The organism is Williamsia sp. z71, from assembly GCF_059553375.1.
This window is the reverse complement of sequence record NZ_JCANWX010000009.1, coordinates 1-57,671: the sequence shown is the minus strand read 5'-3', so window position 1 is coordinate 57,671 and position 57,671 is coordinate 1. Positions and strand designations below refer to the sequence as shown.

At 65.8% G+C, this 57,671-nt stretch carries 48 protein-coding genes (1 of these 48 running past the window's edge); 15 read left to right on the top strand and 33 right to left on the bottom strand.

Annotated elements, in window-relative coordinates; all coding sequences use genetic code 11:
- Nucleotides 1-942, bottom strand: the 5' portion of a protein-coding gene (locus AC51GR_RS20930; protein ID WP_496326585.1) for a sigma 54-interacting transcriptional regulator. 474 nt of this gene lie to the left of the window's left edge; 942 of the gene's 1,416 nt are visible here — the first part of the coding sequence; it begins with the start codon at nt 940-942; its stop codon lies beyond the left edge, outside the window.
- A gap of 156 nt (nt 943-1,098) precedes the next feature.
- On the opposite strand from AC51GR_RS20930, the gene AC51GR_RS20925 reads away from it, so the two are divergent.
- A complete protein-coding gene (locus AC51GR_RS20925; protein ID WP_496326584.1) occupies nt 1,099-2,352 on the top strand; it encodes a CaiB/BaiF CoA transferase family protein in 1,254 nt (417 codons plus the stop codon).
- 120 nt (nt 2,353-2,472) lie between these two features.
- Here the strand turns inward: AC51GR_RS20925 and AC51GR_RS20920 are convergent, their stop codons facing one another.
- The 11 genes from AC51GR_RS20920 to AC51GR_RS20870 all read right to left on the bottom strand — a co-directional run bounded on the left by AC51GR_RS20920 (nt 2,473) and on the right by AC51GR_RS20870 (nt 16,607).
- A complete protein-coding gene (locus AC51GR_RS20920) occupies nt 2,473-3,219 on the bottom strand; it encodes a sulfite exporter TauE/SafE family protein (RefSeq protein ID WP_496326583.1) in 747 nt (248 codons plus the stop codon).
- A 91-nt stretch (nt 3,220-3,310) separates the two neighbouring features.
- A complete protein-coding gene (gene purH / locus AC51GR_RS20915; RefSeq protein ID WP_496326582.1) occupies nt 3,311-4,876 on the bottom strand; it encodes a bifunctional phosphoribosylaminoimidazolecarboxamide formyltransferase/IMP cyclohydrolase in 1,566 nt (521 codons plus the stop codon).
- A complete protein-coding gene (gene purN / locus AC51GR_RS20910; RefSeq protein WP_496326581.1) occupies nt 4,873-5,481 on the bottom strand; it encodes a phosphoribosylglycinamide formyltransferase in 609 nt (202 codons plus the stop codon). Before purN ends, purH begins: the two co-directional genes overlap by 4 nt.
- A gap of 123 nt (nt 5,482-5,604) precedes the next feature.
- Nucleotides 5,605-7,104, bottom strand: coding sequence for a cell division protein PerM (locus AC51GR_RS20905; protein WP_496326580.1), 1,500 nt, complete (start codon nt 7,102-7,104; stop codon nt 5,605-5,607).
- A gap of 185 nt (nt 7,105-7,289) precedes the next feature.
- Nucleotides 7,290-8,477 carry a DUF5336 domain-containing protein gene (locus AC51GR_RS20900; RefSeq protein WP_496326579.1) on the bottom strand — a complete coding sequence of 396 codons (1,188 nt, stop codon included), beginning with the start codon at nt 8,475-8,477 and terminating at the stop codon, nt 7,290-7,292.
- Between the two features lie 311 nt (nt 8,478-8,788).
- Complete coding sequence (locus tag AC51GR_RS20895; protein ID WP_496326578.1) at nt 8,789-10,441, bottom strand: AMP-binding protein; 1,653 nt, start codon at nt 10,439-10,441, stop codon at nt 8,789-8,791.
- Between the two features lie 27 nt (nt 10,442-10,468).
- Nucleotides 10,469-11,305 (bottom strand): HpcH/HpaI aldolase/citrate lyase family protein, encoded by an 837-nt coding sequence (locus AC51GR_RS20890; RefSeq protein WP_496326577.1) that lies wholly within the window; start codon nt 11,303-11,305, stop codon nt 10,469-10,471.
- A 31-nt stretch (nt 11,306-11,336) separates the two neighbouring features.
- The gene (locus tag AC51GR_RS20885) at nt 11,337-11,831 is read right to left on the bottom strand and encodes a MaoC family dehydratase (protein WP_496326576.1); all 495 of its coding nucleotides are present in this window, start codon (nt 11,829-11,831) and stop codon (nt 11,337-11,339) included.
- A complete protein-coding gene (locus AC51GR_RS20880; RefSeq protein WP_496326575.1) occupies nt 11,828-13,000 on the bottom strand; it encodes an acyl-CoA dehydrogenase family protein in 1,173 nt (390 codons plus the stop codon). Before AC51GR_RS20880 ends, AC51GR_RS20885 begins: the two co-directional genes overlap by 4 nt.
- Nucleotides 12,997-15,012: an acetyl/propionyl/methylcrotonyl-CoA carboxylase subunit alpha gene (locus AC51GR_RS20875; protein ID WP_496326574.1), complete on the bottom strand. Its 2,016-nt coding sequence runs from the start codon at nt 15,010-15,012 to the stop codon at nt 12,997-12,999. The genes AC51GR_RS20880 and AC51GR_RS20875 overlap by 4 nt, the downstream gene beginning before the upstream one ends.
- An 11-nt stretch (nt 15,013-15,023) precedes the next feature.
- Nucleotides 15,024-16,607, bottom strand: coding sequence for a carboxyl transferase domain-containing protein (locus AC51GR_RS20870; RefSeq protein WP_496326573.1), 1,584 nt, complete (start codon nt 16,605-16,607; stop codon nt 15,024-15,026).
- A gap of 413 nt (nt 16,608-17,020) precedes the next feature.
- Here AC51GR_RS20870 and AC51GR_RS20865 point away from each other — a divergent pair, with 413 nt between their 5' ends.
- On the top strand, nt 17,021-20,545 hold the full coding sequence (locus tag AC51GR_RS20865) for an indolepyruvate ferredoxin oxidoreductase family protein (protein WP_496326572.1): 3,525 nt from the start codon (nt 17,021-17,023) through the stop codon (nt 20,543-20,545).
- Between the two features lie 107 nt (nt 20,546-20,652).
- On the opposite strand, the gene AC51GR_RS20860 is transcribed toward AC51GR_RS20865, so the two are convergent.
- The 6 genes from AC51GR_RS20860 to sucC all read right to left on the bottom strand — a co-directional run bounded on the left by AC51GR_RS20860 (nt 20,653) and on the right by sucC (nt 25,275).
- Complete coding sequence (locus AC51GR_RS20860) at nt 20,653-21,288, bottom strand: SACE_7040 family transcriptional regulator (RefSeq protein ID WP_496326571.1); 636 nt, start codon at nt 21,286-21,288, stop codon at nt 20,653-20,655.
- A gap of 107 nt (nt 21,289-21,395) precedes the next feature.
- Nucleotides 21,396-21,860 (bottom strand): RDD family protein, encoded by a 465-nt coding sequence (locus AC51GR_RS20855; protein WP_496326570.1) that lies wholly within the window; start codon nt 21,858-21,860, stop codon nt 21,396-21,398.
- Nucleotides 21,857-22,591, bottom strand: coding sequence for a hypothetical protein (locus AC51GR_RS20850; protein ID WP_496326569.1), 735 nt, complete (start codon nt 22,589-22,591; stop codon nt 21,857-21,859). The genes AC51GR_RS20855 and AC51GR_RS20850 overlap by 4 nt, the downstream gene beginning before the upstream one ends.
- A gap of 109 nt (nt 22,592-22,700) precedes the next feature.
- Nucleotides 22,701-23,057, bottom strand: coding sequence for a cupin domain-containing protein (locus tag AC51GR_RS20845; protein ID WP_496326568.1), 357 nt, complete (start codon nt 23,055-23,057; stop codon nt 22,701-22,703).
- Nucleotides 23,058-23,207: 150 nt separating this feature from the next.
- Complete coding sequence (sucD, locus tag AC51GR_RS20840) at nt 23,208-24,098, bottom strand: succinate--CoA ligase subunit alpha (RefSeq protein ID WP_496326567.1); 891 nt, start codon at nt 24,096-24,098, stop codon at nt 23,208-23,210.
- Nucleotides 24,099-24,111: 13 nt separating this feature from the next.
- Entirely contained in the window at nt 24,112-25,275 is a 1,164-nt protein-coding gene (sucC, locus tag AC51GR_RS20835; protein WP_496326566.1) for an ADP-forming succinate--CoA ligase subunit beta, read from the bottom strand.
- Between the two features lie 383 nt (nt 25,276-25,658).
- Here sucC and AC51GR_RS20830 point away from each other — a divergent pair, with 383 nt between their 5' ends.
- Complete coding sequence (locus tag AC51GR_RS20830; protein ID WP_496326565.1) at nt 25,659-26,789, top strand: M23 family metallopeptidase; 1,131 nt, start codon at nt 25,659-25,661, stop codon at nt 26,787-26,789.
- Nucleotides 26,790-26,914: 125 nt separating this feature from the next.
- On the opposite strand, the gene AC51GR_RS20825 is transcribed toward AC51GR_RS20830, so the two are convergent.
- Complete coding sequence (locus AC51GR_RS20825) at nt 26,915-29,431, bottom strand: UvrD-helicase domain-containing protein (protein WP_496326564.1); 2,517 nt, start codon at nt 29,429-29,431, stop codon at nt 26,915-26,917.
- 244 nt (nt 29,432-29,675) lie between these two features.
- Between AC51GR_RS20825 and AC51GR_RS20820 the strand changes: the two genes are divergently transcribed.
- Complete coding sequence (locus AC51GR_RS20820) at nt 29,676-31,289, top strand: hypothetical protein (protein WP_496326563.1); 1,614 nt, start codon at nt 29,676-29,678, stop codon at nt 31,287-31,289.
- On the opposite strand, the gene AC51GR_RS20815 is transcribed toward AC51GR_RS20820, so the two are convergent.
- A complete protein-coding gene (locus tag AC51GR_RS20815) occupies nt 31,244-33,040 on the bottom strand; it encodes a hypothetical protein (protein ID WP_496326562.1) in 1,797 nt (598 codons plus the stop codon). The genes AC51GR_RS20820 and AC51GR_RS20815 overlap by 46 nt on opposite strands.
- Nucleotides 33,041-33,185: 145 nt before the next feature.
- Between AC51GR_RS20815 and AC51GR_RS20810 the strand changes: the two genes are divergently transcribed.
- Both AC51GR_RS20810 and AC51GR_RS20805 read left to right on the top strand, forming a co-directional pair.
- Nucleotides 33,186-33,491, top strand: coding sequence for a chorismate mutase (locus AC51GR_RS20810; protein WP_496326561.1), 306 nt, complete (start codon nt 33,186-33,188; stop codon nt 33,489-33,491).
- A 140-nt stretch (nt 33,492-33,631) separates the two neighbouring features.
- Complete coding sequence (locus AC51GR_RS20805) at nt 33,632-35,032, top strand: sulfatase family protein (protein WP_496326560.1); 1,401 nt, start codon at nt 33,632-33,634, stop codon at nt 35,030-35,032.
- A gap of 33 nt (nt 35,033-35,065) precedes the next feature.
- Here the strand turns inward: AC51GR_RS20805 and AC51GR_RS20800 are convergent, their stop codons facing one another.
- Nucleotides 35,066-36,562, bottom strand: coding sequence for an MFS transporter (locus AC51GR_RS20800; protein ID WP_496326559.1), 1,497 nt, complete (start codon nt 36,560-36,562; stop codon nt 35,066-35,068).
- A gap of 97 nt (nt 36,563-36,659) precedes the next feature.
- On the opposite strand from AC51GR_RS20800, the gene AC51GR_RS20795 reads away from it, so the two are divergent.
- Nucleotides 36,660-37,355 carry a TetR/AcrR family transcriptional regulator gene (locus AC51GR_RS20795; protein WP_496326558.1) on the top strand — a complete coding sequence of 232 codons (696 nt, stop codon included), beginning with the start codon at nt 36,660-36,662 and terminating at the stop codon, nt 37,353-37,355.
- A gap of 122 nt (nt 37,356-37,477) precedes the next feature.
- Here AC51GR_RS20795 and AC51GR_RS20790 read toward each other — a convergent pair whose 3' ends face one another.
- Nucleotides 37,478-38,083, bottom strand: coding sequence for a hypothetical protein (locus AC51GR_RS20790; RefSeq protein WP_496326557.1), 606 nt, complete (start codon nt 38,081-38,083; stop codon nt 37,478-37,480).
- Nucleotides 38,084-38,164: 81 nt separating this feature from the next.
- A complete protein-coding gene (locus AC51GR_RS20785; RefSeq protein ID WP_496326556.1) occupies nt 38,165-38,590 on the bottom strand; it encodes a DUF1398 family protein in 426 nt (141 codons plus the stop codon).
- Between the two features lie 156 nt (nt 38,591-38,746).
- Between AC51GR_RS20785 and AC51GR_RS20780 the strand changes: the two genes are divergently transcribed.
- Both AC51GR_RS20780 and AC51GR_RS20775 read left to right on the top strand, forming a co-directional pair.
- Nucleotides 38,747-39,241 (top strand): MarR family winged helix-turn-helix transcriptional regulator, encoded by a 495-nt coding sequence (locus tag AC51GR_RS20780; protein WP_496326555.1) that lies wholly within the window; start codon nt 38,747-38,749, stop codon nt 39,239-39,241.
- A gap of 144 nt (nt 39,242-39,385) precedes the next feature.
- Entirely contained in the window at nt 39,386-40,114 is a 729-nt protein-coding gene (locus AC51GR_RS20775; RefSeq protein WP_496326554.1) for a hypothetical protein, read from the top strand.
- A gap of 13 nt (nt 40,115-40,127) precedes the next feature.
- Here AC51GR_RS20775 and AC51GR_RS20770 read toward each other — a convergent pair whose 3' ends face one another.
- On the bottom strand, nt 40,128-41,066 hold the full coding sequence (locus AC51GR_RS20770) for a formylglycine-generating enzyme family protein (protein ID WP_496326553.1): 939 nt from the start codon (nt 41,064-41,066) through the stop codon (nt 40,128-40,130).
- Nucleotides 41,067-41,199: 133 nt separating this feature from the next.
- On the opposite strand from AC51GR_RS20770, the gene pgi reads away from it, so the two are divergent.
- The 3 genes from pgi to AC51GR_RS20755 all read left to right on the top strand — a co-directional run bounded on the left by pgi (nt 41,200) and on the right by AC51GR_RS20755 (nt 45,292).
- Nucleotides 41,200-42,882 (top strand): glucose-6-phosphate isomerase, encoded by a 1,683-nt coding sequence (pgi, locus tag AC51GR_RS20765; protein ID WP_496326754.1) that lies wholly within the window; start codon nt 41,200-41,202, stop codon nt 42,880-42,882.
- 59 nt (nt 42,883-42,941) lie between these two features.
- Entirely contained in the window at nt 42,942-44,246 is a 1,305-nt protein-coding gene (locus tag AC51GR_RS20760) for a hypothetical protein (RefSeq protein ID WP_496326552.1), read from the top strand.
- A gap of 62 nt (nt 44,247-44,308) precedes the next feature.
- Nucleotides 44,309-45,292 (top strand): mechanosensitive ion channel family protein, encoded by a 984-nt coding sequence (locus AC51GR_RS20755; RefSeq protein WP_496326551.1) that lies wholly within the window; start codon nt 44,309-44,311, stop codon nt 45,290-45,292.
- Nucleotides 45,293-45,295: 3 nt separating this feature from the next.
- Here the strand turns inward: AC51GR_RS20755 and AC51GR_RS20750 are convergent, their stop codons facing one another.
- From AC51GR_RS20750 to AC51GR_RS20730, 5 genes are all read right to left on the bottom strand, one after another.
- Complete coding sequence (locus tag AC51GR_RS20750; protein ID WP_496326550.1) at nt 45,296-45,829, bottom strand: hypothetical protein; 534 nt, start codon at nt 45,827-45,829, stop codon at nt 45,296-45,298.
- Between the two features lie 183 nt (nt 45,830-46,012).
- The gene (locus AC51GR_RS20745) at nt 46,013-47,017 is read right to left on the bottom strand and encodes a pyridoxal phosphate-dependent aminotransferase (RefSeq protein ID WP_496326549.1); all 1,005 of its coding nucleotides are present in this window, start codon (nt 47,015-47,017) and stop codon (nt 46,013-46,015) included.
- A complete protein-coding gene (locus AC51GR_RS20740) occupies nt 47,014-48,030 on the bottom strand; it encodes a 3-oxoacyl-ACP synthase III family protein (RefSeq protein ID WP_496326548.1) in 1,017 nt (338 codons plus the stop codon). The genes AC51GR_RS20745 and AC51GR_RS20740 overlap by 4 nt, the downstream gene beginning before the upstream one ends.
- A complete protein-coding gene (locus tag AC51GR_RS20735) occupies nt 48,027-48,692 on the bottom strand; it encodes an SRPBCC family protein (RefSeq protein ID WP_496326547.1) in 666 nt (221 codons plus the stop codon). Before AC51GR_RS20735 ends, AC51GR_RS20740 begins: the two co-directional genes overlap by 4 nt.
- Entirely contained in the window at nt 48,689-50,368 is a 1,680-nt protein-coding gene (locus AC51GR_RS20730; RefSeq protein WP_496326546.1) for a thiamine pyrophosphate-binding protein, read from the bottom strand. The genes AC51GR_RS20735 and AC51GR_RS20730 overlap by 4 nt, the downstream gene beginning before the upstream one ends.
- A 168-nt stretch (nt 50,369-50,536) precedes the next feature.
- Here AC51GR_RS20730 and AC51GR_RS20725 point away from each other — a divergent pair, with 168 nt between their 5' ends.
- Nucleotides 50,537-51,970, top strand: a complete 1,434-nt coding sequence (locus AC51GR_RS20725; protein ID WP_496326545.1) for a sensor histidine kinase — start codon at nt 50,537-50,539, stop codon at nt 51,968-51,970.
- Here AC51GR_RS20725 and AC51GR_RS20720 read toward each other — a convergent pair.
- Nucleotides 51,923-52,594 (bottom strand): response regulator transcription factor, encoded by a 672-nt coding sequence (locus AC51GR_RS20720; RefSeq protein WP_496326753.1) that lies wholly within the window; start codon nt 52,592-52,594, stop codon nt 51,923-51,925. The two genes, AC51GR_RS20725 and AC51GR_RS20720, sit on opposite strands and share 48 nt — an antisense overlap.
- 128 nt (nt 52,595-52,722) lie before the next feature.
- Between AC51GR_RS20720 and AC51GR_RS20715 the strand changes: the two genes are divergently transcribed.
- Nucleotides 52,723-54,099: a cytochrome P450 gene (locus AC51GR_RS20715; RefSeq protein ID WP_496326544.1), complete on the top strand. Its 1,377-nt coding sequence runs from the start codon at nt 52,723-52,725 to the stop codon at nt 54,097-54,099.
- Here the strand turns inward: AC51GR_RS20715 and AC51GR_RS20710 are convergent.
- Genes AC51GR_RS20710 through AC51GR_RS20700 form a run of 3 tightly spaced genes read right to left on the bottom strand, consistent with a single transcriptional unit; the run spans nt 54,058 to nt 56,751 of the window.
- On the bottom strand, nt 54,058-54,798 hold the full coding sequence (locus tag AC51GR_RS20710) for an SDR family oxidoreductase (protein WP_496326543.1): 741 nt from the start codon (nt 54,796-54,798) through the stop codon (nt 54,058-54,060). The genes AC51GR_RS20715 and AC51GR_RS20710 overlap by 42 nt on opposite strands.
- Before the next feature lie 10 nt (nt 54,799-54,808).
- Nucleotides 54,809-55,864: a Ca2+-dependent phosphoinositide-specific phospholipase C gene (locus AC51GR_RS20705; RefSeq protein ID WP_496326542.1), complete on the bottom strand. Its 1,056-nt coding sequence runs from the start codon at nt 55,862-55,864 to the stop codon at nt 54,809-54,811.
- Entirely contained in the window at nt 55,861-56,751 is an 891-nt protein-coding gene (locus AC51GR_RS20700) for an Fpg/Nei family DNA glycosylase (protein WP_496326541.1), read from the bottom strand. Before AC51GR_RS20700 ends, AC51GR_RS20705 begins: the two co-directional genes overlap by 4 nt.
- A 25-nt stretch (nt 56,752-56,776) precedes the next feature.
- Here AC51GR_RS20700 and AC51GR_RS20695 point away from each other — a divergent pair, with 25 nt between their 5' ends.
- Nucleotides 56,777-57,523, top strand: a complete 747-nt coding sequence (locus AC51GR_RS20695) for a 3'(2'),5'-bisphosphate nucleotidase CysQ (protein WP_496326540.1) — start codon at nt 56,777-56,779, stop codon at nt 57,521-57,523.
- Nucleotides 57,524-57,671: the final 148 nt, after the last annotated feature.

Here is a 57,671-nt window from a genome sequence, read left to right as displayed (position 1 = left end):
GGCAAAACGGGCCGAGACACCGGACCGCTGATCGATCGCCGGGTTGTCCCGGACATACCGGGTGAACCGCGCGATGATCTCGATCAGGAACGTCGGCACGGTCGCCGTGAGGTCGGCCTCCTGCTCGATGACCGCGATCTCGTCTTCGAGTTCAATCGGGTAATGGGTGCGGATCTCGGCACCGAACCGGTCTTTCAAGGGCGAGATGATCCGGCCGCGATTGGTGTAGTCCTCCGGGTTGGCGCTGGCCATCAGGACCACGTCGAGCGGCAGCCGGAGGCTGTAACCGCGGACCTGGATGTCGCGCTCCTCCATCACGTTGAGCATGGCGACCTGGATGCGTTCGGCCAGGTCGGGCAACTCGTTGATCGCGATGATGCCGCGGTGCGCCCGCGGGATGAGCCCGAAGTGGATGGTCTCCGGATCGCCCAGGCTCCGTCCCTCGGCGACCTTCATCGGGTCTACGTCGCCGACCAGGTCGCCCACCGAGGTGTCGGGGGTGGCGAGCTTCTCGGAGTAACGCTCGCTGCGATGACGCCACCCGATCGGCAGATCGTCCAGCAGGTTCGCGGCCTTGCGGATCGAGGCCGGGGTGATCGGTTCGTACGGGTGCTCGTCGAGTTCCGAACCCTCGATGACCGGGGTCCACTCGTCGAGGAGACCGACGATGGTTCGCAGCAGACGGGTCTTGCCCTGCCCGCGTTCACCCAGCATCACCACGTCGTGTCCGGCGAGCAGTGCGCGCTCGAGATGCGGGATCACCGTGGTCTCGAAACCCAGGATTCCGGGCCAGGGGTCGACGCCGGACCGCAGTGCGTTCAGCAGATTGTTACGGATCTCGTCCTTCACGCTTCGCTGCACATGACCCGAGGCACGAAGTTCGCCGAGGGTCCGTGGAGAAGGGTGTGCCGAGCGGGTTGTCGTCGTGTGGGGTGTGCTCACCTCTTCTACGCTACGAGGCTGCGCCCGGAAGCGCACTTGTTACGCCCGCAGAGGAACTCGCGAGCGGCTGTTGCGCCCGTCCCGGGTTGCCTCCGCGACACGCCGACGACAGAGCCCGGCTGCCCCTGGTGGCTCGCGGTTCGACAAACTGAGGAGATGACAAGCACCACACCGTCTCCAGCAGCGGCATCGGGACCCGGCCCAACAGCCCCCACCGGAGCACTCGACGGGATCAGGGTCCTCGAGTTGGGTTCGCTGATCGCCGGACCTTTCGGTGCCCGTCTGCTGGGCGACCTCGGCGCCGACGTGATCAAGATCGAGGCCCCGACGTCGCCGGACCCATTGCGCGGTTGGGGCCAGGCCGAACGCGACGGACACCACTTCCTGTGGACCGTCTACGCCCGCAACAAGCGTGCGATCACGCTGAACCTTCGCAGTGAACGTGGCCGCGAGATCTTCCTGGAGCTCGTCGAGCAGGCCGACATGATCGTCGAGAACTTTCGTCCCGGCACCCTCGAAAAACTGGACATCGGCTACGACGTACTCCGTGAACGCAATCGGGGGATCATCCTCGTGCGCGTCTCGGGTTACGGACAGACCGGGCCTGATGCCGGTCGCGCGGGGTACGCCTCGGTCGCCGAGGCCGAGAGCGGACTGCGCCACCTCAACGGCTACCCCGACCAGCCGCCGCCCCGCATCGCACTGTCCCTCGGGGACACGCTTGCCGGGATGTTCGCCGTGCACGGCGCGCTGGCAGCGCTCTACCGCCGCACCGTCACCGGCGAAGGTCAGATCGTGGACGTGGCACTGAACGAGGCCTGTCTGGCGGTTCAGGAATCGACCATCCCCGATTACGACCAGGGCGGTGTGGTCCGCGGACCGTCCGGCACCCGGCTCGCGGGCATCGCACCGTCGAACATCTACCCCACCGGCGACGGCGGCATGGTGGTCATCGGGGCCAACCAGGACACCGTCTTCCGGCGCCTCTGCATCGCGATGGGCCAACCCGAACTGGCGACCGATCCCCGATTCGCCGATCACGGGGCCCGCGGCGAGAACCAGGACGCGATCGACGAGATCGTCGCCCAGTGGACCGCCGAACAGCCCAAGGACCACCTCATCGAAGTGCTCAAGGCGGCCGGAGTGGTCGTCGGGCCGATCAACACCGTCGCCGAGGTCGTCAACGATCCCCAACTGCTGGCCCGCGACATGATCACCCCGCACTTCGACGAACGCATCGGCGAAGACGTCCTCGGGCCGGGCATCGTCCCGAAACTGACCGGCACGCCGGGCCGGATCCGCAATGCAGGTCCGTCGGTCCCGGGCCGTCACAACACCGAGGTGCTCAGTGAACTCCTGCACCTCGACGACGACGCCATCGCGGCATTGAAGGCCGACGGCGTCCTCTGACCCCGCCCCACCGACTCCTCGCAAAACGAGCCGGTAATACGAAGACGAGCCACATATTTGTGGCTCGTCTTTGTATTAACGGCTCGTTTGGGGACTGCCGGCTCCTGTGGGGATGTCTGCTCAGCGGAAGGCCAGCCAGATCGCCAGCCCGAAACCGGCTGATGCGATGGCTATTCGCAGCGGTGTGGCCGGAATCCTGGACGCCACCGGTGGTCCGACCCAGCCGCCGGCCAGGCAACCGAGGCCCATCGCGGCGGCCGCACCCCAGTCGATGGATCCGAAGATCACGAACACCAGGGCGGCAACGGCATTCGAGGCGGCCAGCAGCACCGACTTGAACAGTGTTGCCTGCCAGATCGTCTGCGTCGTCGCGATCAATGAGACGGCCAGGAAGATGATCCCGGCACCGGCACCGAAATAGCCACCGTAGATCGCGATGACGAACACCGCGATGGGCAGGATCCCGGGGATGTCGCGATGTCCGGACATCCGGCGAATCATCGGCTGGCACAACACCGCAAGGGCCGCGACCGCCACCAGGTATGGGACCACGGCCTCGAACGTGCTCGCCGACGTCAGCAAGAGGACCACCGCACCGACCAGACCGCCGGCACCGGCGCAGCCGAGCAACGCCAGCAGGCGACGGTCGAACGTGATCGATGCCCGCGCGGACGTCGCACTGCCGATACCCACCGGGATCAGCGCGACCGTATTGGTGACGTTGGCGGTGATCGGCGGCAGGCCCGCCAGCAACAGGGCCGGATAACTGACGATCGAGGCGAGCCCGGTCACGTAACCCACCACACCGGCAAGAAAGCCGGCGGCAATCAAGAACGCCAGTTCTGCCACCGGCGCAACGTACCGCATCGCTCATGCACCCCCGCAAACGAGCCGGAAATACGAAGACGAGCCACAAATATGTGGCTCGTCTTCGTAAAGGTGGCTCGTTTGCGCGGGGTCAGTGGGCGAAGTGCCGGGCCCCGGTCAGATAGAGGGTGATGCCTGCCTCGTTGGCGGCCGCGATCACCTCGTTGTCACGAATCGAACCACCGGGCTGCACAACAGCTTTCACGCCACCGTCGATGAGCACCTGCAGTCCGTCCGGGAACGGGAAGAACGCATCGGACGCACCGACGCTGCCGCGAGCCCGATCACCGGCACGCGTCACCGCCAGATGTGCGGAGTCGACGCGGTTGACCTGACCCATACCGACACCGACCGACGCCCGATCCGACGCGAGCAGAATTGCGTTGGACTTCACCGAGCGGCAGGCCCGCCAGGCGAACTCGAGGTCGGCCAGGGTTGCCGCGTCGGCGGCTTCGCCGGCGGCCAACTGCCAGTTCTCCGGCGAGTCACCGTCGGCGTCGAGGATGTCGCGGTGCTGGACGAGCACCCCGCCGCTCACCGGCTTCAATTCGACGGCGTCGCGGCGCGGGGGCTGCGCGAGCAGCACCCGGACGTTCTTCTTGCGGGTCAGGACCGAGAGCGCGCCATCTTCGAATGCCGGGGCGACGACGACCTCGGTGAAGATCTCGGCGATCTGCTCGGCCATCTCCAGACTCACCGGACGGTTGGCCGCGATCACGCCACCGTAGGCACTGACCGGATCACACGCGTGCGCCTTGCGATGTGCCTCGGCGATGTTCTCCGACGTCGCGATGCCACAGGGGTTGGCGTGCTTGATGATCGCGACCGCGGGATCGGTGAAGTCGTAGGCGGCCCGCCAGGCGGCGTCGGCGTCGGTGTAGTTGTTGTAGCTCATCTCTTTGCCGTGCAGCTGCTCGGCCTGGGCCAGACCCGGGGCCTCGGTGCTGCTGACGTAGAGCGCGGCCGGCTGGTGCGGGTTCTCGCCGTAGCGCAGGACCGACGAGAGCTCCCAGCTCTTGCCCGCCCAGACGGGGAACTCGCTGTCGGGCTCGGGCGCGACGACGCGACCCATCCACTCGGCGACCGCGATGTCGTAGTCGGCGGTGTGACGGAACGCCTTGGCGGCCAGCGACTTACGCTCGGAGAGGGTGAAGCCTCCGGCTTCGACTGCGGCCAGGACATCCGAATAGTCGGTGGGGTCGACGACGACGCCGACGGATGGATGGTTCTTGGCGGCACCGCGCACCATCGACGGTCCACCGATGTCGATCTGCTCGACGCACTCATCGGGAGTCGCACCCGAGGCCACCGTCTCGGTGAACGGGTAGAGGTTCACGATGACCAACTCGAACGCGGCGATACCGAGTTCGGCGAGCTTCTCGTTGTGGGCGTCCTTGCGGGTGTCGGCCAGGATGCCGGCGTGCACCATCGGATGCAGGGTCTTGACCCGGCCTTCGAGGCACTCGGGAAAACCGGTCAGTTCGGAGACCTCGATGACCGGGACACCGGCCTCGGCGATCTTCTTGGCCGTCGAACCGGTCGATACGATCTCGACGCCGCCGGCGTGCAACCCCTTGGCGAGTTCGGTCAGCCCGGACTTGTCGTACACGCTGACCAATGCCCGACGGAAGGGCTTGCGCTGCAGGTCATTACTCACGGAATGTGGGCCTTTCGTCCTTCGATGACAACACCTTTGGTGGCGATCGAACGCACCACCGCGACAAGCAGCACCCGTTCGACCATCTTGATTCGTTCATGCAACGTGATCTCGTCGTCGCTGGTCTGCACGGCGACCGGGGCCTGCGCGAGGATCGGCCCGGTGTCCACACCGCTGTCGACCAGATGAATGGTCGAGCCGGTCACTTTCACACCGTGGGCCAGTGCATCGGCCACCGCGTGTGCGCCGGGGAACGACGGCAGCAACGCGGGGTGCGCATTGATGATGCGGCCACCGAAACGGGCGATGAACTCCGGACCCAGGATCTTCATGAATCCCGCCGCCACCACCAGGTCTGGTTTGAACGCGGCAACGGTGTCGGCGAGCTTGCGATCCCACTCGGAACGGTCACTCATCATCGGGACGATCGCGGTGTCCACGCCGCGTCGACGCGCCGCCTGCTCAGCTGCGCAGTCCCGGTCGGTCACCATCGCGACCACGGTGCCCGGATAGTCGTCGTCCTCGGCAGCGTCGAGCAATGCCGAGGCCAGCGAACCCGCGCCCGACGCGAGGATGACAACGGACACCGGGGTGACTGACGGCATGGCGTCCAGTGTGGAACTCCTCGAACTCTGGGTTTGAACGGAAAATCGACGGACGACGCGGGCCTCTCATCGAGTGACCCGCAGATGCCTCGTCTCGCGCTGTCGAGCCTAATCGCTGCCGTTTCAGCGAGGCCGTCGGGTACCGAACTCGTCGGTCGAGACCAGTTCCTCGCCGCCGACCGCGTCGATCATCTCGGAGTCGGCGTCGTCCCAATCGGTCTCGGTGACCCAATCGTCGACATCCCAGCCGTCGATCGCCGGAGCGACCTCGTCCAGGGCATCGGCGTCCCGATCGAGGATCGGGATCGCGGCCGGTTCGTGATACTCGATTTCGAGCTCCGCCGGGGCCGCCTCCGCGACCTCGTCGGAGTCGTCGTACTCGTCGAAGTCCTCGGGGGCGTAATCGTCGTAGATGAGGTTCATGGCCCGCGCGCGAGTTCGTCGGGTCGACGGCAGGGCGCTGTGGATCAGTGCCATCACCGAGCCGACGACGGCGATCCAGCCGAATGCGAACACGCCCACCACCGGCAGGTTCACGGCGACCTCGCCGAGCACACCGAGTCGTCCACCGGACACCGCGGCGGCGGCCACGATCGCCAGCGACGTCAGACCTGCGGCCACCACGACCGTGCGGATGTTGCGCAGCAGTGACATATCCACACACAGACGCGCGATCACCAGGGACACCGCGGCGACGCCGCCCAGCAGGATCAGACCCCACGGGCCGCCACCGCCGTCGGGAAGCACCGCCAGGATCGGCAGCGGCGGCACCTGTCCGCCGACCGAACCGAAGAGGTCCGCGGTCGCGCCGCCGACCTGTACGGGGGCACCGACCAATACGGCCGCCGCGCCGATCACCACGTTGGGCAGATAGAGCAGTGAGAGCAAGAACAGTCCGAGCGTGCCGGCCACACCGTTGCCCGACGACAGCAACTCACCGGCAACCGACCAGTTGATGATGAGCCGGAACGCGACGACCAGCGCGCCGAGCGTGAACAGCCCGGTCACCGCGATCAGGCCGCAGCGCAGTCCTTTGAGAACCCAATCGGCCACGCCGGTCCGCACCACGATCGTCGGCCACCACTTGTAGGCGACACCACCGGCGGCGCCCAGCGCCTGGACCGCGAACGTGCAGACGAAGGCCAACAGCGCATTCGGGCTCTGCAAGGTCATCACCGTCGACGCGTCCATCACCACGGCCAGCGACAGCACGGTGGCGAGCAGGGGCCCGCCCACGGCGGCCAGGACCACCGCGGCGACCTCCGAATGTGGACGGTCGATGTCGGTGGCCCGGGCCGTGGAGCGTCCCACCGCGAACATCATCAACAGGGTGGGAGCCAGGGGCATCACTCCGACGGTCACATCGCCCACGGTCATGGGCACCTGATGAATGGCGAACCACATCGAGGCCACCGTCGCGGGCAGGCTCCCGAGACCGTCCCCCACGGTCAGCAGGGTGACCATCGCAACCAGGATCAGTAGTCCGAGCGTGGCCGCTGTGGTCCCGAAGGCGAGCTGGACCAGCGCCCGGGTCGAATCCGCGGCACCGACCTCGGCGGCACGGCGTGAGCGGCGTATCTCGCGCAGACGCGCGGCGAGGTTTTCCGCTGTAGAACTGACCACTGGCCCAGGGTGTCATTTGTAGCGCACACCGATGGGCAGGCGCGCCGACGAATGCAATTTTACGAATTGATGAATTGCCACACCATTGTTCAAAAAACACCGGACAGTTGCGACGTCTGCCGCCGCAACTGTCCGGTGTGTAGTTCGGTACGGGAATTGTTCCCGTACCGGCATTCAGCTGATTTCTAGCGTTCCGGCGACTTGAACTGTGTCGTCTGATCGCCGGTCTGGCTCGGGCGGTCCTCGGCGCTCGAGGCGCCCGGCGCCTGGTACGAGGTCGCGCCCGGATGTGCACCCGGTGCCGGAGCACTCGGCTGCTGCGCCGACGGAGGTGTGCTCGGCTGCGGTGCGGTCGACGGGTTGGCGGACGGAACCGCCGTCGTTGCATCGGAACTGCCGGGCTTGCTCGTGCCCGCCGATTCCGAGCCGGTGGCGCTCTGGCCGTAACCGGCCTGCGCGTACGGGTTGCTCTGCGCGGCCTGGTGGCTACCGGAGCTCGACGCGCTCTGGCCCGATGACGCCTGACCGTAGCCCGTTCCGTAGCCGGACGACTGTCCGTACGCGCTGCTCTGTCCGTAGCTCGGTGTCGACTCGGTCGAGGCCTGCCGCGAGCCGGACGAGGTGGACGCGGTGGACGCTGCCGAGTCGGCGGACGCGGTCTTGATGATGCCGGCCTCGACGAGCATCCATGCCACCGCGACGGCAGCCTGAATGATGCCGAAGACGATCACCAGGATGAATCCGAGACCGGCGTCGCCTTCACCCTTGGTGAAGAACTGGAACAGGATCAGCAGGCCACCGATCACCGACATCGCGGCGACCACACCGCTGAACTTCGTTTCCTGCCGGAGCAGCAGCGTCGACAGTGCGATCAGGCCGGCCGCACCGAGGATCGTCAGCGCGGTGGCCTCCCACTGGAACATGTGGTTGTTCTCGAGGCCCTCCATGTCGATCACCGGAGCGAAGCCGAGGAAGAAGTTGATCAGGCCGAGCGCGCCGAGTGCGTAGACCAGGTAGTTCCTGATCGCGGCGGGCAGGCCCTGCCGGGCCGCGGGCTGTGAATAACCCTGCTGGCCGTAGCCGTAGCCCTGCTGGCCGTAACCCTGTTGCCCGGCGGGCTGCTGTCCGTAACCCTGCGGCGGCTGCTGGCCGTAACCCTGCTGACCGCCCGACTGCTGTCCATAACCCTGCGGCGGCTGCTGGCCGTAACCCTGCTGACCGCCCGACTGCTGTCCGTATCCCTGGGCCGGCTGCTGGCCGTAACCCTGACCGTATTGCTGCGCTCCGGCTTCGGGTTGTCCCGCGCCGGGGTACTGGGAGCCTTGGTACGGCTGCTGCGAGCCGTAGCCGGACCCCCCGGGTTGATAGCTCATTTTCCACTCCTGCGTTTGAGGACTTGGTGTCGCGACCCACGCTAGTACATGCGTCTGGGCCGACGGCGGCCGATTTGGTCGGGTTGTCCTGCTTACAACCTACGGTCAGCGCCTGAACAGGCCGAACTCGCTGATCGTGGCCACCGATGAACTTCCGAGGCCGACGTATTTGCCGCTTTCATCAGCATATTTGATACCGACAATCATTGGCGGGACTCGCCGATTCCCACCGATAGGCTCGGCGACGAGGGAATTACCGCAACGAATATTCCCGAACCACAAAGCCGATGCGAATACTTTCGGCGAACCCGTCAGATATCGAGAATCTCCCGCGCCTGCAGTCGCATCTGGACCTTGCGAACCTTGCCGGTCACGGTCATCGGGAACTCGTCGACCAGGTGCACGTATTTCGGGATCTTGTGTCGGGCGATCTTGCCGTCCGCAAACGCTTTGAGATCGTCCACCGTGAAAGCCTCTGCACCGTCGCGCAATTGGATCCACGCCATCAGTTCCTCGCCGTATTTCTCATCCGGTACGCCGATGACCTGGGCATCGAGGATGTCCGGGTGTGTGTAGAGGAACTCTTCGATCTCCCGCGGGTAGATGTTCTCTCCCCCGCGGATCACCATGTCCTTGATCCGGCCGGTGATCTGGACGTAACCGTGTTCGTCCATGACCGCCAGATCGCCGGTGTGCATCCAGCCGTCGGCGTCGAGTACCTCGGCGGTCTTGTCCGGCTGATTCCAGTACCCGATCATGACGCTGTAACCGCGGGTACAGAACTCACCGGTCTCACCGCGCGGGACGATGTCACCGGTCGCCGGGTCGACGATCTTGATCTCCAGATGTGGTCCGACGCGCCCCACCGTGCCGACCCGGCGCTCGAAGGTGTCGTCGGTGCGGGTCTGCGTCGAGACGGGCGCGGTCTCGGTCATGCCGTAACAGATCGACACCTCCGCCATGTGCATCCGGTCGATGACCTGCCGCATGACCTCCGCCGGACACGGAGACCCGGCCATGATGCCGGTTCGCAGTGAACTGAGGTCATAGCTCTCGAAATCGGCCAGCGCCAATTCGGCGATGAACATCGTCGGCACACCGTACAGACTCGTACATTTCTCCGCCGCAACGGCTTTCAGCGACAACGCGGGGTCGAAACCGGGAGCCGGGATGACGATGGTTGCACCATGGGTCGTGGCCGCGAGGTTGCCCATCACCATGCCGAAGCAGTGGTAGAACGGCACCGGGATGCAGATCCGGTCCGCATCGCTGTAACCGCACAACTCACCGACCAGATAGCCGTTGTTGAGGATGTTGCGGTGGGAAAGCGTGGCACCCTTCGGGTTTCCGGTGGTTCCCGAGGTGTACTGGATGTTGATCGCGTCGTCCTGACCCAGCGACCCGGCGATGTCGTCCAGGGCGGTGAGCTCGGATTCGGTTGGTGTGGAACACAATTCGTCCCATGCCGGACTGTCGAGCAACACCACCGATCGCAAGGCATCGCAGGTTTCCAGGGCGGTGTCCAGCATGCCCGCGTAGTCGGCGCCGCGGAATTCACGGGCGGCGATGACCGTGCGCGCACCGGATTGGGTCAGCGCGAACTCGATCTCGGTCTGCCGGTAGGCGGGATTGAGGTTCACCAGGATGACGCCGAGTTCGGCTGCGGCGTATTGGGTCAGCACCCACTCGGCGCAGTTCGGAGCCCACAAACCGAGACGATCACCGGGCCCCAGACCACTGCGCGACAGACCGGCGGCAAGGGCACGAACCTGCTGCCGCAACTGCGCATACGTCCACCGACGACCGGTCGGCACGTCGATCAGGGCGTCGCGGTCGGCGAATCGCTCCGCGGTATCACGAAGCGATTCGCCGATGGTCAGGTTCAGCAGCGGTGGTTCTTCTTCACCTTTGGCGTATGACAGCGGCGCACTTTCGGCGCCCCTTGCCGACGAGCGGTCAGACATCGTTGTCTCCTCACTGGTCACACCCGGTCAATCCGTGGCTGGATCAACCCTTCTCATGATGGCCTCGGCCTGTCCGAGAAGTGGCGAATCGATCATCTGGCCACCGACCCGGAAGACACCGCCGGGATTGTCGGCTGCGGCCGCGAGGACTTCGCGCGCCCACTTGACCTCGTCATCGGTGGGACGATAGGCCGCCCGCACGATCTCGACCTGGGACGGATGGATACAGGCGGTGGCCTCGTAACCCTGATTCACCGCGTCGAGGGCCTCGAGTCGCAAACCCTCGGTGTCGGCGATCTCGATATGGACCGCGTCGACGGCGAAACGCCCGTGACTGGCACAGGCCAGCCGAACCATGCCGCGAACCTGACGGGCCACATCGCGGTACCGGCCGGTGTTCGCTTCACCGGCGGTGAACCGGCTCGACCGCCCACCCATCGCGGCGATCAGATCTTCGGCACCCCACATCAATCCGATGCAGTTGGGTGCCGCGGCGATCTGATCGGCCTGGATCGCCCCCAGCGGGGTCTCCACCAGCGCCACCACCTGGTAACCGATCTGCAGCAACTGGTCCGCGCTCTCGGCCTTCGCCAGCATCACCACGCGGTAGTCGGTCTGCGCCAGCGCCTTGAGATCCTTGAGATGATCGCCCGTGCCCGCCGGATTGATCCGGACCATGGTGAGGTTCGGGTCGATCGGGTTGTTGATCAGCGCCTCGCGCGCATCGTCGCGGGCTTCGGGACGGACCGCGTCCTCGAGATCGATGATCACCGCGTCGGCACGTTCGGCAGCCTTGGCGTATCGCTCCGGCCGATCGGCCGGGACGAACAAAATCGCCGGCCCCGGTGGACTCCAGTTCGTCACCGATTTCCCTCCTGTGCGTCTATCTCAATGGTCACGGGTTCTTCCGAACCAATGTCGATCGCTGTGCCACAGCAACTATGTCACCATGCTGATTCTTTCCTATATGACGCAGTGACACCACGCCTTCACCGGGCCTGGATTTGCTTTCCCTTTTGCCGGTGCACACGGTCTCGGCGTACAGCGTGTCGCCGCCGAAGAGCGGCTTCGGGAAGGCGATCTCCGAAAAACCGAGGTTGGCCACCAGGGTTCCCTGGGTCAGCTGACTCACGGACAGACCGACGATGGTCGAGAGCGTGAACATCGAATTGATCAGGCGCTGACCACCGAATCCCGGCTGCTCGGCGGCGAACGCCGCATCGAGATGCAGGGCTTGGGTGTTCATCGTCAATGTCGTGAACAGCACGTTGTCGGCCTCGGTGACCGTACGGCCCGGACGGTGTTCGTACACGGTGTCGATCTCGAACTCTTCGAAGTACAGACCGCGCTGTGTGACGTGCTTCGGTTCGGTTTCCGGTGTGGTGCTCATGCGAACCCCAGCTCACGTGCGATCAGCATCAACTGGACCTCGGTGGTGCCCTCACCGATCTCGAGGATCTTCGAGTCGCGGTAGTGGCGGGCCACCGGGTACTCGTTCATGAAGCCGTAGCCACCGTGGATCTGCGTTGCCATCCGGGCGTTGTCCATCGCCGCCTCACTGGACACGAGTTTGGCGATCGCGGCTTCTTTCTTGAAAGGCTTGCCCGCCAGCATCTTCGACGCTGCGTGGTAGTAGGCGGTGCGGGCGGTGTGGGCCCGCGCCTCCATCCGCGCAATCGAGAACGACACCGACTGGTAGTCGCCGATGGGCCGGCCGAAGGACTGCCGTTCCTTGGCGTACTTCACGCTCTCGTCCACGCATCCCTGAGCGACACCGGTCGCCAGTGCGGCGATGGCGATCCGGCCCTCGTCGAGGATCGACAGGAAGTTGGCGTATCCGCGGCCGCGTTCGCCGAGCAGGTTCTCTTCCGGGACCCGGGCGTCGTCGAAACTCAGCGGATGGGTGTCGGAGGCATTCCAGCCGACCTTGTTGTAGGCCGGTTCGGCGGTGAATCCCGGTGTGCCACTGGGCACGATGATGGTCGAGATCTCCTTGCGGGGACGGCCGTCGGCGCCGGGTGAACGCGTACCGGTCACAGCGGTGACCGTGACCAGCGAGGTGATGTCGGTGCCGGAGTTGGTGATGAACTGCTTGGAGCCGTTGATCACCCACTGACCGCCGTCCTGCTTGGCGGTGGTGGCCGTGGCCCCGGCGTCCGAGCCGGCACCGGGTTCGGTCAGACCGAATCCGGCCAGCCTCTTGCCGGCGGTCAGGTCGGGCAGCCAGGTCTGCTTCTGCTCTTCGTTGCCGAACCGGTAGATCGGCATCGCACCCAGGCCGACGCCTGCCTCGAGGGTGATGGCAACGGACTGATCGACCTTGCCGAGTTCTTCCAGGGCCAACGCGAGGGCGAAGTAGTCGCCGCCCATGCCGCCGTATTCCTCGGGGAACGGCAGACCGAACAGGCCCATCTCCCCCATCTGCCGGACCACGTCGTACGGAAAGCTGTGCTCGGCATCATGTTTGGCCGATACCGGCGCAACCACCTGCTGCGCGAAGTCGGCAACGGTTTTGCGGAGCTCGTCGTATTCGGTCGTCAAGTCGTCGGTGACGGTCATGCGGGTGTTCCTTCCGGGTTGTCTGCCACTGCGCGTTCGGCCACTATCGCAAGCGATTGGCCGGCGGCGACCTTGTCGCCGACCTTCACCGAGACAGTGAGATCACCGCCGCGTGGTGCAGTCAGGGTGTGTTCCATCTTCATCGCTTCGACCACCAGCACCGGGGCACCGGCCTCGACCGCTTCGCCGCCGGGATTGAGCACCGCCACAACGGTTCCCGGCATCGGGCTGGTGATCTCACTGAGCGCTTCGTCGGTGTCCGACGACTTCAGGATGTGCGCGGTGGCAACCTCCCAGATGCCGCCGGGACCACTGATCCAGTAACTCTGGTGGTTCTCGTGACCCAGTTCGGCGTCCGGATCCGATTCGGCGATGAGCCAGCGCGCACCGTCTCCGTCCACGGTCAGGCGCTCGCCGAACAGTGCCGCCGACGCGCTCCAGTCACCGACCTCCACGCGGGCATCGGTCTCGGGGCCGGTCACCGACACGGTGAGTTTCTCGTCGCCGACCTGCAGTCGGGTGCGCGTGGGTGCGGCGCCGCCGATCCGCCAGCCGACCTCGGAGGTCCACGGCGTGCCCGCGTGCCGCGCGCGGCGGGTCCGGTGCAGACCGACCAGTGCCAGCGCCTCGGAGGGGACGGCGGGCGGCGTGTAGTCGACGATGAGGCGATCGAGCAGTTCGGTGTCGAGGTCACCGTCGCGGACCCGCGGCTCATCGAGCACAGACCGACAGAAGTCGATGTTGGTGCGCACCCCGAGCACATGGGTGTCGGCCAGTGCGGCCCGCAGCCGTTCAATGGCATCCGCCCGGTCATCGCCGTGGACAATGACTTTGGCGAGCATCGGATCGTAGTCGCTGCCGACCACTCCACCGGTGACGATGCCGGAGTCGACCCGGATCCCGGGGCCGCTCGGCTCGTCGACCAAGAGCAGTTCACCACCGGTCGGCAGGAATCCGGCCGCCGGATCCTCGGCATAGACGCGGGCCTCGATGGCGTGACCGGTCATGGTCACGTCGTCCTGACCGAAGTCCAGTTTCTCACCGGCGGCCACCCGCAGTTGCCACTCGACCAGATCGATGCCGGTGACCAGTTCGGTGACCGGATGTTCGACCTGCAGGCGGGTGTTCATCTCCATGAAGAAGAACTCGTCGGGACGATGTGCCGAGACGATGAACTCCACTGTTCCGGCACCGGTGTACCCGACCGATCGAGCCGCATCGCAGGCGGACGCGCCGATCCGGGCGCGGGTGGTGGGGTCGAGCAGTGCCGACGGGGCCTCTTCGATGACCTTCTGATGCCGCCGCTGCAACGAACATTCACGTTCACCGAGATGCACGACGTTGCCATGGGTATCGGCGAGGACCTGAACCTCGATGTGGCGTGGGGTGTCGACGAACCGCTCCAGGAACAGGGTGTCGTCGCCGAACGCGGCTCCGGCCTCACGGCGGGCGGTGTTCAACGCCGCCGGAAGTGCGGCCGGATCCTCGACCCGATGCATCCCCTTGCCACCGCCGCCTGCGCTCGGCTTGATCAGCACGGGGAATCCGATATCGACTGCCGCAGCGATCAATTCGTCGTCCGTGAGTCCTGGTCGAGAGATGCCCGGGACCACCGGGACGTCGCGCTCGGATACCGCCGCACGCGCCGCGATCTTGTCACCCATGACCTCGATGGCCCGGGTCGGCGGGCCGAGAAACAGGATCGAGGCCTCCTGCAGGGCGCGGGCGAAAGCCGCGTTCTCCGAGAGGAATCCGTAACCGGGGTGCACCGCGTCGGCTCCGACCCGCTTGGCCGCGCCGATCACCTTGTCGATGTCCAGGTAGCTCGCGGTCGCCGCCGCCGGGCCGATGTGGACCGCCTCGTCGGCGAGCCGAACATGCAGCGAATCGGCGTCGGCATCGGAATACACTGCAACGCTGCAGATTCCGTGGGCCTTGAGGGTACGGATGACCCGGCAGGCTATCTCGCCGCGGTTGGCGATGAGAACTTTTTTGATTGTCTTGGTTGCCATGGTGGTGCCTCTCACATCCGGAAGACGCCGTAGGACACCGGCGCCAACGGCGCGCGGTGTGCGGAAGCCAACGCCAGCCCGAGTACGGTGCGGGTGTCGGCCGGGTCGATGACGCCGTCGTCCCACAACCGCGCGGTCGAGTAGTAGGCGTCGGACTGCTTTTCGAACTGTTCCCGGATCGGGGCCTTGAACGCCTCTTCGTCGGCCGGATCCCATTGCTCGCCGCCGCGTTCGATCTGGTTGCGGCGCACAGTTCCGAGCGTGTCGGCAGCCTGAGGTCCACCCATCACCGAGATCCGGGCATTGGGCCACATCCACAGGAAGCGAGGCGAATACGCCCGGCCACACATCGAGTAATTGCCGGCACCGAACGAGCCGCCGATGATCACGGTGAACTTGGGAACCCGGGCACAGGCCACCGCGGTGACCATCTTGGCACCGTTCTTGGCGATACCGCCCTGCTCGTACTCACGTCCGACCATGAAGCCGGTGATGTTCTGCAGGAACACCAGCGGGATCTTGCGCTTGTCGCACAGTTCGATGAAATGCGCTCCCTTGAGTGCACTTTCGCTGAACAGCACGCCGTTGTTGGCGATGATGCCGACCGGATGGCCGTGAATGTGGGCGAACGCGGTCACCAGCGTGGTGCCGTACCCCGACTTGAACTCGTTGTATTCACCACCGTCGACGACGGTCTCGATCACGGCACGCACGTCGTAGGGCGTGCGGGCGTCGGTCGGAACGATGTCGTAGAGGTCGCTCTGTGCGGCTTTGGGTTCCCGCACCGGCTGCACATCCCACTGCGGCGCCTCCTGGGGACCGAGCGTTGCCACGATGCGACGCACCCGCTCGAGCGCGTCTTCGTCGTTGTCGGCGAGATGGTCGGTCACGCCCGAGACCGTCGAGTGCATGAGTCCGCCGCCGAGGTCTTCGGCGCTGACGTCCTCGCCGGTCGCGGCCTTCACCAGCGGCGGACCGGCCAGGAAGATGGTGCCCTGGTCACGCACGATGACCGTCTCGTCACTCATCGCCGGCACGTATGCGCCACCGGCGGTCGAGGATCCCAGGACCGCCGAGATCTGGGCGATACCGGCGGCACTCATGTTGGCCTGGTTGTAGAAGATGCGACCGAAGTGGTCGCGATCGGGGAACACCTCGTCCTGCTCCAGCAGCATCGCGCCGCCTGAGTCCACCAGGTAGATGCAGGGCAGCCGGTTCGCGGCGGCGATCTCCTGAGCGCGCAGGTGCTTCTTGACCGTCACCGGGTAGTACGTGCCGCCCGAGACGGTGGCGTCGTTGGCGATGATCAGGCATTCCCGCCCGGCCACCCGGCCGATCCCGGCGATGACCCCGGAGGCCGGAGCCTTGCCGCCGTACATGCCTTCGGCGGCCAACGGCGCGATCTCGAGGAAGGGACTGCCGGCGTCGAGCAGGGTGTCGATGCGGTCGCGGGGCAGCAACTTGCCCCGGGACAGGTGACGCTCGCGGGCCTTGTCACCGCCGCCACGCGCGACGCGATCGAGCCGTTCGCGCAGTTCGGTCACGTTCTTTTCGTGCGCCTGCCGCCACTGGCCTGCGACTGCGGTTGTGGACACCTGCGCCCACCTTTCAGTTAGGAGCGATTAACTGAATTGGACGTTACGCGCTTCCGGGTCCAATTGTCACGTGTTTCGCCGCGGCGATGTCGCGGTTGCCCGCGTCGATCCCGCCCTCGAGCGTGCCAATCCAACCGCCGAGCGTGCCGAACCAACCGTCGAGCGGGCCAAAACCGACGGTTGAACCTCTCCGGCCGACGACCCCACCCCCGAGATCGGTCCCGCACCTCCACCGGAGCCGGAAACTTTGGCACGGTCAACGGCGGTTTCGGCACGCTCGGCGGTCGGTTCGGCACGGTCGACGGATGTGGGCGCGGTCACAGGTTGCAGTACGATCGGCTTACCGCACTGCATGTCCTCGTCCCACCACCCCCGGGGCGATCACAACGAAATAGAGAGCCGGGTAAACAGCCATGACCCTCGTCCAGCACGACCGCAGCGACGCTGCAGGTATCGAATCGTTTTCACTTGATGACCGGTACACCCGGGAGTCCGGGACCGTCTATCTCACCGGTATCCAAGCCCTGGTCCGCATGGTCCGAGACCGCGCCCGGCTCGACCGCCGCCAGAACCTTCACACCTCCTCGTTCATCTCCGGATACGAGGGTTCGCCGCTGGCCGGATACGACCTCGAGATCGCCCGCCGCGCGCAGTACCTCGACCCGTACGACATCGTCCACCGCCCCGGCCTGAACGAAGAACTCGCCGCAACCTCGGTGATGGGTTCGCAGTTGGCAGCCCAGGTCGGCACACTGGCCACCGGCACAGACGGCATCACGCGGGACGGTGTCGTGGGCTACTGGTACGGCAAGGCACCGGGTCTGGACCGCGCGACCGACGCACTGCGTCACGCCAACATCATCGGCACCCACGCCACCGGCGGAGCCGTGGCCCTGGTCGGCGACGATCCCGGCGCCAAGAGCTCCACCGTCCCGTGCGCCTCCGAGATGGCGCTGGCCGACCTCTACATGCCGATCCTCTACCCCGCCGACTCCCAGGACATCCTCGATCTCGGTGTCCACGCCGCCATCATGTCGCGGGTCTCCGGACTGTGGACGTCGTTCAAGATCTCCGCACATGTGGCCGACGGTGCCTCCACGGCCGACGTCCATCCCGATCGCATCCTGCCCATCTACGGCGACCTCGGCACCAGCCTCCACCTACCGAGCGGAAAACTGTTGGGCGCCAACCTGATGGAGCTCGAGCAGAATCAGCTGACGGTCCGGCTGCCACGCGCCGTCGAGTACGCGCGCATCAACCGACTCAACCGAATCGTGCAACGCAGCCCCGACGACCGGATCGGCATCGTCGCCGCCGGCAAGACATACATGGACGTCCGGGAGGCGTTGCGGCTCATCGGTATCACCGACGCCGACCTCTCACGACTCGGCATCCGAATCCTGAAGATGGGCATGGTCTATCCGTTCGAGCGCGAGATCATGGACGAGTTCATCTCCGGACTCGATGAGGTGATCGTCGTCGAGGAGAAGCGTGACTTCATCGAGACGATGATGCGCGACATCCTGTTCCGCCGCCCCGACGTCCCCGCGATCGTCGGCAAGACGCACGAAGACGGATCGACCCTGTTCTCCCGGTTCGGTGAACTCGACATCGATGCGGTCACCCGTGGCCTCGCCGGCCGGCTCGCCCGCCACCATCAGATCCCCCAAGCACAGAACTGGCTCGACACCACCGGCCGCAGCCGGGGACGCATCGAGCTCCCGCTGGCGGTCCGTACCCCCTACTTCTGCTCCGGATGCCCCCACAACAGCTCCACCAAGGTGGCCGATGACACTCTTGTCGGTGCCGGAATAGGCTGCCACGCAATGGTTTTGCTGATGGATCCGGACCAGGTCGGAGACGTCGCCGGCGTCACCCAGATGGGTGGTGAAGGCGCGCAGTGGCTCGGTATGGCCCCGTTTGTCAGCCAGCAACACTTCGTGCAGAACATCGGCGACGGCACGTTCATGCACTCGGGGTCGCTCGCCCTGCGATCGGCGGTCGCCTCCGGCGCGAACATCACCTACAAACTGCTGTTCAACGGCACGGTGGCGATGACCGGCGGCCAGGATCCGGTCGGTCAGATGACGCTGCCACAGATCGTGAATCTGCTGCAGGCCGAACGGGTCAGTCGAATCGTCGTCACCTCCGATGATCCGATCCGAACCCGCGCACTGCGGCTGCCCGCCGGGGTCGAGGTACGGCCGCGCGAGGAAATGATGGCCATCCAGCAAGAGTTGGCGGCCACCACCGGAGTCACCGTCCTCGTCCACGATCAGGCCTGCGCCGCGGAGAAGCGCCGTAAGCGCAAGCGCGGCAAGGCCCCCACCCCGACCCAGCGCGTGATGATCAACGAACGCATCTGTGAGGGTTGCGGTGACTGCGGCGAGAAGTCGAACTGCCTGTCGGTACATCCGGTCGACACCGAGTTCGGCCGCAAAACGCGGATCGATCAGAGTTCGTGCAACTTCGACTTCTCCTGCCTGAAGGGTGACTGCCCGTCCTTTGTCACGGTGACACCGTCCGGCAAGGAGAAGGTCCGCAACACCGTCGCCGACATCGGTTTTGACGCACTGCCCGAGCCCTTTTCGTCCACATCCATCGACAACGGATTCACGTTGCGCGTCACCGGAATCGGCGGTACCGGTGTCGTGACGGTCTCCCAGGTGATCGCCACCGCCGCCGTCCTCGACGGTCATGTCGCCCGGACCGTCGACATGACCGGCCTGGCACAAAAGGGCGGTGCGGTGGTCAGCGACGTCAAGGTCAGCGCCGGCGTGGTCGAGCAGGCCGCCAAGGTCGCCACCGGCGACTGCGAAATGTACCTGTGCTGCGACGGTCTGGTGGGCGTCGATCCCGCAAACCTCAAGGTCGCCTCCCCCGACAAGACCACCGCCGTGGTGTCGACCACCACGGTCCCCACCGGAGCCATGGTCATCGACACCTCGGTCTCCTATCCCGACCACGCCGTGATCGCGGACTCCATCAGCCACTCGGTGGCGCGCGCGATCTACCTCGACCCCGGAGCGTTGACACTCGACCTGTTCGGCGACGAGCAGTACGCGAACATGTTGATGGTCGGCGCCGCCTACCAATCCGGAGCGATGCCGATCTCCGCCGCCTCGATCGAACGTGCGGTGCAACTCAATGGGGTTGCGGTGGAACGCAATGTGCAGGCGTTCCGGCGCGGACGTCAAGTTGTGGCCGACCGGGACGCGGTCACCGCGGCCATCTCAGCCACGCATCCGGTCCCGTCCCCGTGGCAGCCGAGTGAGGACGCGGTGCGGTTGACCGCGCAGTTGACCGGCGTGCGACCCGCGGTGCGGCAGACCGTCCAACATCGCGTCGACGAACTCGTCGCATACCAAAGCCTCGCCTACGCAGCCGAGTACGTCTCGTTCGTCACCCACGTCGCGGAGCGCAGCGGTATCGACGACCTGACCGACGCGGTGGCACATAACCTCTTCAAGCTCATGGCGTACAAGGATGAATACGAGGTCGCCCGACTGACCCGTGATGCGGCGTTCGCCGCCGAGGTCGCCGACCAGTTCGGCGACGACGCCGAGGTCGCGGTCCGACTACATCCCCCGACCCTGCGGTCGATGGGTATGAAGAAGAAGATCGCCCTCGGCCGCCGGGCGGCACCGGCGCTCGCGGCGCTGGCCAAGGCAAAACGGCTGCGCGGCACCCGGTTCGACCCGTTCGGCCGGGCCACCGTCCGGACCACCGAGCGGGCGTTGATCGGGGAATACCGGGCGATGATCGACCGGGCACTGACCGGACTGGCCGACGGGACCATCACCCCGGACCACCGGCATGAGGTCGTCGCGCTCGCCGCGTTGCCGGACATGATCCGCGGCTACGAGAGCATCAAGCTGGCCAACGTCGACCGCTACCGGGAGGCCGTCGCCGATCGGACCGCCACCCTCGGCATCTGATCCGCGTCCCCGGCTCCCGAATTCGCGCCGCTTGCTCACGAACGCGCCGGTTGCAACCGGCGCACACGCAGGCAAGTGGCGCGAATTTCGGGAGGGCCAGGAGCTCGTCAGGGGCGGGCGGCGGTCAGCGCCGCCCGGGCCATCTGCGCCAACAGCCTCTGCTGGCGGGCGATCTCGAGTTCGGGTAACCGCGGGGACGAGTTGATCAGGCCGAAGGCGGCGTGCACGCGAGTTCGGCCCTCCTGCCGTGGGATCGACGGGTCGACCCGCACGAGAACGTCGGTCCACAGTTCGACGTACTGGCGCTGCAACCGCCGGACCTCACGGCTGGCCTCCGGCGTCAGGGACGACAGGTCGCGGTCCTGCACGCGGATCAATTCCGGTTCGGTGGTCGCGAAGTCGACGTGGAACTCGATCAGCCGATCCAACGCATCGGCGTCATCGGTGGATTCGTCCACCACCGCCTGCCCGCCGGCATGCAGGCGTTGCGAGATGGTGATCAGCATTTCCGCCAGGACGGCGTCCTTACCGGAGAAATGCCGGTACATCGCCGGACCACTGACACCGACCGCGGCGCCGATGTCCTCCAGTCGCACACCGGCAAAACCCCGTTCGGCCATCAGCCGGGCAGCCGCAGCGAGCAGTTCACGCCGGCGTGCGGCCTTCGCCAGTCCACGACGGGTCACCGGTGCCGGCGACGGGGAGCCCTCCGTCGCAGATGTCCCCTCGGTTGCAAAAGTCATGGTCTGTCGAGAGTACCGAGCTACACCCCTGCCACTGCAACGAATCGGTCTGTTCCACAGACTTCACATGACTGGTACGGGGTCCGGTGAGCCTGCACCCCGCCACCTCACCAGGCGTAGATGACCCGGCTGCGCAGCACCATGTCCTGAATCGACCGACGACGTCGGTCGACGGCCACCCAGGCCAATCCGATCGGAAAGAACGCGCAGAACGCCGCCCGCAGCAATGCGCGGGCCGGACCGAGTCGACTTCCGTTGCGACTGACCACTTCCAGCCCCATCGCCACCGAGCCGACGGTCCGCCCCGACACCGTCCAGCAGCCGGTCAGATAGATCAGCACCACCGAATACGACGCGATACCCGAGGCCACGATGTTGGGGTTCGGCGCGCTGAACGATCCGGTGGTCAGCAGCAGGTCCAGCAGCACGATGAAGAGATACATCATCCCCAGGATCACGACGACGACCAGGACGTCGATCGCGGATGCGGTGCCGCGGCTGACGATCCCCGCCGTTCGGGTGTCCAGTGCGTCCTTGCTGGTGTGATGCGGCGGGTGCGTCGCATCTGTCATGACTGACCGGCCGGCGACTCAGGCGACCCGCGGCGGTGCACATCGACGACGACTTCGGTGACCGCGGTGGTCGTCGGCGGTGCGAGCGCACCGTTGACCACACGCCCACCGTTATGGGGAGTCGGCTTGCGGCCCAGCAGTTTTCCGAAGACTCCCGCCACGACGTCGTCGGCACGCGCGCCCTGGACCCGCACGTCGTCCAGTACACCGTTGGTCAGGGTGGTGGTCGAATCCCGGACGATCGCCTCCAGGTCGACGCCGTCGATGACCTCGTTGGCCAGTCCGATCAGGTCGACGCGGGCGAGTATGGCGTCGATGTCGATCCGCGCCGCGATCAGGTCGATGTCGACGCCGTCCACCGCGCGATTGAGATCCACCGTCTCGATCACCGCGTCGATGTCGACGCGGCCCAGGATCGCGTCGATGTCGATGCGGGCGGCGATGCCGTCCAGATCGATCTCCGTGGCGATCTTGTCGAGATCGACATGATCGAGAACGAGTTCGGTCAGATCGACCTCGTCGACGAGTGCGGTGATCACCTCACGGATGAGAACTTTCAGAGCGGATCGGGTCAGCGCGATCGTGCCGTCGAGGACCTGTTCGCCCAAGGCGGTGGCCGAGACGGCTCCGCGCTCGAGCAACGGCCCGGCGACCGGGAGACGGACTGCCACACCGTAGAGTCCGCGGACTCCACGCACGACATTCGACGCTGTCGACGCACCAGTGACCATTGGCCTACCGCTCTCTTCGCCGCTGTGAAAGCCGGTGCCTTGCCCCCCTACCGCTCATAAAACGATACTCGACCTCGGTGTTCTGGCGACAGCATCGGACGAGCCGCGACTACGGCGCGCCTTTGAGGACGAGCAGGGTCGCAGCCGAGTCCTCCACGGCAACAAGCTTGTGCGTCACGCCCGCGGCCACCCGGACCGCCGTACCCGGTGAGAGTTGCACGCGCTCACCGGCCACCGAGAAGTCGATCAGGCCATGCTGACCGATCACCAGGATCTCCATCGTCGATCGGTGATCGTCGATCACCTGACCGGCCCGCAACGACAGGTGTACGACGTTCGCCCCGGCGAGCTTGGCCACGACGTCGATCTTCGGCCGGTCGGTACCGGAGTCGACCACCTCGTCGAGACCGGTGAGCACCGTGAATTCCACTGGCTGCCCTGGGTTTTCTGCCGGGACATCGGTCATGGATCAGCCTTCCGCGCGGGGTGTGGTGGAGCAGTTATTCGACACTACGTGTCCGACCCCACCCGGGGCGAGCACCAACCGCAAACGGCGATGGCGCCGACCGGGGAAACCCGGGTCGACGCCATCGCCGTCTAGAGCGCGGTGCGCTACTTACAGATTCTTGTACAGCTCGCGAGCCAGAGCAGCGGTCTCGGACGGCGTCTTGCCGACCTTGACGCCGGCCGCCTCGAGTGCATCCTTCTTGGCCTGCGCGGTGCCCGAGCTGCCCGAGACGATGGCGCCGGCGTGGCCCATGGTCTTGCCCTCGGGAGCGGTGAAGCCGGCAACGTAGCCGACAACCGGCTTCGTGACGTTGGCCTTGATGTAATCGGCCGCACGCTCTTCGGCGTCGCCACCGATCTCACCGATCATGACGATGATCTTGGTGTCGGGGTCCGCCTCGAACGCCGCGATGGCGTCGATGTGGGTGGTCCCGATGACCGGGTCGCCGCCGATGCCGATGGCGGTCGAGAAGCCGATCTCACGCAGCTCGAACATCATCTGGTAGGTCAGCGTGCCCGACTTCGACACGAGGCCGATCGGGCCCGAGCCGGCGATGTTGGCCGGGGTGATGCCGACCAGCGACTCACCCGGGGTGATGATGCCGGGGCAGTTGGGTCCGATGATCCGGGTCTTGTTGCCCTTGGACACGTTGTAGGCCCACGCGTATGCGCTGTCCTGCACCGGGATGCCCTCGGTGATGACGACCAGCAGCGGGATCTCGGCGTCGATGGCCTCGATGATCGCGTCCTTGGCGAACTTCGGCGGCACGAACGCGATCGACACGTCGGCGCCGGTCTTCTCGATGGCCTCGGCAACGGTGCCGAACACGGGCAGCTCCACGCCGCCGTCATGGCTGACGGTGGTGCCGGCCTTGCGGGCGTTGACGCCACCGACGACCTGGGTGCCTGCCTTGAGCATCAGAGCGGTGTGCTTGGTTCCCTCGCCACCGGTGATGCCCTGGACGATGACCTTGGAATCTTTGTTCAGAAAAATCGACATTGGTCTACTGCTCCTACTTGCTCGCCAGTTCGGCGGCCTTGTCGGCAGCCTCATCCATGGTTGCGACGACCGTCACCAGCGGGTGGTTGGCCTCGGCGAGGATGCGACGACCCTCTTCGACGTTGTTTCCGTCCAGGCGAACGACGAGCGGCTTGTTGGCCTCGTCGCCCAGGGTCTTCAGTGCGCCGACGATGCCGTTGGCAACTGCGTCACACGCGGTGATGCCGCCGAAGACGTTGACGAACACACTCTTGACCTGCGGGTCGTTCAGGATGACGTCCAGGCCGGCAGCCATGACCTCAGCCGAGGCGCCGCCGCCGATGTCCAGGAAGTTGGCCGGCTTGACGTTGTTGTGCTTCTCGCCCGCGTAGGCGACCACGTCGAGGGTCGACATGACCAGACCGGCACCGTTACCGATGATTCCGACCTCACCGTCGAGCTTGACGTAGTTGAGGTCGTTTTCCTTGGCCTTGAGTTCGAGCGGGTCGGTGGCGTCTTTGTCTTCGAACGCCTCGTGACCGGGCTGACGGAACGCAGCGTTCTCGTCGAGGGTGACCTTGCCGTCGAGGGCGAGGATCTCATCGGTCGGTGTACGCACGAGGGGGTTGACCTCGACCAGGAGTGCGTCTTCGTTGATGAAGACCTCCCAGAGCTTCTGGATCGTGACGGCCGCGGCATCGAGCACCTCGGCGGGCAGCTTGCCGGCTTCGGCGATCTCGCGAGCAAACGCGAGGTCGACACCCTTGACGGCGTCGACGGGGATCTTGGCCAGTGCGTCGGGGTTCTCTTCGGCGGTGACCTCGATCTCGACGCCACCCTCGACCGAGCACATGGCCAGGTAGGTGCGATTGGTGCGGTCCAGCAGGAAGGAGATGTAGTACTCCTCGGCGATGTCACTCGCCTCTGCGACCAGCAGTTTCTTGACAACATGGCCCTTGATGTCGAGGCCAAGGATGGCCTCTGCATTCGCAACGGCGGCGTCGACGTCGGCGGAGTACTTCACGCCGCCCGCTTTTCCGCGGCCGCCGACCTTCACCTGTGCCTTGACCATCACGGGCTTGCCGATTTCTTCGGCAATTTCACGTGCGCCGGCAACCGTGTCGGTAACACGTCCTGCCGAGGTCGGCACCTCGTGCTTGGCGAAGAGTTCCTTCGCCTGGTATTCGAAGAGATCCATTCAGCTCACCATCTCGTAGGTTTGTCCGCAGTTGGTGCCCGCGGACCATCGATGACTGTAACTCCGCGGCAAACGCCGCCGGCCACTGCTACCGCCGCTTGTGCCTCAGATCACGTACTGATTGTTCACTCTGCAAATAGTTGAGGGATTCGTCCGCGACCAGCAGGGAGGCATATCGACAAAGCGTACGCAATTACGTGATCCAGGTCACAATCGGGCCCCCAAATCGGCGAGCGGTTGCGGCGATCGCAATCGTTTCGTTACCGTCGCTAGGTCAGAAGGTCACGGATTTGTCTCAGTAAACTTTCCGTGCAGTGCGGTGGAACTACCTCGGACTGGTTCTGTACAAGCTAGGAAGGCTCAATCAGTTGGACGCTCGTGAAATGAACACCGGAAACGGCGCAGGTAGGCGCGCCTCGGCCGGAACTCTAGACGAGCAACGCCCTGATGCTTTACGCGACGACGAGATCACCAACATCATCCCGGTCGACGACTTCGGTCTCGTGCAGTACGCAGACGGACCCCTGAGCCAGTGGCGTAACGATTCGACCGCAGCACCCCGCGCGAGCCGTCAGTCCACCGGAACCCGCCGTTTCGACCGCGACGCCTACGACCAGCCCCGCCAGGCCGAGGTGACGCAAGACATCGTTGTCGCCGACATCGAGTTCGACGAGATCGTCCACGAACATCCCTTCGAGGTTCGTGGCGCCGAATTCGACGACTTCGCCCCGTTGGGCGATGCTCCCGAGTGGTCTCCACAGAAGCAGCGTTCCCCGGTTCGCTCCGGTGGTAAACATCGCGTCGCCGCACCGCCGCAGGCACTGAAGGGGCGCGCCGCGCTCCTGGCAGTCGCCGCCGGTGCCGCAATGGCAGCAGCAACCGGATCGTTCGCCCAGCAATCCGACGAGGCCGCACCCACCACGACCGCGAAGGCCGCCACACCGACTCCGGCGGCTTTGGTCAGCACCGGCAGCGCCCCAGCGGCCGCGGTGGCCACCGCACCGGTACCGGTCAACATGGACACCTTTACGGCCCAGCTGGCCACCGGCCAGGCGATTGCCGACGAGAGGATCGCCGCGGAGATCGCAGCGCGTCGTCCGACAATCGTCTCCCCGATCGATCTCGGCGCCTACGACTTCACCTCCGCGTACGCCAGTCGGTGGGGAACATTCCACGGCGGCATCGACATGGCCGCGCCCCTGGGCACGGCCATCCACGCTGTCACCGACGGCGTTGTGATCGCGGCCGGCCCGGCAGCCGGATACGGCAACTGGGTCCAGATCCAGGCGCCCGACGGCACCGTCACGATGTACGGCCACATGTCCGCCAGCGGCGTGCACGTGCAAAAAGGCCAGACCGTGATGGCAGGCGACATCATCGCCGAGGTCGGCAACGAGGGCTTCTCCACCGGACCCCACCTCCACTTCGAGGTCTGGAAGAACGGCAACACCAAGATCGACCCGACGCCGTGGCTCGCAGCGCACGGCGTGCAGCTCTCCGGCTACGCCAGCTGACCCGAACCCTTTGCCCGCGCAGGCTTTTCAGGCCTGCGCAAGCACTGCAACACCGGTAGACAACAGGAAAGCCTGCATCGATTCGATGCAGGCTTTACCTGTCGGGTGGTGCGGAGCCGGTCGGCTCAGAGCTTTTCCACGGGCAATCCGCCGAGCGACATCAGTGTGATCTGGCCGGCGCTGCCGAAGTCGAACTTGACCCTTTCGGTGGGACCGGAGCCTTCCTTGGCGACCACCTTGCCCATGCCGTACTTGGCATGGGTGACCCGGTCCCCCACCTCGACGTGGACCTGCTTGTTGCGACCGCGGGTGGGTGAGCCGAACGATTCGCGGCGCCGCGAACCGGACTCGCCCGATCCACCGAAACGCCCGTCGCCGAAACCGCGGCCGTTGTCGCCGTAGTCACGGGTGCCATCACTGAGCCCACGCCCCATGCCGCGCTTCGGTTCGGTTCGCCGCCAGTCGATGAGATGCTGCGGAATCTCTTGCAGGAAGCGAGATTCCGGATTCTGCATGGGCGTGCCCCAGGCCGAGCGAACCATCGCCCGGCTCAGGTAGAGGCGCTTGCGGGCACGGGTGATGCCCACGTAGGCCAGTCGGCGTTCCTCCGACAGCTCGGCCGGATCACCCAGGGCCCGCATATGCGGGAACTGCCCGTCCTCCCAGCCGGTCACGAAGACCACCGGAAACTCGAGCCCCTTGGCGGTGTGCAGGGTCATCAACGTGACCACACCGTCTTCGTCGTCGGGTACCTGGTCGGCATCTGCCACCAACGCGACCCGCTCCAAAAATGCTGCCAGAGAACCCGGTTCGGGCTCGCCCGGATCCGGTTCGAGATCAGGATCGGTCGGCTCGGCAGGCAGGACGCCGTCAGCGGCCTCACCGATCTGGGTTTCGGGCACCCGGGCCGCGGCGACCTCTGCAGCTTCGGCGCTGAACTCCCTTGCCACCGAGATCAATTCGTTGATGTTGTCGAGGCGGGCACCGTCTTGCGGATCCGACGAACCTTCGAGTTCATAGCGGTAGCCCGTCCGCTCGACGATCGCATCCACCAGCTCGCCGATGTCACCGGCCTCGCTGCCGGCATCCATCTCGGCGATGTCCGCGGCGTCGGATCCGGCCTCGCCGAAGTTCGACAGGAAATCTTTGCGCAGACCCTCGATGAGTTCGACGAACGACGAGATCTGTTTGACCGCGCGGGTTCCGAGCAACGGGACCTTGCCCTCGGAACCGTCGATCAACGCCTGGTAGAAGCTGACCCCGGTGTTCTCCGAGTGCACCGCGACACAGGCCTCGGCACGATCACCGATCCCCCGTCGCGGGGTGTTCAAGATGCGGCGCAAACTCACCGTGTCGTCCGGGTTGGCCACCGTCCGCAGGTACGCGACGATGTCGCGGACCTCTTTGCGCTCGTAGAAGCGAACCCCACCGACCACCTTGTACGGGATGCCCAGCCGGATGAACACCTCTTCCAACGCACGTGAGGCGGTGTTGGTGCGGTAGAAGGCGGCGATCTGGGAGTAGTTGAACTCCCCGGAATCGGTGAGCGCGTCGATCTCGCGGGCGATGAACTGGGCCTCGTCGTGCTCATTGTCGGCGACGTAGCCGACGATGAGTTCACCGTCGCCGGAGTCTGTCCACAGCTTCTTCTCGCGGCGACCGACGTTGCGGGAGATGACGGCGTTGGCCGCTGACAGGATCGTCTGGGTGGAACGGTAATTCTGTTCCAGGAGAATCGTTTCGGTGTTCGGGAAGTCGCGTTCGAACTCCTCGATGTTGCGGATCGTCGCACCCCGGAAGGCGTAGATCGACTGGTCGGCATCACCGACCACGCACAACTCTGCCGGCGTCACGTTGCCGATGGCCCCGGTACCGACCAGTTCGCGGACGAGAATGTACTGCGCGTGGTTGGTGTCCTGGTATTCGTCGACCAGGACGTGCCGGAACCGGCGCCGGTAATACTCGGCGACCTCAGGGAATGCCTGCAGCAAACCGACGGTCTCACCGATCAGGTCGTCGAAGTCGAACGCGTTCGCCGAGCGCAGTCGCTGCTGATACTGCCGATAGATCTGGGCGATCGTCTTCGCGGCGGGTTCGCTGCCCTGTTCCGCTGCGGCCATCGCCTCATCGGGGTCGACGAGTTCGTTCTTGAAGTTGGAGATCGAGATGCCGACCCCACGCGGGCTGAACTTCTTGGGGTCCAGGTCCAGATCCCGCACGATCATGCCCAGCAGCCGCCGCGAGTCGTCCGCGTCGTAGATGGAGAAGTTCGAGTTCATCCCGCTCAGCAGAGACGCCTGGGCCCGCAGGATGCGGACACACGTCGAGTGGAACGTACTGACCCACATGCGTTGCCCACGCGGACCGACCAGGTCGACAACCCGCTCCCGCATCTCGGCCGCTGCCTTGTTGGTGAAGGTGATCGCCAGGATCTGACCTGGACTGACGTCACGTTCGGCGAGCAGATAGGCGATTCGCCGGGTGAGCACGGCGGTCTTGCCCGACCCGGCCCCGGCCACGATCAGCAGTGGCGAACCGGCATGCAGGACCGCGGCCCGCTGCTGGGTGTTGAGCCCGTCGAGCAATTCTTGGGCACGCCGCGATTCGGCGCGGGCGTCCTCGTGCAGGTTTCCAGTGGCCATGCCCGGCAGCGACGGGTGGGGAGCAGCGCTTTTCATCGTGTCCCAAAAGTACCCGCTCGCACCGACAGCTCACGACTCCGCCGGGTCCGCCGTGGGTTCGGTAACATCATCGCCACTCGAGCTCGGGCCACGATTGGTACGCATGTGCCACGTGGGCCATTCGGTGGGCGATGCGGCGGTGTGGGACCCGCACCACGGCTGCCGGGACTGCAGCCGGACAAACGATCGGGTGGGGGGCACCACGTTGAAGAGCACTGCAATTCCCAAGGTCGCGCTGGGCATCGCCGTGGTGGCACTGATCGCGGTCGTCGTGGCGATGTTCATCCCGCGCGCCACCGGCGGGACCGGTGTGGCGCCCCCGTCGATTCTGGCCGAGAAGCAGCTCGAGGCGATCGCGGTGGAGTTCGCGAACCGGCCCGGCGCCACGTACTCGGGCACGGTCACCTCCGGCACCGACAAGATCAACCTCGTCGATGTCGAGGTGACCGCGGGTGGTGACGTCCGCGGCACGATCAAGGTCGGGGGCGAAACGGCCGACATCATCGGCGTGAACGGTCAGACGTACGCACAGGGTTCGGCGGACTTCTGGAAGAGCCATCTGGAGAAGCCGAAGATGAACTATGCGGCGGTCGCCGCCGATTGGGCGGCCCTCGACCCGGCGACATTCCCCGACCTCGGCTCACTCCTGGCACCGCCCGCACTCGGCCTGGCCCTGACCGCCGACGATGCATCGCTGGACATGACCGCCAAGGGACGGGCCACCGGTGTGGTCGGGACACCCGATGGGCGCTTCACACCCGGGACACTCCCCGACGTCGTCCTCGACGAGGACGGCACGATCACCGCAGGCGGCGCCCTGCGCACCACGACCGTCACCGACACCATCGACCTGTCGACCGTTGCCGGTCCGCTGGATCAGCCGGGCGGCTCGGTCGTCGAGGTCGTCGAGGTCGACCTGTCGGTCGAACCCCTCGGCACCGACGAGGTCGGCGGGATCTACGAGGCAATCGAGGAGCAGGCCGCGACACTCACCCACATCCCGGCGCCCTATCTGAACCCGAACCTCGACGCCAGCGGCTTCCGCCTCGCGGTGTTCCCGGCGCCGTGCACCCCGCCGGTCTGCGAGTACATCGTCACCTATGTCGCAACGACGCCCGGCACCACTGCTCCGGGGTCCATCACCATCGTCGGCGACATGACTCTCAGACTCAACGACCGGCCGGTGGGCGGTACGTGCACCCGTACGGTTGTCATCCCGCTCAACGGTCGGGGTGAGACGCGGTGCCCGTTCCAGGTCGGAGCCGGCGAGGACGGCACGCTCAAGGGTGACGTGGCCTATGTCTTTCACCACCTACCTCGATCAGGACGCCTCCGTCCTGACCCGCGCGCTCACCGCCAACAAACGGGTCTCCACCGCCGAGCCGTCCGGCGTCTGGAGCCGGGACGGATTCAAGGGCACGCCGCAGAGCCGCGACTACAACCAGCAGATCACCGGCATCAACTCCACGTTCACCTACGTCGTCGGCGGGCAGGCCTTCGACGGCCGGGCACCGGATGGCACGCTGCTCACGACGTTCGGTCCGGGCTACTCCGGCAACATCGGCAGCGACGGCGCATTGAGCAGCAGCTGGGCAGGTACCGAGGCGATGATCGTCGCTGCAAAGGCCCAGACCGCCGCCGCGGAGAGGACCCCGGTCCGGTGGGTGTTCGCCGAATCCGACGCCGCCGACGCCACGATGCGAACACTCGACGAAGCCGGGATCAGCGACATCGAGGTCGTCACCGTGCCGGCGGTCTGATCTCGCCGGCGGTTCAGGGGACCCGGACCAGTTCGCCGACCCGGCCCTGGCCGATGTGAAGGCCCAGTCCCGGCGTCAGCGGTCGCACCCGGATCTGGTCCCCACCCCCGTCCAGCTGGAGATACACCGTGTTCAGTCCGGCCTTGACCGGCGCGGTCACCGGATCGCCGTCGGCCAGACCGACCTCGATCTGCCCGTCCGAGGTCGCGCAGTACGGCAGCGCCACCTTCCACGACCAGACCAGCAGCGGTCCGTCGAGCTGCAGACCGGTGGGACCGGTCACCTCCGGGTCGGCGCAGTCCCCTTCCCCGGCAGCGCTGGTACGGATCGGCGTGATGTCCGCCGGGGTCAGGCGTCCGGCGTCGTCGAGGACCTGCAACGTGTCCGTCGGAGCATCGAATTCGGGCCGGTCCGACAGCCCGCCGAAGACCTTGCTGACGGTGTTGTACGGCTTGACCAGCGGTAGCAGGACCAGGATCGGGACCTGGTGGTCGAACATCGGGGTGTCGCGGGCCTGCGCCAGCGACGTGCGCGCGTTGGCGAGGTAGTCGCCGGTCGGGTCGGTCTGCCATTCCTTCGAGAACTGGTGGGTGGCGAACAGCGAACTGACGATGAACGCCCCGGTCGCGGCCACCGCGACCGGGCGCAACCACCGCCGATGACCGGCCGCGACATCCCGGTTGCGTACCGGCGCCACCAGTGTCAACGCCATCGCCATGGTGATGACCAAGGCGCTGTCGGGCAGATACCGGAGAGTCTGGGCCAACTCGACGGTGGTGTGGTCGCCGGTCCGGTTCCAGATGATCGGTATCTGCAACACGACCACGTAACCGGCCACGGCGGCCAGGATCCAGCCGACCCGGCGGCGGGTGTACAGGACGTAGCCGACCGCCGCCGACACCAGAAGCCAAGCGACGACGTTCAGTGGTAGGCCGACCGATCCGAACGGCGGACTCGGCAGCCAGCGTTCCCAGTCCCACGGACCACCGAGCATCCCGGGGATGAGGCCGGCATTGATCGAGCGCCACGTGATGTTCAATGCCTGCGACACCGAGTGGCCGTCGGGGTCCACCGGCACCACGATCAGATAAAGACCCAGCCAGGCCGCAGCTGTCGCGCCCAGCCCGATCCAGAGCTCCCGCGCCGATATCCAGGCGGTGCGCACCGCCTGGCCCGCGGTGACGGCGGGACCGGACAGCAGGCACCACAACACCGCCACCGCCATGGCCACCGGCACGATGAGCACCGATTTCTCGAAGAACGCCAGACCGATCACAAATGCCACCAGCGCCCGGCCGATCGCCAACCGCCGGTTCACGACCCGCCCGCGACACAGCTGCACCACCTCGGCCACGACCACGGCCATCGCGATCTGCATCGGCAGCGCATTCAGGCCCGCCGACCACCACGTATATGCCGGCACGGTCAGCGGGGTGAAGAGATAGAACGCCAACGGGACCAGGATGGCCGGACGCAGCCGTCCCGCGATCACGATCAGCATCCGCAGCACGGCCAGGGACGCCAGCACCTGCAGGATCACCAGTGTGAGCGCCGGGACCGCCCAGTTCAGCGGCGCCAGATCGGTGCTGATGCCCGCGACGAGGAATGCCCCCGGCATCAGGTGTCCGTCGTGGCCGTACATCAGGTATTCCCAGGAGAAGGTCGAGTGCTCCGAGGCCCGGCCGATGAGGATCAGGTCGTCCCAGTAGAAGTTGCCGCCCGCGACCAGCGCGATCCGCACCACCACCTGGATGAGGATCAATGCCGACGCGATCCAGAGCACCGTCGCACCCCGAGATGTCGCCCGCACCGGGTGTCCCGGTTCTGGCGATGAGGAGAGCAGCGGAGACGAAGCCGAAGGCGAAGCTCGACCAACCCATTTCCCGGCCGCTGTGGACAGATGCACAACGACCACTCTTACCAGCGTCACCACCGTGCGTGGCACACTTGGGCCCGTGACTGCTGACCAGCCGATCGACCTGTCCGGCCTTGATCTCGGGTCTGACGTGGGAGATCTCCCCGAGGACATCGATGACCTGCGCCGCGAAATCGACCGTGTCGACGCGATAATCCTCGCCGCGATCAAACGACGGACCGCGGTGTCCAAGCGCATCGGACAGACCCGGATGGCTTCCGGCGGTACCCGCCTCGTACACAGTCGTGAGATGAAGGTGCTCGACCGGTTCAGCGAGCTCGGGCAGGAAGGCCACACCCTGGCCATGTTGCTGTTGCGTCTGGGCCGCGGACCGCTCGGACGCTAGCGAGGGGGGTCGCGCCAGATTCGGATCACGACGAATCCAAGTGTGGTCTCCCCCGGGGTGTTGCCTGCAGGATTGGTCGACCCGGGGGGAACGGATCTCCTCGACGCGATCGGATCCGAACCCGGACACAGGAGTGGTGAATGGCCGAGAACGTACTGCTGATCCATTGGCACGACCTCGGCCGGCACCTCGGCTGTTACGGGGCCGGGGGCGTCGACAGTCCGACGATGGATGCGCTGGCTTCTCAGGGAATCCGATTCAGCAATGCCCACGCCACGGCACCGCTGTGCTCACCTGCCCGCGGTTCGCTGTTCACCGGGCGATACCCCCATTCCAACGGTCTGACCGGTCTGGCCCACCACGGATTCGAATATCACGACGACGTCCGGACACTGCCGGAGATCCTCGGCGAGAACGGCTGGTACAGCGCGCTCTTCGGGATGCAGCACGAGTCGAGCGACCCGGAGCGCCTGGGCTTCGACGAGTTCGACATCTCCGATTCGGAGTGCGACTACGTCGCGGCGCGGTCACAGGAGTGGTTGCGCACCGTGGGCGTCGACGAACAGCGCCGCCGGCAGCCGTTCCTGCTGACGGCCGGCTTCTTCGAGACCCATCGGCCCTATCCGCCCGAGGACTACGTGCACGCCGATCCGAAGAATGTGTCGGTCCCGGCCTTTCTGCCCGACGCCCGGCCCGTTCGTGAGGATCTCGCGGGACTGCTCGGTTCGATCACCAAGGCCGATGCCGCGGTGGGCCGATTACTGGACACCCTCGCCGAACTCGGCCTCGATAGCACCACCTGGGTCGTGTTCGTCACCGACCACGGCCTGGCCTTTCCCCGCGCCAAATCGACGCTGTATTCCGAGGGCACCGGAGTGGCGCTGATCGTACGGCCGCCCACCGGCCGCAACATCACACCGTTCGTCTACGACGACCTGTTCAGCGGCGTCGACCTGACACCCACCCTCCTGGACCTGCTGGGTGTCGAGATCCCTGAGGCGGTGGAAGGGTTTTCACACGCCGAGACGATCACCGGCATCGCCTCGGCCACCGTGCGCGACGAGGCGTTCACCGAGAAGACCTACCACGACAACTTCGATCCGATCCGGGCGATCCGCACCGATCGGTACAGCTACATCGAGAACTACGCCGATCGACCGGCCCTGAGTCTGCCGCTGGACATCCGCGACAGTCCGTCGGCCAGGGCGCTGGACGGTTCGCAGGATCTGCCGCGGGCCCCACGGGAGTTGTACGACCTGCTGGCCGATCCGCTGGAGTTGAACAATCTGGTCGACGATCCTCGCGTCGCCGACGTGCTCGCCGACCTCCGCGAGCGCCTGAACCGGTGGCGCACCGACACCGCGGACGTGTTGCCCACCGAAGCCGAGGGCAACAGGTTCGCGCTGGAGTTCATGGCCCGCTATCGCCGTCAGCTCGACAAGATCGACGAACAGAATGCGGAGCGGTCGCTGCCGTCTCGACGGCCCCGGGCCAGCGAGCGCGAACTCCGCGGCAGGCCGACGACCGCCGAACGGCCCTGACCGTGGTCTTCGGCATCTGCCGGAGACTTCGGGTCAGTCGGAGATCACCGCCTCACCGCGGGGCAACAGCAGTCCGACGGCGACGGCGGCCGCCAGCACCCCGACAGAGCCGGCGATCAGCGCGATCTGCAGACCACTGACAAATGCCGAATCCGCTTGTGCGGCAACCTGACCACCGGCGTGGACCGCTCCGGCGAACGACTCCTTCGCCTTCTCCACCAGACCGGCCGGCGCTCCGGGCAGCTCGAGATGGTTGCGGTAGCCCTGCGTCATCAGGCTGCCGAGTACGGCGATGCCGAGGGCTCCACCTACCTCTCGGGACAGATCGTTCATCGCCGACGCCACACCCTGCTGCGCCGCCGGAAGCGCGCCGGTGATCGCACTCGTCGCGGGCGTCATGGCGGTCCCCATCCCGATCCCGAGGGGGATGAGCCCGGCGAGCATCACCCAGTACGAGGTTCCGACGCCGAGTTGCGAGAGGACTGCCAGTCCGGCGGACACCAGGACCAATCCGGTGACGCACACCGGGCGCGTGCCGAACTTGTCGACCAGCTTCGGTGACAGTCGTGCCGACGGCATCATCACCGCGGCCATCGGGAGCATCTGGATCGCGGACATCAGCGCCGACCCGCCCCGCACGATCTGCAGGTATTGCAGCACCACGAAGATGAACCCGAAGAATGCGAAGAACTGCATGAAGATCGACAGGCTGCCGGCGCTCAGTCCGCGATGGCGGAAGATCCGCGGATCGAGCATCGGAACCTTCCGACGCAGTTCGAATCCGATGAACAGGGCCAGGATCACCAGTCCACCGACGATTCCGGTCAGTGTGCGCGCCGAGAGCCAGCCCGCCTCGGGTGCTTCGATGATCGAGTACACCAGCACGACGAGTCCGGCGATCGACAGCACCGCACCACCGATGTCGAGCCGGGGGGCCTCAGCGTCGGCCGACTCGGGTACCACCCGCCACGCCGCGATCAGCGCGACCGCCGCCAGTGCCACGTTGAGACCGAAAACCGAACGCCACGACCAGAACTCGAGCAAGATGCCCGAGCACAACAAGCCCAGGATGGCGCTGCCTCCGGCCACACCGGCCCAGATACCGACGGCCTGCGTCCGCTTCTCGGCCGGGAAGGTCCCGGTGATGGTCGACAACGTCGCCGGCATGACCAGCGCCGCCCCGAGGCCCAGAATCGCGCGCAGCACGATCAGTTCTTCTGCCGAGGTTGCCGCCATCGCGACCACCGAGCCCACGCCGAAGATCGCCAGTCCGGCGATCAGGGTTTTGCGTCTGCCGTAGCGGTCCCCGATGGCTCCGGCGAGCAGCAGGAACGAGGCGAAGATCAACGAGTAGGCGTCGATGATCCAGGACAGCTGCGTCTGATCGGCGTGCGTGGCGCGGGCGATGTCCGGCAGGGCGACGTTGAGCGACGACATGGCGGCGACAACGGCCGCCAGGGCGATGCACACCACGACCATGATGGCGCGCGTATTGAGCGGCTTCGGTGTGGTGAGAGGTGTGGTTGTCATGGCGTCCGGCTTTCGGAGGTATCCGGGTGAAACCTGATTCTGAATAACGTTCCAATGATTTGGAATGTCACTCCAAAGGATGGCATATACTGGTCGGGTGGGCAAGAGTGAACCAGAACCGAGAAGCCGGAGAACCAGTCGGCAGCGGGAGGCCGGTGCGGCCACCCGGGCGCAGACCCGGCGCCGGGTGCTGGACGCGGCCATCGAGGTGTTCACCGAAAGTGGTTATGCCGCTGCGACCGTGGCAAAGATCGCCGATCGCGCAGACGTATCGGTACAGAGCCTGTACTCGTCATGGGGCAGCAAACGCGGCCTGTTGCGCGGAATGCTGGAGTCGCAGGTGATCGGGCACCATCCCGGCTCGGTCAACCCCGACGACATGCCGCCGGCCATTCTGGGCAACTTCGATCCGGTCGCCGCCGGGCCCCGGGACCTGATCGCGCACCTGACCCACCAGTTCCGGCTGCTCGCCGAACGCGCCGCCGTCGGCTTCCGGACCTATGCGCAGGCCGCCGCGGTCGACCCCGAGGCCGCCGACGACTGGCAGTCGCTGATGGAGATCCGGCGGATGAGCATCCGCAATCTCCTGACCAATCTGGACCCGGCTGCGCTACGACCCGGATTGACACCGGAGGCCGCCGGGGACACGGCCTGGGTGATCGCCAGTCCGCAGACCCATCAGCAGCTGGTGGACACCGGCGGATTCACCTACGACGAGCTCGAGGACTGGATCCGGGTGACCCTCACCCGCGCCCTGCTGCCCGACATTCCTGACCGGGGCCACCGCAGCTGACAGCTGTCTCGGTCGGGGCCTTTGCCCGCCGCCACAAGCGGCCACTCGCCGACTGGCGTATCGACGGGCATCGTCACGATTCAGGTCGTCCGGTCGGCTGATGCGCCGCGCCATCGGAGGATTCATACCGCAACCCGGGTCGAGGTCGGCGACGAAGCGCCGGCGATGACGCGGGTGCGCTTGGCGGCAAAGAGGATCAACGCCGCGGGGATGATCCAGTTCAGCAGAAGCCCCCCGGGGTGGTCCCCCGCGATCGTCGTGGTTTCCGCCGACATTCCGGCGACAGTGTGAGCAACCGCGGTCACGAATACGACTGCGGCCCAGAGCAGGCTGATGGTTCGGTTCTTGGCCCGGAAGATGGGTGAGTTCCACACGGCCGCATCAACGGTATCGCGAGCGTATTGCTCGGTGAACGGAATTGTGAAGGCAGAGATGGCCATGACGATGGCCAGCACATAGGTCGACCCGCCGCGCCCGAAGTTGACCAGGAACTGATCGACCCGGTCGCTGCCCACGGTGCCGACGGCGGCGATGACACCGAACGTCAGAACTCCGGCGATGTCGAGAATTTTCCAGCTGCTTCGGATGGCCTCGACGATGGTCAGTGCCAGGGCAACCGCCGCCGCCAAACCAGCTGCCAGAGCAACGTGGTCGGCACCGAACCTCTCCGCGGCGACCGAAAAAAGGATCCACGGGGCGAATCCGATGAGCATCGACTTTCCGTTCATGATTTCTGTCCTTCGAAGTGTTGGTGGTCGCGTGTCGAGGAACCTCGGCTCGTGAATGTCATTGCTGCGAGGTTGTTTTGGTCAGTTGTGCGACGGCAGCGTGGCCGGTTGGTAAATCTCGCGATACTGTTCGCCGGCCGGCGCGTGGTAGGTGCATACGCGTTCGCCGAAGTCGACCTCGAACCGCATCACACCCGCCGACCAGATCGAGTCCACGAACTCCGGGAAGGTGCTCCGCCCGGCCTGATTGGTACGTATTGCTTCCACGACTGCCGCCTCGTCGTAGGCCGGAATGTCGACGACATCCTCCCCGGCCGTCGTGCCGGGCTGCAGAACAGAGCCGGTCGCCGTCACAAACGCGCTCGCGCGCGAGTTGACGTCAAAGTAGTACCGAGTCACTCCCGCCTGCCTCAAAGCCTCTGCCCAATAAGGGAACCCACCGACCGCAGGGCGTAGGTCAGTCCCGCGCCGCTGGGCCGCCACGACGGTGTCAGTGCTTGTACTCATGGAAATCCTCCTGTTTTCCGGAATTACTGCGAAGAGATGTGACGTGATGGAACCAAAATAAGATTCTGACAACTTATTGTCAAGATGTCGCATGGTTACCATTTTGGATTTTCCGGACATATCCGATGTCTCTTGGCATGCTGGTACCGTTCGTCCATGGTCAATGACGCGTCGACGGAGATGGGGATCCTGTACTCAGAGTTGTTCGAGGCGGCCGGAGTCGGTCGCCGTCTCGGCGAGAGCATGGCTGCCCAAGAAGGCCAGACCCAGAGCCACTGGCAGACCATGTGGGTGATCGAGACGGCCCCGCTGACAGTTCCCCAGATCGCTCGCCGCCTTGGTGTCACCAGGCAAAACACCCAGCGCGTCGCCGCCGAACTCGAACGCGAGGGCTTTGTCGAGTTCGCACCGAACCCGGACCACAAGACATCACCGCTGGTTCAGTTGACCGCCCAGGGACGCGACACCCTCCATCGGCTCGACGAAAATGCCGCCCACTGGCATGCCGACATGCTCAAAACCTTCACGATCGACGACGTCGCCGCCCTGCGCGCCCTGCTGCAAAAATTCGTGGCCGTCAACAAGCAGTCGCTCGAACGCTCCGCTCCGGATGCCCACTCCAGAACACGACGTCGCGCGGCGACACGATAAACCTCGCCGGCGCCCAGACTCGTTTGACGCCGGCGTTGTGCCGGAATTCCGTCAGGGTGCTCATCGTCTCCTCACAGACGCCTGCCAGGTTCGGAGACGACAGTGGTGGTCAGTCAACGAACTCCGAGACGGGCGAGGTGCACCATGCCGGACAACGCCGCCATCAGCGGGCTCGGCACCGACGTCGTCGTGTCGGTCGCCGACCCGGCGCTGCTCGACCGCGCCGTCGAGCACACCGCGGCGGTCGCCGCCCGCCTCGATACCACCGTCAACCGCGACTGCGGATCCGCCGAGATCGAGGCGGTCGATCTCGCGAACGGCCAACCCGTACTCGTCTCGTCGCTGCTCGATCAGCTGATCATCGAGGCCCTCTACTTCGCCGATCTGACCGACGACGCATCGGGCGTGGTCCACTGCCCGGACACCGATCCGCCGATCCCGGCGTGGCACCGAGTTCAACTCGGACGGGGAACGGTGACCATCCCGGCCGGAGGTCGCCTCGAACTGATGACCACGGCCCGCGCGTTCCTCGCCGACCGGACCAGCCGACTGCTGACCGACACGCTCGGCGGCCCGGTGACGATCCAGGTCGGCCCGGTGACCTCCTCGGCGGGCGGCGCACTCGCCCAGGTGAGCTCCGCCGACCTGGCGGCCATCGATCCGTGCCGGACGGCGACGATCCTGGACCGTGTCAGCGTCGTCGCGGACAGCGCGGCCCTGGCCTTCGCAGCGGCGGTCATGGCCCACCGTCATCCCGACGACGCGGCCGGATGGCTCCACGATCACGTCCGGGCGGCAAAACTCGACAGCCGCCGGCACACGGTGACCACGGTCGGGGCCTGGCCGGTCGCCGACCATGCGCTGGTGGCCTGACCGATCGATTGGTTCAGGTACCTTCCGCGGGCGCGCCGACCGTGCGAAAACCGGCGTTGCCCATCGAGGAGACCGGCGTGTTGTGTGAGCGGGCGGAGTTCCGGTACCGGTTGCAGTACGAGTCGTGGCACAGGTAGGAGCCGCCCCGCAGAACCCGCGACCGGCCCCGTGGCGGTCCTTGCGGGTCCTGGTGGTCGGCGTTGCGGTAGTACCGCGGATCGAAGCGGTCGGCGCACCACTCCCAGACGTTGCCCGCCATCTGCCACAACCCGAATCCGTTGGGCACATAGCTGCGCACCGGCGCCGTCCCGAGGTATCCGTCGTCCGCCGTGTTGCGGTCGGGAAAATCCCCCTGCCAGATGTTGCACAACCAGCTGCCGTCGTCCGCCATCAACTCATCACCCCAGGGATATCGGGCACCGGCCAGGCCCCCACGGGCCGCGTACTCCCATTGCGCCTCGGTGGGCAGGCCGCGGCCGGACCACTGGCAATAGGCCTGGGCATCAACCCAACTGATGTGCACCGCGGGATGATCATCGAGGCCGTCGACACCCGAGCCATTCCCGAACGGCGCACGCCAGTTCGCGCCCGCCACGGCGAGCCACCACGGCGCATCGGGGTAGCGATCGATCACCTCGCCTCCCGGCGCGACGAGCAGGTGGAACACCGCCGAGAAACCCTGTTGCTCGGCGACCGTCAGATAGCCGGTCTGCCCTGCGAACTCCGCGAAGTCCGCGATGGTGACCGGGTGTGTGTCCATCGTGAACGCACTCACCGACACCTCGTGCAACGGCAGTTCGCCGTCGGCGGCGAACCCGTCGCCGGTGTGGTCGCCCATCACGAAATCACCGGCCGTGATCGCCACCTGCGGGACCCGGTGAATGCCGGTGGCCTCGATCGCCGGTGTCGCATCGTCCTGACCCGACCCGGAGGCAGGTGTGCAGCAGCTCATGGAACCCGATGCTAGGCCGCTTGATCGAGTCGGTGTGCTCGCCGCCACCCGAGATGAACAGTCTGACTAGGCTGATGGTCGAGGTACGGCAGTGAAGAAGCACATTCGCACCACCGATGAAGGGGCTGTCACGATGACGAGCGTTCCGACTGAGCCAAACCGAAAGTTCGATCTGACCGGGTCACAGCCCTGGCAGGAACTGTCTGCGCATCAGCCACATGTGTACGCGATGCATCTGCGGGAGATCTTCGCCGTCGACCCCACGCGCGGAAGCGATCTCACCATCGACGTCGGCGATCTGCACATCGACTATTCCAAGCATCGGGTACTGCGCGAGACCCTGGACCTGCTGCTCGATCTGGCCCGCCAGACCGGCGTCACCGAGAAGCGCGACGCGATGTTCTGGGGCGAGCACATCAACACCTCCGAGGACCGCGCGGTCCTGCACACCGCACTGCGACTCCCCCGCGATGCCACCCTCAAGGTCGACGGCCAGGACGTGGTCGCCGATGTCCACGCAGTCCTGGACGCGATGGGCGAGTTCACCGACAAGCTGCGGTCCGGGGAGTGGAAGGGCCACACCGGCAAGCCGATCAAAACCGTGGTGAACATCGGTATCGGCGGTTCCGACCTCGGCCCGGTGATGGTCTACAAAGCGCTGCGCCACTACGTCGACACCGACATCCGCTGCGAGTTCGTCTCCAATGTCGATCCCGCCGACCTGGTCGCCGCACTCGACGGGCTCGACGCGGAGACCACGCTGTTCATCGTCGCGTCCAAGACGTTCACCACCCTCGAGACGTTGACCAACGCCTCGGCGGCCCGGACGTGGCTGCTCGAGAAGCTGGGTGCCGGCCCCGAGGCCGTTGCGAAACACTTTGTCGCAGTGAGCACCAACGCCGAGAAGGTCTCCGAATTCGGGATCGACACCGCCAACATGTTCGGCTTCTGGGACTGGGTGGGTGGCCGATACTCGGTGGATTCGGCCATCGGGCTCTCGGTGATGGCGGCGATCGGCAAAGAGTCCTTCGCCGAGTTCCTCCACGGATTCAACATCGTCGATCACCACTTCCTCACCGCGCCACTGCATCAGAACGCGCCGGTGATCCTGGGCCTGATCGGGTTGTGGTACTCCAACTTCTGGGACACCTCATCGCGGGCGGTCCTGCCCTACTCCAACGACCTGGCACGCTTTCCCGCCTATCTGCAGCAACTGACGATGGAATCGAACGGCAAATCGGTCGACATCGAAGGCCATCACGTGACCACCAACACCGGTGAGATCTTCTGGGGCGAGCCCGGTACCAATGGACAGCACGCCTTCTATCAACTGCTGCACCAGGGCACCAGGATGATCCCGGCCGATTTCATCGGCTTTGCCGAGCCCACAGACGATCTGCCGACCGCCGATGGCACCGGCAGCATGCATGACCTGCTGATGAGCAACTTCTTCGCACAGACCAAGGTGCTGGCGTTCGGCAAGACCGCGGACGAGGTCGCCGCCGAGGGTGTCGACCCACATGTGGTCGCACACAAGGTGATGCCGGGCAACCGTCCGACCACATCGATCCTGGCGCCCAAGCTCACCCCGTCGGTTGTCGGGCAACTGATCGCACTCTACGAACACCAGGTGTTCGTCGAAGGTGCCATCTGGGGCATCAACAGTTTCGATCAGTGGGGTGTCCAACTCGGGAAGACCCAGGCCTCCGAGCTGTTGAAGACGATCACCGAAGCCGATTCGCCGCGGACCCAGGATGATTCGTCCACCGATTCGCTACTGCGCTGGTATCGAACACATCGCGGCCGCAACGCATGAAACGCAGGGGAAGGTCCGGCGATACCACCCGCCCCGGGGTCCGGAGCGAGCGACTCGGTGTGCCAGATGACATCTTCTGGCGGACCCATCAGGGCCTGGGCCTTCCCCTCTACATGCAAGGACTCTGGCGTTTCGAGGCGGTTCTGACCGCGGCCGACCTCGAGCCGGCGCATCGCGCCTTGGCGATCGGCCCACTGAACCGGCGGGTCGTCCGGCCGCGGATCTGGCCCGCCCGCAACGCCTTTGTCCCCGACGCCGAGGTGGCACCGATCTACGAAGAGCCCGGACCCCTGGCTCCGGGGACCATCACCGCCTGGGCCGACGAGCGCGGGAACACCGATCTCGACATCGGTTCGGGTCCGGTGTGGGAGTTGTCGGTCGCCCGGCTCGAGACCGGCGGCAGCATCGTCTCGCTGGTCTGCTCGCACGTGGTCGCCGACGCGCGATCACTGGTGGTGGCCGCCGGTATCGCCGCGGACCAAAGCACCGCCGCACAGCAGCTTTCCGGGACGACCGGGTCCCCGTCGTCACCCGGGCTCGTCGATGATCTCCGGGACGCAGCCTCGCAGCTCCGGATCGTGGTCGGCGGCGTCGCGCGAAGTCTCTGGAAGGGCTGCCGGGATCGAGAGCACCGCGCCGAGCTGTTCGCTGCCGCCAAACGCCCTCCCGCTGGGCCTTCCAAGGCCTTCGGGTCACCGCAGTGGCGAGAGCCGACAGCCATCTTCTCCGTGGATGCCGCCGCCTGGACCGCGACCGCCACGCAGCACGGTGGCACGCCGAATACCCTGTTCACGTCGCTGATCGGCGAACTCGTACTGCAGATCCGGGGTTCGGGCCCCGTTGATCTCTCGATACCGGTTGCCCAGAGCGGCGGCGAGGCAAACTCTCTGGCGGCCGCCGCGATCGCCGTCAGCTCGATCGACGAATGCCATGACCTGCCCCTGCTACGCCGGCGGGCCCGAGCCGGTTACGCCGCAGCCGGCGCCGAGTCCGGGATGGGACCGCCGGCGGGCATGCCCGCCGAACTGTTGCAGGTCATCGGACACCGCGCCGCGCATGCCCTCGTACCCGACCCTGGCTCGCGAGATGGTCTGGCCTCCAACCTCGGTCGGCTCGACGGCATCCTGTCGATGCTGGCCGGTCATCGCGGCCAGGTGATCGCGGCCCGCTCCGTACATCCGAGACTGGCCGCCCAGGCCACGCGGACGACGCGGACGTCCGTGTCCGGCTGGGCGGCGACGTCGGATGGGGTGATCACCATCGCCCTGGCGATCCCCGACCCGGCAGTTGCAACCAGTGACGACCTACATGAATTGATCAACAAGGCACTCGGACACTGGGAACTGGCCGCGACCTATTGGTGATCGACCCCGACTTTGCATCGCGGCGTTTGGACAGATGACACAAAGTACGTACGGTCAGATGAATGACTGCCCAACCCCTGAGCACTCTGGCGAGCTCGTACTCCGCGTTCGAATGGACTGAGACCAACCGACTTTGGCTCATCGAGAACCCGATCCGCATAGTCGTGTACATCGTTGCCGGACTGCTCGCCCGGTATGTCGCGAACCGGGTGATCGACCGGGCCACGCGGCGTCCACCGGCGGACTCCCGCAACCCCCACGCACAGCCGGCGCTGCTGCGGCACCTCCGGGAACGGACACCCAGGTCCCTGCGGGATCCGAAGGTCGCGCAGCGACGTCAGCAGCGCGCCGAGACCATCGGATCGGTCCTCAAGTCGACGGCCTCGATCGTGATCCTGGTCTGGGTGGTACTGACCTGCCTGAGCGTTCTCGAGGTCGACATCGCCCCGTTCCTCGCCTCCGCCGGGCTCGTCGGCCTCGCCATCGGCTTCGGCGCCCAAAATCTGGTGAAAGACTTCGTCTCCGGCGTGTTCATGCTGCTCGAGGACCAATACGGGGTCGGTGACATCGTCGACCTCGGTGAGGCGATCGGCGAGGTCGAATCGGTGGGCCTGCGGGTCACCACCGTCCGCGACATCGACGGCACCCTCTGGTACGTCCGCAACGGCGAGATCATCCGGGTCGGCAACATGAGCCAGGACTACGCCGTGGCGCGGATCGAGATCCCGGTGGCACACAACGTGGACCTCGAACGCGCTCAGGAGGTCGCCCTCGAAGCAGCGCAGCAGGTGGTGGCCGACGAGTCGGTCGCCGACGATGTCCTCGGACCTCCGGAAATGCTGGGTGTCCAGGACATCTCGGCGGACATGGTCACCTTGCGCATCCTGCTCAAGACCCGGCCGAATGCCCAATGGGCGCTACAGCGACGGATCCGGAAGGAAATCCTGGCCGCCTACGAGGCCAACAACATCCGGCTCCCCTACCCCAGCGTCCGGGAGTTCGGCCCCTCGGCCATGTCCGGTGGTGTGGCGCAGGACGACGAATAGTCCTCAGTTCCAGCGAGACTCGTCGAACAGCTCGTCCGGGATCGGGTCGCCGGGCTCCACGCCGAGCACTTCCAGCCGGCCCATCATGACCGCGGCCAGGGCGACGTGGGTCACGATGTCGCGGGGCTCGCTGACCCGCACATCGGGTGCACCCCCGATGAATTCGAGTTCGAGGGTGGGAGCGCACGTCCCCATCGGCAGGCTCTTGTGCCCGGTCTCGGCGAGCCAGGCCTCGAACCCCGCGCCGTCAACGGCCTCGACGATGTCGCCGTTGTCGACGGCCGCCATCACCTCCGACAGCGTCGCCAGCTCTCCGCTCTCCCCGGTCGACGGATCGAAGCCGACCACCTGCTGTGGATCGACTGCGGGGTCGTTGTCGAGGGTGAAGTACAGAACGCCGCGCCAATCGCCGGCGTAACAGGTGATGTCGTCCCGACCGAAGATGTCGGACAGGAGGTCACTCATCGTGACCTGCATCTCGTATCCGTACAACTGGAACGCGCCGCGTCCGTGGACCTCGCCATCATCTTTTGCCATGGGTGTCAGCCTACGTCCTCCACCCCGAGCCGTTGACCACATCCGGTCGGCAGGTCCGCGTACACCATCCGACGCCCCGGCCCCCACCGCCGACCGTGCCGAAATCACCGCCGACCGTGCCGAAAACGACTGTATTTCAGTGTCTTTGGAACTCATACTTGTCCAACGTCAGAGATGCACACCTCACGCACTGACCGACTGCTCCTCGGTCAACGCCGCGACCACCGAATCCGTCGCGGCCCGATCGCCGACGGTGATCCGCACGCCGCGCAGTGCACCGGGCACCGCGCACACCTTCGCCGCCACACCGCCGCACCGCAGTTCGGCGGCCAGTTCCTGCGGCCGTTCCGACGGTACGAACACATGGTTCGCCTGACTCGCCAGGCTCGTGATCCCGATCTCCTGCAAGCCGGCCCGCAACCGGGTCCGCTCGTCACGGACAACCCGGACCCGTTGCCGTAGTGCGTCGGTGGCTGCCAACGCCGCAGGTACGGCAAGCGCTGCCGCCGATCCCACGGCGAACGGAACTTCGAATCGGCGCACCTTCTCGATCAGCGGCGCACCCCCGACCGCATAACCGACCCGCAGTGCAGCGAGTCCGTGCGCTTTGGAAAATGTGCGCAGCACAATGACATTCGGGTGATGGAGCAGCAACAGATGCAGGTCTGGTGTGTAGTCGGCGAACTCGAAGTACGCCTGATCCAGGATCACCACCACGTCCTTGGGCACGCGGCGCAGAAAGCCGTGCAGTGCGGGCTCATCGATGACCGATCCGGTGGGGTTGTGGGGCGAACACAGCACCACCACCTTGGTCCTGGCCCCGATCGCTGCCGCCATGGCCCGCAGGTCCGTGCCACCGTCCGCACGCAATCCGACCGCGTCGACATGCACATCAGCGAGATCCGCCAGGATCGGGTAGCCGTCAAAAGTCGGTGTCGCGGTGAGCATCCGACCACCGGGCGGACAAAATGCCTGCAGAACCTGGTACGCCAGGCCGGTCGCGCCGGCTCCGATACTGACCCAGTCGCCGGGCACACCGAGGTGATCGGCCACTTGAGAACGCAGGGTGTCCGGGATGAACTCCGGATACCGGTTGGCGCTGCCGACACACTCGTGTAGGGCTGCCGCAACACCGGGCAGGGGCGGATAGGGACTTTCGTTGAGATTCAACGGGATCAGCGCGGTCATCGCCCACCCCATCGGATCGCGGTGGCAGCCGCATAGTCACCGGCGTGGGCGAAGGCCGCCATCAGCACGATGTCGCCGGCCTGGATGCGGCCGTCGGTGATCGCCGTGTCGAGCGTCAGTGGCACACCCACGCCGAACAGATTCCCGCACTCCTCGAACGTATCCGGATGACGCTCCTTCGGCAGTTCCAGGGCGTCGCGCCAGTTGCGCAGGAAGATCCGGTTGGGCTGATTGGTGACGAACCAGTCGACGTCTTTGGTCGCGACCCCGATCTTGTCTGCAACGTCGTAGGCGACCTCCGGGACCAGCCGATTGCCGCGTGCGAGGACCTTGGAGATCTTGGTCTCGGTGAATCCGATGTGCACCTGACCCGGGCCGGCCTCCCAGTACTTTCGTTGGGGGTACGCCACCGACGTCATGTCACCGGCGTACTCGCCGTAGGACCGGCAGGTGGTGGCCAGGATCGGGGAGTCATCGCTGATCTCCAGCAGCGCCACACTCGATCCGTCACCGGGAATCGACGCCTGCGGTTTGCCGCGGACCTGATCCTGGACGAAGACCTGGCCGGCGCTGTTCTGGGCATTGGCTATCAACGCTTTTCGGGCACCCGAGGCGATCATCAATTGTTGGGCCATCTTCATCATGTGGATGAACGATGCGCATCCGCCGTTGTGGACGTCGATCACCCACTCCGGTTTGATGCCGAGTCGCTGCGAGACCTCCCCACCGCATCCCACCACCGGGAGTTCCGGCAGCTGACTGTGTGTGATGAGGATGTCGACGTCGTCGAGGACCTCGGACCCGCGCCGGTCCAGCAGTCCGGACATCGCGCGTTCGATCATCTCGGCCGAGGTCTCATCCGGATCCGCATGGTGCCGGTACTCCGGCGCCCGGAACATCAGGTTGTCTGCCAGATCATCGGATTCGGCATACTGGGCGAAATACGATGCCGGGACCCGGTTCTCGGGCAGGTAACTGGCGACATCGACCAGGGAGACTGTCGGGGGTGTCATCGGCTCATCCATTCTGGCTTGATCGGCAATCCGTTGTGATTGCGGTATTCGGCAATGGCTTTGAGGTTGTCCATCTCGAGTTGGTGTCCGGCGGAGAACATGTCCCAGAAGTCGCCGACCCAGACCGGACGCTCCGGCGGGGCCGTCTCCGGATAGCCGTTGTCGTCATAGAACGGGTGTTTGCAGTTGTTCCACAACACCACCGACCCCGGCTTGTTCAGCACCACCTGCGCATCGACCACGCGCATCAGATAGATCATCCACAGGTGTTTTCCCTGGTCCCAGGCGCAGTGGTAGTCGACGGTCATGGCGTCGGCGTGGGAGACCGTGCGGGTGAAGCACTTGGTGTCGTCGCCGAGGCGGTCCTGCGAGACCCACAGCCCCGGTTCGTCGGTAGGTGTGAATCCCCGCAGGCTGTAGGTCCACTCCTCCAGGGATCTGGTGTCGGAGAGCCAGTCGAAGAGCTCGCGCGGCGGCGCATCGACGTAGGCCTGAACCGGGCAGAACTCACCGAACACCTGGTCATGGGGGTACACCGACCGGAGCATGTCCAGGATGATCGGGGTCGCCTTCTTCCGGTCATGGGTCTCGATCCGGTGCAGACCCGGGAGGCCTTCGGCATTGTGGCCGAGGTCTTCCAGCGCGGGCAGGGTGACGGTCATCGGTTCTCCTCGAGTGTTGTACGGGCGGCAAGAAACGGGGCAAAAGGTGGGAGTTCGTCCGGATCGGTCTGCACCACGAGGCAATGTGGGCCGTCTCCGTCGAAGGCGGTGTCGCCGCAGGCAAGCAGCTCGGTACGTGACCGGGCGCCACCGACGGTCAGGGAGGGGAACATCGCGGAGAGTCCGGCCTCGAAGTCGGTGGGCCGAAACCGATTGACGCTCGGGGTGTTCGGGAAGTAGAGCTGTTCACGGGTCACACACATTCCGTGGGCATTGTTGTTGAACAGGACAACGGTCAGCGGCAACCGGTGTTCGATGGCGGTGTGGATCTCCATGCCGTGCATGAGAAATGCCCCATCTCCGGCCAGGACCACCGAACGACGACCGGTGACCATCGCGGCGCCGATCGCGGCGCCGAAGGCGTATCCCATGCCGCCCATACCGAGCGCGACGACAAATCGTCCGCCGCGGTCCACCGGCAGGTGATGGATCGCCGCCGCGCCGACATTACCGGCGTCGGCAAAGACGTTGGAACCCAGCGGTATCCGATCTCCGATGGTCTGGATCACCTGGATGGACGTCAGCAACCCGGCGCCTCCGGGGCTCACCCGCGCCGGGGTCGGCAACGCTTCGATCCCGGGCCTGACCCTTCTCGTCCGGCCCCCTCCGGTGTCGATGTTCTTGGTGATGACCTGCACCGCCCACCGTAGGTCGGCGATCTGGACATGGGTGTCCACATCGATCGTCGGCGACTCGGCGCCGAGGTGGATGACGATGGTGTCGCCGGTATCGAGGCCGGCCCGGTCGGTCAGGCTCAGGCGGCTCCCCAGCACCAGCAGGACGGCCGACTTCGCGACCGCGGCCGCTGCCGACGGGTGTCCCATCACACCGGTCAGTCCCACCGTCGGTACGCCCGAACCGAGGACGTCGCGACCACCCGGTGTGGCGGCCAGGACCCCCTCGGCCGCGGTGACCAGGTCGGCCAGGTCATCTCCGAGCTGTTGCCGGGACGCCTCCTCACCGGCCAGGACCGTGACCGCGCCGCGCGCTTCGGACAGCGTTGCGGCGACCTCTTCCAGCTCCGCGACCGGTGCGACGGTGCGGTCGGGAACACATCGAAGCCGTGGGCGGTCGACGACCAGGGAACTCTGGACATCCTTCGGGATGATCAGTGCGACCGGGAGATTGGCCGCGAGAACTTCTTCGGCGGAGTTGAGGGCCGCATGGATTTGCTGCGGCGCATCGATTTTCAGACACAAACCGGTCACGGCCGAGAATATCGACATGGCATCGATGGTGTCCGGCGGACTGAGCATGTCCTGAAAGCCGCCGTGACCCTCGAGTACGGTGGGAGCCGAACCGATCAAAGCCAGCACCGGTACCCGGCTGTCGAAGGATTCGGCCAGTGCCGCAACCACATTCATCGCGCCGCCACCGGAGGTGGTCATCACCGCCGCCGGCTTCCCGGTGAGCCGGGCGGCCCCGTCGGCCATGGTCCCCGCCGAGAATTCATGTTTGGCCACAACGGGTTCGACGTCGGAGCCGGCCAGTGCCGCGGCGTACAGGTCTTCGATGTTCGCACCGTGTACGCCGAATATCCGATCGACACCGAGGGCACCGAGCCTCCGGATGATCACGTCGGCAACCGTTGCCTTCGCGGACTGTGGATCTGTCATGAACCAACCCTGCGCCCGCCGGCCTGAAGGGTTCCTGAAAGCGTTCCCCTGGTATCTGCCGATCGGCGGACATACTCTGGGGACTACCCGCAGCAACAGCTGGAAGGCCTGCCGATGGCCAGGACATGCAATGTCCGCGCGATGTTCCGCCGGAATCAGGGAGTGCGAATGCGCTCCACGATCGTGGCGACCTGCATCGTTGCCATCGCCATGTTCGTCGGCGCCGTCATCATGTTGTTCATGTTGCAGCGGTACCAGGACCGACAGATGTACGAGTCCACCGGCACCCGGTCGTATGACATCGCGCATCAGATCAACGAGGGAGGTCTGGACTCGGTGGATCCTGATCTCCTCTTCACCACAACAGGTATCGACATCATCCAGGTCGTCGACCAGAACGGTGTCGTGGTGGCCGGCAGTCCAGGTGCCACCCAGGAACCGATCTCGACGGCGGCCCCGGGGTGGTGGCGGACGCAGCGGATCGACGACGTCGACATACCCGGGCGATCCGGACACTACTGCGGGCAGATCACCGGTGCCCGATACGACGGGATCGGCTACAGCGTCATCACGGTCGTCTCCACCAAGGTGTACGCATCGGCATTGCTGAATACCGCCGCCATCCTGGCCATCGAGTTCCCGATCGTGATCCTGATCGCCGGAGCCGCCATCTACTACTTCGTCGGCCGCGCCCTGGCCCCGGTCACCCGCATCACCAAGCAGGTATCGGCGATCACCAGCTCGGACCTGAGCCGCCGCGTCCCGGTGCCCTCGACCGACGACGAGGTGACGACGCTGGCGGTCACCATGAACACCATGCTCGACCGTCTCGAAAAGAGCCGGGCCAGCCAGCTCGAGTTCGTCGGCGACGCCTCACATGAGTTGCGGTCGCCACTGACCACCCTGGTCGGCATCCTCGACCTGGCCGACGACACCGATTCACCGATCGACGTCGACACGGTCCGCACGATCCTGTTGCCCGAAGCCCAGCGGATGAACACCATGGTCGCCGACCTACTGCTACTCGCCCGCGCCGACGAACGCGGTATCCCGCTGACGGTCGACGAGGTCGACCTCGACGACATCGTCGGTTCAGAGGTCCAGCGACTCCGGTCGCTCGGCCTGGCAAAGGTGGTCGCCGACGTCACACCGATCCGGGTCATCGGCGACTCGGACAAATTGCAGCGGGCGATCCGTAATCTGACCGACAACGCGGCCCACCACGCGAGCTCCACGATCACCATCAAGATGAAAAAGGACAACGACCGCTCCACCACGACCATCGAGGTCAGCGATGATGGGCCCGGTGTCCCGGAAGCTGTCCGGGACAAGATCTTCGACCGGTTTTACCGACACGAACTCGATCGTGGCCGCCATCAGGTCGGGTCGGGTCTGGGACTTCCGATCGCGATGGAGATCGCCCGCGCACACGGCGGGACGATCACCGTCACCGAGGCGCCGGGAGGCGGCGCATGCTTCGCGATGACGATTCGAACCGAGACCACGGTTCCACCGGTGGACGATCCCACCCTTCGCGACAGCCGAGAAGGCACACTAGCCGTCGGCCAGACAATACCCGGCACCCCGGACCGTCTGAATTGAGTTGGCGCCGAACGGGATATCGATCCGTTTTCGGAGATATCGGACGTACACCTCGACGATGTTCACATCACCGTCGTAGTTCACGTCCCAGATCGCCTGCATGATCTCCGTTTTGGTGACCACCCGACCCTTGTTGCGCATGAGGAACTCGAGCACCGAGTACTCACGGGGGGTCAGTTTGATCGGGACGTCGCCGCGATGCACGCCATGATCGGACGGGTTGAGGCGCAGCGACCCCGCGGACAGGACCGCGGGCCGCTCCCGGACCCCCCGCCGCAACAATGCCCGCAATCGCGCCTTGAGAACAACCACAGAAAAGGGTTTGACCAGGTAGTCGTCGGCTCCGTAGTCGAGCGCCTCGGCCTGGTCGTACTCGCCATCCTTTGCCGAGAGCATCAGAACGGGGGTCCACACATGCCGGCCGCGCAATTCTTTGATGACCTGATAGCCGTTCAGCTTCGGGAGCATGATGTCGAGCACGATCACGTCGAAGTCGTTCTCCGTGCCCTGCCACAGCCCCTCGGCACCGTCGCGGGCGATGACCACGCTCCAACCATCGCTGACCAGCATCCGCCGGACCGTCTCGGCCGCGCGAACGTCATCCTCGACCACGAGAACACGCACCACCAAGCCTCCTCCGCGCTGACCAACGCGATTCCAGCGTACTTCGGCCGGTCCCTGCAGACCGTTGACACCGAACACCTACCGATCGACACCCATCAGCACGAGAACCCAGATCGAAAGGATCAACCATGAGCAAAGTCTTGTCCACGCCACCTCCCGGTTCCGGATTGCGCGCGGTTCTCGGCCCCCGAAGCCTCCCGCTGGTCTCCACGGTCAGACTGGTCCGCCGACCGGCGGATCTCGCGGTCTCACTCCGCCGGGACCACGGCGACATCGCGCTGACCACTGCCCTGCGCCGCAACATCGTGGTGGCACAGGGGCCGGCCGCCGCCGAAGAGCTGACATTGAACCGCCACAAGGCGTTCTCCACGGAGCCCGTCTACGGGTTTGCGCTGGGACGATTCTTCCAGCGGGGAATCCTCCTGATGGACTTCGAGGAGCACCATAGGGATCGGCGGATCATGCAAGAGGCGTTCACCGCCGACCGGCTGACCGCCTACCACCGGGACGTCGAGGCAAAGGTGCGTCGGTCGATCCGGGCGCTTCCCGTCGGTCCTGCCGTCGACCTGCGCACGGAGTTCAAGAACCTCACGTTGGACATCGCCCTGGAGGTGTTCGCCGGTGTCGAACTCGACCGTGCCGAGGCGATCGAGCTCAACCGCGCCTGTGTCGACCTGATCGAGGCCGGCGGAGCATTGGTCCGCTTCCCGATACCGGGACTTCGGTGGAGTCGTGGCCTGTCGTCCCGCCGACGGCTCGAGACGTTCTTCGGTGACCTCGTCACCGCGAAGCGGACCGGCGACGGGGACGACCTGATGTCCGAACTGTGCCGCGCGGAGGTGGACGGTCATCGACTCAGTGACGATGCGGTGATCGACCACATGATCTTCATGATCTTCGCGGCCCACGACACCGCGACCATCGCACTGACGGCCACCGCCTTCGAACTCGCGAAGAGCCCCACGTGGCGCGATCGGGTACGGACCGAGATGCAGGCGCTACCGGAGACGATCACCTACGACGACCTGGCCTCGATGCCGCTGGCGGAACGTGTCATGAAAGAGGCGATCCGGTTACGACCACCGGTCCCGGTGCTGCCGCGCGCGGCCGTGAAGGACACCGAACTGTGCGGTCACCACATCCCGGCCGGGACGTTTGTGGTGGTCCTGGTGGGGGCGAACCATCGCATCGACGACGTGTGGCCCGACCCGGGCCGCTTCGACCCCGACCGTTTCCTGGTTTCCGAACGCGAGGCCGGCAGGCATCGGATGGCGTGGATGCCGTTCGGCGGCGGGGTGCACAAATGCCTGGGCATGAACTTTGCCCGGATGGAGGTCCTCACGGTCATGCACCGCATGCTGCGTGAATTCGACTGGTCGGTGCCACCGGACTTCTCGATGCCCGCCGCAGACCGCTCACTGACGGTGAACACCGGATTCCCGGCGACGATCTGCCGACGCCGATCAGACCATCCGGCGGGTGATCGCGGCCGGCAGATGGCGTAGGGCCAGGTCGACCGCGGTCCACGGCCAGCGCGGTACCACCGCCCGACCGCGTTCGGACTCGATGGCCGCGACCAGCGCCGCCACCCCGGTATCGCGGTCGGTCATCATCTTCGATTTCACCCCGGCGTTGATGTCGGTGGCGATGTAGCCGGGCAGGATCACGCTGACCTTGATGGGCGAACCGGCCAGTTCCGCCTGCAGACCCTCGCCCAGTGCGGACAGTCCGGCCTTGGACGCCGAATACGCGGCCTGGGCCTTCGGGAGTCCGTGTACCGCGCTCATCGAGCTGATCAGCACCAGATGTCCGGAGTTCTGCGCCCGGAAGATCTCCATCGCGGCCTCGATCTGCGCCAGCGCCCCGATCAGGTTCGTCCGCACGGTCTCGAGGTTGGCGTGGGCCTTGCCCGTTCCGATCGGCGCGCCCTTGCCCAGGCCGGCGTTCACGATCACCCGGTCGAGTCCGCCGAGCTCATCACGCAGGGCACCGAAGACGACCGGGACGGCGTCGACGTCGGTCACATCGAGCCCGGCCACCGCGATCTGCGAGGCCTGCCCGCCGAGCTCGGACTTCAACTCGTCGAGCCGCTCGGTCCGCCGTGCGCACAGCGCCAATGCACGCCCCTGTGCCGCATACGTTTTGGCCATACCCTCGCCCAATCCCGAGCTGGCACCGGTGATCAATATCCTGTTACGGCTCATGGCAGGCAACCTACCCTTCGCCGATGCCGGCCGCAGTCACCGGATTCGGTCGCACCGCCGACCCGCCCGGCAGCCGGGACACAAATGTGCCGTCGCCCCAACGGAACGCCAACCCGGGCACCGGGAAGTCGGTGCTGATCATGTGGGCACCGGAGGCCAGCGCCAACATCGGGCGCCGGTGGTCATCGGCTTTGGCGGTCGAGACCGGGTCATCGGATCGGGTCCGGACCAGATATCCACGATTCACCAACTCACGAATTCGGAGGAAGCCCTGACCGCGGGGATCGTTGTGCATCATGAACGCCGAATCCGGTTGTCCGGGAGGTGGAGTCGTGAACGCGACGCGGCCTTCCAGACTCGGCCTGCCGATCCGGTAGTTGTCGCGGATGTAGGTGCGGTCGCCGTAATCGAAGAAAACCAGGACAGTTCCGCGGACGTCGTCCACCGCGGGCCATCCCGAGCCCAGCACGGCCTGTTCCAGGGTGGGCGCGGTGCCGCGGACGCGGTCGGGTGTGAGCAGCGCCGACTCGTCGAAGACCGACCGGATCTCCACGTCGAGCAACTCGAGTATCTCCGGTGTCCACCGCGGCACCCGCGCACCTCCGAACAGCACGGTCCGGGGCCAGGGGCCCTTGAGCTCGAGTTGGATCACCACCGGGACATGACCGGGATGCGCGGCCGACCAGCGCCGCACCGTCTGCAGGGCACCCCGCAGCGTCGGACAACTCGTCCGATAGTCGGCATCGGGGGCGTGCATGATCTTGAAACCCGGTTCGTCCCACAGGGATTCGGGCCGGGGTCCCCGTCCCCGCCACGCCCGCGCCACCGGTTGCCGGTATCGCCCGCCCTCGGGATCGGGGTAGACGTCCAGTTCGATCCCCCTCACGTTCTGCTCACCGAGCTGCCGATCGAGCGGAAGGTGTTCGTAGCGGTACGAATCCAGATTCGATCCCATCAGCACACCGAATCGCTCGTCGGGCGCCATCAACCGGTGCGACGAGTTGTGGGTGGCCATGAACTGGATCTCGCCCAGCCGCAGACCCGCCGGAAGGCGGTCGCGACTCACTTGAGCAATCTCGACATCCGGCGATCGGCCAGGACCTTGCCACCGGTCTGGCAGGTCGGGCAGTACTGGAAAGATCGGTCGGTGAAGGAGACCTCCCGCACGGTGTCACCGCAGATCGGGCAGGGCAGACCGGTGCGGGCATGGACCCGCAGACCGGACCTCTTCTCCCCCTTGAGTTTTGCCACCTCCTGGCCCTCGAGGCGCCCGATCGCACCGCGCAGGACCTCACCGATCGCCGAGTACAGCGCGTCGACCTGTTCGGGGGTCAGCGTTTTCGAGGTCGCAAAGGGCGACAACTTGGCGGTGTGCAGGATCTCGTCGCTGTACGCGTTGCCCACACCGGAGAGGATTCTCTGATCGGTCAGCACCGTCTTGATCCGCGCCCCCGAGGTTTTCAGCAACTCTGCCAGTTCGTCTCGGTTCAGCGACAACACATCGGGACCGAGTGTCTTGATCCGTTCCACTTCGGCGGGGTCCCGGACGATCCAGACCGCCAGCCGTTTCTGGGTGCCGGCCTCGGTGACGTCGAATCCTTCACCGGGCAGACCGCAATGCACGCGCAGCGCGATGGGCCCCTTGCCGCCCGGACGTGGTGGCGCCGGGGACAGATTCTCCGACCACCGCAGCCAACCCGCCCGGGACAGATGGATGATCAGGTGGATCGGTCCGTCGCCGTCGGCCCCGTCACCCGATGCGGCGGTGGTGATGACCAGGTACTTCCCGATCCGGGTCACCGATTCGATGATCCGTCCCGCCAGCGCCGTATACGGCGGATCGGCGGTTTTGAGCACCGCCAGCGACGCCACGTCGACGCGACGAATCGGTAATCCGGCAGCCCGGCCGTCGACATAGTCGGCGATCGCCTGCACCTCAGGTAACTCAGGCATGAGGACAGTATGTTCTAGTAACCAGATGCGCTCCAGTGGTTCGGTGACCGATGCCGAGTTGGCCAGGATGTTGGCCGAAGGCGCCGGGAAGATCCTGGTGGACATCCGGTATCAGCATCTGCTGAGCGGATATCTGCTCGGCGATGTCGGTGATGCAATGGCCCAGGCCTGGATCGGTGCGGTTCTCTCCCAGCACCGTCCGGCCGACGCGGTGCTCTCGGAAGAGGCCACCGACACCGGCAAACGACTCACCTCTGACCGGGTCTGGATCATCGACCCGCTCGACGGCACCCGGGAGTTCGCGTCCGGACGCAACGACTGGGCCGTCCACATCGCCCTGGCCATCGATGGTCAGCCCGCGGACTGTGCGGTCTCGCTGCCGGCCACCGGCGAGATCTACACGACCGACACCGTGCCGACCGTCACCGGTGAGCTGACCGGCCGTATGGTCGCCTCCCGCGGTTGGGCCTCCTACGAATCCGGCCACGTCTCACAGCGCCTCGGACTCGACATGGTCCCGATCGGTTCGGCGGGCGCCAAGGCCATGGCCGTCGTCCGCGGTGACGCCGATGCCTACGTCCACGCGGGCGGGCAGTACGAATGGGACAACTGCGCGCCGGTCGGGGTGGCCCAGGCCGCCGGACTGCATTGCAGCCGCATCGACGGCACCGAACTCGAATACAACCGCCGCAGCCCGTTCATGCCCGACTTCGTCATCTGCCGCTCAGAACTCCGCGACCCGATCCTGTCCGCCCTCGCCGAGATCGCCTGACCCCAACCCCCGACCCCCAACCCCCGATGATGTGCCCTCAGTGTGACTCTTGTGTTGCCGCCTGAGCGGTGGTTGGGTCCTGGTCACCTGGTGTTTGGCTCTTGATGTGCCTGCCGGCATCGCATTGATGCGCATGTCTGGTCTTGCA

Coding starts and splice junctions, on each gene's coding strand:
- AC51GR_RS20925 (WP_496326584.1), top strand. CDS start 1,099: ATGACAAGCACCACACCGTCTCCAGCAGCGGCATCGGGACCCGGCCCA.
- AC51GR_RS20920 (WP_496326583.1), bottom strand. CDS start 3,219: ATGCGGTACGTTGCGCCGGTGGCAGAACTGGCGTTCTTGATTGCCGCC.
- purN (WP_496326581.1), bottom strand. CDS start 5,481: ATGCCGTCAGTCACCCCGGTGTCCGTTGTCATCCTCGCGTCGGGCGCG.
- AC51GR_RS20900 (WP_496326579.1), bottom strand. CDS start 8,477: ATGAGCTATCAACCCGGGGGGTCCGGCTACGGCTCGCAGCAGCCGTAC.
- AC51GR_RS20895 (WP_496326578.1), bottom strand. CDS start 10,441: ATGTCTGACCGCTCGTCGGCAAGGGGCGCCGAAAGTGCGCCGCTGTCA.
- AC51GR_RS20885 (WP_496326576.1), bottom strand. CDS start 11,831: ATGAGCACCACACCGGAAACCGAACCGAAGCACGTCACACAGCGCGGT.
- AC51GR_RS20880 (WP_496326575.1), bottom strand. CDS start 13,000: ATGACCGTCACCGACGACTTGACGACCGAATACGACGAGCTCCGCAAA.
- AC51GR_RS20875 (WP_496326574.1), bottom strand. CDS start 15,012: ATGGCAACCAAGACAATCAAAAAAGTTCTCATCGCCAACCGCGGCGAG.
- AC51GR_RS20865 (WP_496326572.1), top strand. CDS start 17,021: ATGACCCTCGTCCAGCACGACCGCAGCGACGCTGCAGGTATCGAATCG.
- AC51GR_RS20860 (WP_496326571.1), bottom strand. CDS start 21,288: ATGACTTTTGCAACCGAGGGGACATCTGCGACGGAGGGCTCCCCGTCG.
- AC51GR_RS20855 (WP_496326570.1), bottom strand. CDS start 21,860: ATGACAGATGCGACGCACCCGCCGCATCACACCAGCAAGGACGCACTG.
- AC51GR_RS20850 (WP_496326569.1), bottom strand. CDS start 22,591: ATGGTCACTGGTGCGTCGACAGCGTCGAATGTCGTGCGTGGAGTCCGC.
- AC51GR_RS20845 (WP_496326568.1), bottom strand. CDS start 23,057: ATGACCGATGTCCCGGCAGAAAACCCAGGGCAGCCAGTGGAATTCACG.
- sucD (WP_496326567.1), bottom strand. CDS start 24,098: ATGTCGATTTTTCTGAACAAAGATTCCAAGGTCATCGTCCAGGGCATC.
- sucC (WP_496326566.1), bottom strand. CDS start 25,275: ATGGATCTCTTCGAATACCAGGCGAAGGAACTCTTCGCCAAGCACGAG.
- AC51GR_RS20830 (WP_496326565.1), top strand. CDS start 25,659: ATGAACACCGGAAACGGCGCAGGTAGGCGCGCCTCGGCCGGAACTCTA.
- AC51GR_RS20825 (WP_496326564.1), bottom strand. CDS start 29,431: ATGGCCACTGGAAACCTGCACGAGGACGCCCGCGCCGAATCGCGGCGT.
- AC51GR_RS20805 (WP_496326560.1), top strand. CDS start 33,632: ATGGCCGAGAACGTACTGCTGATCCATTGGCACGACCTCGGCCGGCAC.
- AC51GR_RS20800 (WP_496326559.1), bottom strand. CDS start 36,562: ATGACAACCACACCTCTCACCACACCGAAGCCGCTCAATACGCGCGCC.
- AC51GR_RS20790 (WP_496326557.1), bottom strand. CDS start 38,083: ATGAACGGAAAGTCGATGCTCATCGGATTCGCCCCGTGGATCCTTTTT.
- AC51GR_RS20785 (WP_496326556.1), bottom strand. CDS start 38,590: ATGAGTACAAGCACTGACACCGTCGTGGCGGCCCAGCGGCGCGGGACT.
- AC51GR_RS20780 (WP_496326555.1), top strand. CDS start 38,747: ATGGTCAATGACGCGTCGACGGAGATGGGGATCCTGTACTCAGAGTTG.
- AC51GR_RS20775 (WP_496326554.1), top strand. CDS start 39,386: ATGCCGGACAACGCCGCCATCAGCGGGCTCGGCACCGACGTCGTCGTG.
- AC51GR_RS20770 (WP_496326553.1), bottom strand. CDS start 41,066: ATGAGCTGCTGCACACCTGCCTCCGGGTCGGGTCAGGACGATGCGACA.
- pgi (WP_496326754.1), top strand. CDS start 41,200: ATGACGAGCGTTCCGACTGAGCCAAACCGAAAGTTCGATCTGACCGGG.
- AC51GR_RS20755 (WP_496326551.1), top strand. CDS start 44,309: ATGACTGCCCAACCCCTGAGCACTCTGGCGAGCTCGTACTCCGCGTTC.
- AC51GR_RS20750 (WP_496326550.1), bottom strand. CDS start 45,829: ATGGCAAAAGATGATGGCGAGGTCCACGGACGCGGCGCGTTCCAGTTG.
- AC51GR_RS20745 (WP_496326549.1), bottom strand. CDS start 47,017: ATGACCGCGCTGATCCCGTTGAATCTCAACGAAAGTCCCTATCCGCCC.
- AC51GR_RS20740 (WP_496326548.1), bottom strand. CDS start 48,030: ATGACACCCCCGACAGTCTCCCTGGTCGATGTCGCCAGTTACCTGCCC.
- AC51GR_RS20735 (WP_496326547.1), bottom strand. CDS start 48,692: ATGACCGTCACCCTGCCCGCGCTGGAAGACCTCGGCCACAATGCCGAA.
- AC51GR_RS20730 (WP_496326546.1), bottom strand. CDS start 50,368: ATGACAGATCCACAGTCCGCGAAGGCAACGGTTGCCGACGTGATCATC.
- AC51GR_RS20725 (WP_496326545.1), top strand. CDS start 50,537: ATGCGCTCCACGATCGTGGCGACCTGCATCGTTGCCATCGCCATGTTC.
- AC51GR_RS20715 (WP_496326544.1), top strand. CDS start 52,723: ATGAGCAAAGTCTTGTCCACGCCACCTCCCGGTTCCGGATTGCGCGCG.
- AC51GR_RS20710 (WP_496326543.1), bottom strand. CDS start 54,798: ATGAGCCGTAACAGGATATTGATCACCGGTGCCAGCTCGGGATTGGGC.
- AC51GR_RS20700 (WP_496326541.1), bottom strand. CDS start 56,751: ATGCCTGAGTTACCTGAGGTGCAGGCGATCGCCGACTATGTCGACGGC.
- AC51GR_RS20695 (WP_496326540.1), top strand. CDS start 56,777: ATGCGCTCCAGTGGTTCGGTGACCGATGCCGAGTTGGCCAGGATGTTG.